At 62.8% G+C, this 57,671-nt stretch carries 50 protein-coding genes (1 of these 50 only partly in view); 26 read left to right on the forward strand and 24 right to left on the reverse strand.

From position 1 onward, the window contains the following. Both Mame_RS02640 and Mame_RS02645 read left to right on the forward strand, forming a co-directional pair. Positions 1–94, forward strand: partial view of an FAS1-like dehydratase domain-containing protein gene (locus Mame_RS02640; protein ID WP_018066275.1) — the end only. 392 nt of this gene lie to the left of the window's left edge; 94 of the gene's 486 nt are visible here — the last part of the coding sequence; the start codon falls outside the window, past its left edge; it ends in the stop codon at positions 92–94. Then, positions 91–525, forward strand: a complete 435-nt coding sequence (locus tag Mame_RS02645) for a MaoC/PaaZ C-terminal domain-containing protein (RefSeq protein WP_018066274.1) — start codon at positions 91–93, stop codon at positions 523–525. Before Mame_RS02640 ends, Mame_RS02645 begins: the two co-directional genes overlap by 4 nt. A gap of 11 nt (positions 526–536) precedes the next feature. On the opposite strand, the gene Mame_RS02650 is transcribed toward Mame_RS02645, so the two are convergent. After that, positions 537–1,310, reverse strand: a complete 774-nt coding sequence (locus Mame_RS02650; protein WP_018066273.1) for a crotonase/enoyl-CoA hydratase family protein — start codon at positions 1,308–1,310, stop codon at positions 537–539. 332 nt (positions 1,311–1,642) lie between these two features. Between Mame_RS02650 and Mame_RS02655 the strand changes: the two genes are divergently transcribed. The 3 genes from Mame_RS02655 to Mame_RS02665 all read left to right on the forward strand — a co-directional run bounded on the left by Mame_RS02655 (position 1,643) and on the right by Mame_RS02665 (position 5,012). Further along, positions 1,643–2,866 (forward strand): C4-dicarboxylate TRAP transporter substrate-binding protein, encoded by a 1,224-nt coding sequence (locus tag Mame_RS02655; protein WP_018066272.1) that lies wholly within the window; start codon positions 1,643–1,645, stop codon positions 2,864–2,866. A gap of 95 nt (positions 2,867–2,961) precedes the next feature. Next, positions 2,962–3,534: a TRAP transporter small permease subunit gene (locus Mame_RS02660; protein ID WP_155122009.1), complete on the forward strand. Its 573-nt coding sequence runs from the start codon at positions 2,962–2,964 to the stop codon at positions 3,532–3,534. Then, complete coding sequence (locus Mame_RS02665) at positions 3,531–5,012, forward strand: TRAP transporter large permease (RefSeq protein ID WP_210162274.1); 1,482 nt, start codon at positions 3,531–3,533, stop codon at positions 5,010–5,012. The genes Mame_RS02660 and Mame_RS02665 overlap by 4 nt, the downstream gene beginning before the upstream one ends. A 151-nt stretch (positions 5,013–5,163) precedes the next feature. Here Mame_RS02665 and Mame_RS02670 read toward each other — a convergent pair whose 3' ends face one another. From Mame_RS02670 to Mame_RS02740, 15 genes are all read right to left on the reverse strand, one after another. Beyond that, positions 5,164–5,961: an HpcH/HpaI aldolase/citrate lyase family protein gene (locus Mame_RS02670; RefSeq protein WP_018066269.1), complete on the reverse strand. Its 798-nt coding sequence runs from the start codon at positions 5,959–5,961 to the stop codon at positions 5,164–5,166. Beyond that, positions 5,961–6,821: an HTD2 family dehydratase gene (locus tag Mame_RS02675; RefSeq protein ID WP_235726849.1), complete on the reverse strand. Its 861-nt coding sequence runs from the start codon at positions 6,819–6,821 to the stop codon at positions 5,961–5,963. Before Mame_RS02675 ends, Mame_RS02670 begins: the two co-directional genes overlap by 1 nt. Before the next feature lie 67 nt (positions 6,822–6,888). Then, positions 6,889–8,082 carry a CaiB/BaiF CoA transferase family protein gene (locus Mame_RS02680; RefSeq protein ID WP_018066267.1) on the reverse strand — a complete coding sequence of 398 codons (1,194 nt, stop codon included), beginning with the start codon at positions 8,080–8,082 and terminating at the stop codon, positions 6,889–6,891. Beyond that, a complete protein-coding gene (locus Mame_RS02685) occupies positions 8,079–9,239 on the reverse strand; it encodes a CoA transferase (protein ID WP_018066266.1) in 1,161 nt (386 codons plus the stop codon). The genes Mame_RS02680 and Mame_RS02685 overlap by 4 nt, the downstream gene beginning before the upstream one ends. Before the next feature lie 109 nt (positions 9,240–9,348). After that, positions 9,349–10,563 carry an FAS1-like dehydratase domain-containing protein gene (locus Mame_RS02690; protein ID WP_018066265.1) on the reverse strand — a complete coding sequence of 405 codons (1,215 nt, stop codon included), beginning with the start codon at positions 10,561–10,563 and terminating at the stop codon, positions 9,349–9,351. 213 nt (positions 10,564–10,776) lie between these two features. Beyond that, positions 10,777–11,358 (reverse strand): cysteine hydrolase family protein, encoded by a 582-nt coding sequence (locus Mame_RS02695; RefSeq protein ID WP_018066264.1) that lies wholly within the window; start codon positions 11,356–11,358, stop codon positions 10,777–10,779. 57 nt (positions 11,359–11,415) lie between these two features. Next, entirely contained in the window at positions 11,416–12,051 is a 636-nt protein-coding gene (locus tag Mame_RS02700) for a GntR family transcriptional regulator (protein ID WP_155122012.1), read from the reverse strand. Between the two features lie 66 nt (positions 12,052–12,117). Beyond that, the gene (locus Mame_RS02705) at positions 12,118–12,924 is read right to left on the reverse strand and encodes an N-acyl homoserine lactonase family protein (RefSeq protein WP_018066262.1); all 807 of its coding nucleotides are present in this window, start codon (positions 12,922–12,924) and stop codon (positions 12,118–12,120) included. Between the two features lie 10 nt (positions 12,925–12,934). Then, positions 12,935–13,669, reverse strand: coding sequence for an ABC transporter ATP-binding protein (locus Mame_RS02710; protein WP_018066261.1), 735 nt, complete (start codon positions 13,667–13,669; stop codon positions 12,935–12,937). Next, positions 13,662–14,438, reverse strand: a complete 777-nt coding sequence (locus Mame_RS02715; protein ID WP_018066260.1) for an ABC transporter ATP-binding protein — start codon at positions 14,436–14,438, stop codon at positions 13,662–13,664. The genes Mame_RS02710 and Mame_RS02715 overlap by 8 nt, the downstream gene beginning before the upstream one ends. After that, on the reverse strand, positions 14,438–15,418 hold the full coding sequence (locus Mame_RS02720) for a branched-chain amino acid ABC transporter permease (RefSeq protein ID WP_018066259.1): 981 nt from the start codon (positions 15,416–15,418) through the stop codon (positions 14,438–14,440). The genes Mame_RS02715 and Mame_RS02720 overlap by 1 nt, the downstream gene beginning before the upstream one ends. Beyond that, positions 15,411–16,301, reverse strand: a complete 891-nt coding sequence (locus Mame_RS02725; RefSeq protein WP_018066258.1) for a branched-chain amino acid ABC transporter permease — start codon at positions 16,299–16,301, stop codon at positions 15,411–15,413. The genes Mame_RS02720 and Mame_RS02725 overlap by 8 nt, the downstream gene beginning before the upstream one ends. Then, positions 16,298–17,203, reverse strand: a complete 906-nt coding sequence (locus tag Mame_RS02730) for an NAD(P)-dependent oxidoreductase (protein ID WP_018066257.1) — start codon at positions 17,201–17,203, stop codon at positions 16,298–16,300. The genes Mame_RS02725 and Mame_RS02730 overlap by 4 nt, the downstream gene beginning before the upstream one ends. 4 nt (positions 17,204–17,207) lie before the next feature. Continuing rightward, positions 17,208–17,957, reverse strand: a complete 750-nt coding sequence (locus Mame_RS02735; RefSeq protein ID WP_018066256.1) for an SDR family NAD(P)-dependent oxidoreductase — start codon at positions 17,955–17,957, stop codon at positions 17,208–17,210. A 78-nt stretch (positions 17,958–18,035) separates the two neighbouring features. Beyond that, the gene (locus Mame_RS02740; protein ID WP_051085145.1) at positions 18,036–19,244 is read right to left on the reverse strand and encodes an ABC transporter substrate-binding protein; all 1,209 of its coding nucleotides are present in this window, start codon (positions 19,242–19,244) and stop codon (positions 18,036–18,038) included. A gap of 290 nt (positions 19,245–19,534) precedes the next feature. On the opposite strand from Mame_RS02740, the gene Mame_RS02745 reads away from it, so the two are divergent. After that, on the forward strand, positions 19,535–20,770 hold the full coding sequence (locus tag Mame_RS02745) for a CaiB/BaiF CoA transferase family protein (RefSeq protein WP_018066254.1): 1,236 nt from the start codon (positions 19,535–19,537) through the stop codon (positions 20,768–20,770). Between the two features lie 215 nt (positions 20,771–20,985). On the opposite strand, the gene Mame_RS02750 is transcribed toward Mame_RS02745, so the two are convergent. Both Mame_RS02750 and Mame_RS02755 read right to left on the reverse strand, forming a co-directional pair. Next, the gene (locus tag Mame_RS02750; RefSeq protein WP_018066253.1) at positions 20,986–24,096 is read right to left on the reverse strand and encodes an efflux RND transporter permease subunit; all 3,111 of its coding nucleotides are present in this window, start codon (positions 24,094–24,096) and stop codon (positions 20,986–20,988) included. 6 nt (positions 24,097–24,102) lie between these two features. Beyond that, the gene (locus tag Mame_RS02755) at positions 24,103–25,284 is read right to left on the reverse strand and encodes an efflux RND transporter periplasmic adaptor subunit (protein WP_018066252.1); all 1,182 of its coding nucleotides are present in this window, start codon (positions 25,282–25,284) and stop codon (positions 24,103–24,105) included. A gap of 105 nt (positions 25,285–25,389) precedes the next feature. On the opposite strand from Mame_RS02755, the gene Mame_RS02760 reads away from it, so the two are divergent. The 6 genes from Mame_RS02760 to Mame_RS02785 all read left to right on the forward strand — a co-directional run bounded on the left by Mame_RS02760 (position 25,390) and on the right by Mame_RS02785 (position 33,508). Next, entirely contained in the window at positions 25,390–25,986 is a 597-nt protein-coding gene (locus Mame_RS02760; protein WP_018066251.1) for a TetR/AcrR family transcriptional regulator, read from the forward strand. A gap of 382 nt (positions 25,987–26,368) precedes the next feature. Beyond that, entirely contained in the window at positions 26,369–28,327 is a 1,959-nt protein-coding gene (locus Mame_RS02765) for an ABC transporter substrate-binding protein (RefSeq protein WP_051085144.1), read from the forward strand. A 73-nt stretch (positions 28,328–28,400) separates the two neighbouring features. Further along, the gene (locus tag Mame_RS02770) at positions 28,401–29,387 is read left to right on the forward strand and encodes an ABC transporter permease (RefSeq protein ID WP_018066249.1); all 987 of its coding nucleotides are present in this window, start codon (positions 28,401–28,403) and stop codon (positions 29,385–29,387) included. Positions 29,388–29,391: 4 nt separating this feature from the next. Beyond that, positions 29,392–30,537: an ABC transporter permease gene (locus Mame_RS02775; RefSeq protein ID WP_018066248.1), complete on the forward strand. Its 1,146-nt coding sequence runs from the start codon at positions 29,392–29,394 to the stop codon at positions 30,535–30,537. Positions 30,538–30,550: 13 nt separating this feature from the next. Beyond that, the gene (locus Mame_RS02780; RefSeq protein WP_018066247.1) at positions 30,551–32,290 is read left to right on the forward strand and encodes a dipeptide ABC transporter ATP-binding protein; all 1,740 of its coding nucleotides are present in this window, start codon (positions 30,551–30,553) and stop codon (positions 32,288–32,290) included. 9 nt (positions 32,291–32,299) lie between these two features. Next, positions 32,300–33,508, forward strand: coding sequence for a mandelate racemase/muconate lactonizing enzyme family protein (locus Mame_RS02785; RefSeq protein WP_018066246.1), 1,209 nt, complete (start codon positions 32,300–32,302; stop codon positions 33,506–33,508). Positions 33,509–33,792: 284 nt separating this feature from the next. Here the strand turns inward: Mame_RS02785 and Mame_RS02790 are convergent, their stop codons facing one another. Continuing rightward, complete coding sequence (locus tag Mame_RS02790) at positions 33,793–34,608, reverse strand: NAD-dependent epimerase/dehydratase family protein (protein ID WP_018066245.1); 816 nt, start codon at positions 34,606–34,608, stop codon at positions 33,793–33,795. Positions 34,609–34,756: 148 nt separating this feature from the next. On the opposite strand from Mame_RS02790, the gene Mame_RS02795 reads away from it, so the two are divergent. After that, entirely contained in the window at positions 34,757–35,785 is a 1,029-nt protein-coding gene (locus tag Mame_RS02795; protein ID WP_018066244.1) for an aldose epimerase family protein, read from the forward strand. Positions 35,786–35,812: 27 nt separating this feature from the next. On the opposite strand, the gene Mame_RS02800 is transcribed toward Mame_RS02795, so the two are convergent. Next, on the reverse strand, positions 35,813–36,532 hold the full coding sequence (locus Mame_RS02800; protein WP_018066243.1) for a FadR/GntR family transcriptional regulator: 720 nt from the start codon (positions 36,530–36,532) through the stop codon (positions 35,813–35,815). A 14-nt stretch (positions 36,533–36,546) separates the two neighbouring features. Next, positions 36,547–37,263, reverse strand: a complete 717-nt coding sequence (locus tag Mame_RS02805; RefSeq protein ID WP_210162272.1) for a ribonuclease activity regulator RraA — start codon at positions 37,261–37,263, stop codon at positions 36,547–36,549. A gap of 392 nt (positions 37,264–37,655) precedes the next feature. Between Mame_RS02805 and Mame_RS02810 the strand changes: the two genes are divergently transcribed. From Mame_RS02810 to Mame_RS02820, 3 genes are all read left to right on the forward strand, one after another. Further along, on the forward strand, positions 37,656–38,540 hold the full coding sequence (locus Mame_RS02810; RefSeq protein WP_018066241.1) for a 2-hydroxy-3-oxopropionate reductase: 885 nt from the start codon (positions 37,656–37,658) through the stop codon (positions 38,538–38,540). Between the two features lie 126 nt (positions 38,541–38,666). Then, positions 38,667–39,083 carry a GlcG/HbpS family heme-binding protein gene (locus Mame_RS02815; protein ID WP_026173722.1) on the forward strand — a complete coding sequence of 139 codons (417 nt, stop codon included), beginning with the start codon at positions 38,667–38,669 and terminating at the stop codon, positions 39,081–39,083. 45 nt (positions 39,084–39,128) lie between these two features. Beyond that, positions 39,129–40,652, forward strand: coding sequence for an aldehyde dehydrogenase (NADP(+)) (locus Mame_RS02820; RefSeq protein WP_018066239.1), 1,524 nt, complete (start codon positions 39,129–39,131; stop codon positions 40,650–40,652). 84 nt (positions 40,653–40,736) lie between these two features. On the opposite strand, the gene Mame_RS02825 is transcribed toward Mame_RS02820, so the two are convergent. After that, positions 40,737–43,055: an NADP-dependent malic enzyme gene (locus tag Mame_RS02825; RefSeq protein WP_018066238.1), complete on the reverse strand. Its 2,319-nt coding sequence runs from the start codon at positions 43,053–43,055 to the stop codon at positions 40,737–40,739. A 412-nt stretch (positions 43,056–43,467) separates the two neighbouring features. On the opposite strand from Mame_RS02825, the gene Mame_RS02830 reads away from it, so the two are divergent. The 3 genes from Mame_RS02830 (at position 43,468) to Mame_RS02840 (ending at position 46,358) form a co-directional block, all read left to right on the forward strand. Beyond that, positions 43,468–44,481: a D-2-hydroxyacid dehydrogenase gene (locus Mame_RS02830; protein WP_018066237.1), complete on the forward strand. Its 1,014-nt coding sequence runs from the start codon at positions 43,468–43,470 to the stop codon at positions 44,479–44,481. Positions 44,482–44,556: 75 nt separating this feature from the next. Further along, positions 44,557–45,426 (forward strand): SMP-30/gluconolactonase/LRE family protein, encoded by an 870-nt coding sequence (locus tag Mame_RS02835; RefSeq protein ID WP_018066236.1) that lies wholly within the window; start codon positions 44,557–44,559, stop codon positions 45,424–45,426. A 53-nt stretch (positions 45,427–45,479) separates the two neighbouring features. After that, on the forward strand, positions 45,480–46,358 hold the full coding sequence (locus tag Mame_RS02840) for an NAD-dependent epimerase/dehydratase family protein (RefSeq protein WP_018066235.1): 879 nt from the start codon (positions 45,480–45,482) through the stop codon (positions 46,356–46,358). 12 nt (positions 46,359–46,370) lie between these two features. Here Mame_RS02840 and Mame_RS02845 read toward each other — a convergent pair whose 3' ends face one another. Further along, entirely contained in the window at positions 46,371–48,077 is a 1,707-nt protein-coding gene (locus tag Mame_RS02845; protein ID WP_018066234.1) for a DUF885 domain-containing protein, read from the reverse strand. Positions 48,078–48,660: 583 nt separating this feature from the next. Here Mame_RS02845 and Mame_RS02850 point away from each other — a divergent pair. Together Mame_RS02850 and Mame_RS02855 are read left to right on the forward strand one after the other, a co-directional pair. Continuing rightward, a complete protein-coding gene (locus tag Mame_RS02850; RefSeq protein ID WP_018066233.1) occupies positions 48,661–50,562 on the forward strand; it encodes an ABC transporter substrate-binding protein in 1,902 nt (633 codons plus the stop codon). Between the two features lie 116 nt (positions 50,563–50,678). Further along, complete coding sequence (locus tag Mame_RS02855) at positions 50,679–51,857, forward strand: M24 family metallopeptidase (RefSeq protein ID WP_026173719.1); 1,179 nt, start codon at positions 50,679–50,681, stop codon at positions 51,855–51,857. Positions 51,858–52,005: 148 nt separating this feature from the next. Here the strand turns inward: Mame_RS02855 and Mame_RS02860 are convergent, their stop codons facing one another. Further along, the gene (locus Mame_RS02860) at positions 52,006–52,470 is read right to left on the reverse strand and encodes an Lrp/AsnC family transcriptional regulator (RefSeq protein WP_026173718.1); all 465 of its coding nucleotides are present in this window, start codon (positions 52,468–52,470) and stop codon (positions 52,006–52,008) included. 112 nt (positions 52,471–52,582) lie between these two features. On the opposite strand from Mame_RS02860, the gene Mame_RS02865 reads away from it, so the two are divergent. The 5 genes from Mame_RS02865 to Mame_RS02885 all read left to right on the forward strand — a co-directional run bounded on the left by Mame_RS02865 (position 52,583) and on the right by Mame_RS02885 (position 57,600). After that, positions 52,583–54,040, forward strand: coding sequence for an aminotransferase class V-fold PLP-dependent enzyme (locus Mame_RS02865; protein ID WP_018066230.1), 1,458 nt, complete (start codon positions 52,583–52,585; stop codon positions 54,038–54,040). A gap of 69 nt (positions 54,041–54,109) precedes the next feature. Beyond that, on the forward strand, positions 54,110–55,564 hold the full coding sequence (locus Mame_RS02870; protein WP_018066229.1) for an NAD(P)-binding domain-containing protein: 1,455 nt from the start codon (positions 54,110–54,112) through the stop codon (positions 55,562–55,564). Between the two features lie 7 nt (positions 55,565–55,571). Next, on the forward strand, positions 55,572–56,051 hold the full coding sequence (locus tag Mame_RS02875; protein ID WP_085986573.1) for a hypothetical protein: 480 nt from the start codon (positions 55,572–55,574) through the stop codon (positions 56,049–56,051). Then, on the forward strand, positions 56,048–56,629 hold the full coding sequence (locus Mame_RS02880) for a peroxidase-related enzyme (protein ID WP_018066227.1): 582 nt from the start codon (positions 56,048–56,050) through the stop codon (positions 56,627–56,629). Before Mame_RS02875 ends, Mame_RS02880 begins: the two co-directional genes overlap by 4 nt. Further along, positions 56,626–57,600, forward strand: a complete 975-nt coding sequence (locus tag Mame_RS02885) for a D-2-hydroxyacid dehydrogenase (protein ID WP_018066226.1) — start codon at positions 56,626–56,628, stop codon at positions 57,598–57,600. The genes Mame_RS02880 and Mame_RS02885 overlap by 4 nt, the downstream gene beginning before the upstream one ends. Positions 57,601–57,671: the final 71 nt, after the last annotated feature.

Consider the following 57,671-nt stretch of genomic DNA (forward strand, 5'->3'; position numbering starts at 1 on the left):
GCGCGTCACCTCGCGGATCGGGCACCCCGAACGCGGACTTCTGACCACACTGAGCCGCATTTATATCCACGTCCGGCCAGAGGGGGCGGCATGACCGGCGCGCTGGCCGCGGCCCGTGTTGGCGATGCGCTGCCCGAACTTCGCTTCGGCCCGATCACCCGCGACCGGCTGGCGCGTTTCGCCAGGGCCTCGGGCGATCACAACCCGATCCACCTCGACAGTGATTTCGCCCGCGCCGCCGGCGCCGATGAGGTGTTCGGACACGGAATGCTGACGATGGGCGTCCTGACCCGGCTCGTCTCCGGCTGGTACGGGCAGGCCGCGCTCCGCCAGCTCGACCTTCGCTTTCTCGCCAAAACCCCGTTGGGCGCGACGCTGGCGTGCACAGGAACCGTGACCGACCGGCGTGACGACGCCGACGGGATCCGCCTGACCCTTGCGATCGCCGCTGCGCTTGAGGACGGCACTACGGTGCTCGCCGGAACCGCACTTGTGGCGCTCCCGCAACCGGGCGAAAGCGCCTGACGACTGCCGGCCTACCGACCCTGCCATTTCGGCGGGCGCCTCTCGGCGAAGGCGAGCGCGCCTTCGCGCGCATCCAGCGACGAGGCCAGATGTCCGCCGATCGCCTGATGCCGGGCCGTCTTCTCCTCGAAGCTCCAGTCGTGCTGGCTTGCGATGACGGCCTTGCTCACCTCGACGCCGAGCGGGCTGTTGGCCGCGATCTGTCCGGCCAGCGCCAGCGCCTCGGTCAGCGCATCTCCCGGCGCACACAGCCGGTTCACCAGGCCGAGTTCATATCCCCGCTCGCCGGTGATCGGCTCGCCGGTCAGCGCCATTTCCATCGCGACATTGACCGGCACCTTGCGCGGCAGATGAAACAGCCCGCCGCCCAGCGCCGCCAGACCGCGCTTCACCTCCGACAGCCCTAACCGCGCATCGCGCGCGGCGACGATCAGGTCGCAGGCAAGCGCCGCCTCGAAACCGCCGGCGCGGGCATCGCCCTCCACCGCTGCAATGACAGGCTTGCGGAAGCGATGATGCTCGAGCCCCAGGAATCCCCACGGATGGACGGAGGGAATGCCCTCGGCGACAAAGGCCTTGAGGTCCATGCCGGAACAGAACGTGCCACCCGCCCCCGTCAGGATCGCCACCCGTAACTTGGGGTTCCGATCGAAAGCATCCATCGCCGCGACGGCCTGTTCGTTCATCGCCCGGTTGACCGCATTGCGCGTCTTCGGTCGATTGAGCGTGATCACCGCTATCGCCCCGCGCATCTCCACCTCGACCACCCTCTCTTCTTTCGTCATTCTTCCTCTCCCATCCCGCGCGCCTCGCTCCACCGCCCGCGGCGCCATCATAAATATGTACCATAATATGGAATACACGAACAGCCTCTCATGGAGCGCTTGACAACACAAGCGCTTCAATGAGACCGCTGGATAAAGTCAATCCGCGATGCCGCCTGCAACATTCCTCATGTTTATTAGGTATCTCGCCGTTTTCATGCAGCAGAGACGCACCGTCCGCGTTGCGTCAAAGCCTTTTTCGACTTGTTCTATATAATGGTATATGATAAGCGGAGGGTGGAGGTCGGCGCGTTCATCACCTTTTCGCGCCGAAGGCACTCAGGGAGGAATGAATGCATCTCACGAAAATGACGGGCGTACCGTATCTTGCCGCCGTTTCGGCCATCGCACTTGTCATCTCCGCCGGCGGCGCACATGCCGCCGAGCAATGGCTTGAGGATCTTGAGCCGCAGACGCTGAAACTGGCCGATTTTTCCGGCGACCAGAACGCCAATTTCGGCGCTGCCATGGTGAAGTGGGAAGAGGCCATCACCGAATTCACCGAGGGCAAGATCACCTTCGAAAACTACTGGTCGGCCTCGCTGCTGGGCGCGCTGGACACGGCCGAGGGGGTTGCCGACGGCGTGGCGGATATCGGTCTGGTTCTGGCAAGCTACATTCCGCAGGAATTCCCGGTCGGCGCCTGGTTCTATGGCTTCGGCTCGGCGCTTACCGGATCGACCGTGCACGATGTCGCCGCCGGCGGCGCGACGGCTCTGGAGACCGCCTATACCTTCCAGCCGCTGATCGACGAATTCGCCGAGCACAATCTCAAGATATTGCAGACCACGTCGACCCCGCCCTACAACCTTCTCTGCAACACGCCCGTCTCGACGCTTGAGGACGCGAAGGGCAAGCGGATGCGCACCAGCGGCCCGGTCTGGGCCGATGAGGTCGCCGCCATCGGCGCCACATCCGTCAGCATCGCCTTCAACGAGACCTACGAAGCCCTGCAGCGCGGCGTGATCGACTGTATTGGCCAGAACCCTTATCAGCTCGCCAGCGCGATGACCTACAAGGACGTCGCCAAGGAATATGTCCCGGTGACCCTGTCGCACATGCAGTCCTCGGCCTGGGTGATGAACCTTGACACCTGGAACAGCTTCCCGCCGGAATTGCAGGCCTTCATCAACGAACAGAACATCATCGCCGCCAGCAATATCTGGAAGACCTATCTCGAACTCGAGGCCAAGGTCGGCGACCTGATCACCGCCGAGGAAATCCGCGTCAACGACGTGTCCGAACTGGAGCCGGTGATCGCCGAACAGCGCGCCAAGACGGTTGCCGCCATGGCCGAGACCGCGCCGCCGGCGATCGAGAACCCGCAGGAGGAGGTCGATCGCTATCTGGAACGGCTGGACTACTGGCGCCAGGTGCTGATCGATCAGGGGCACCCGATTGCCGAACGCTCGCCCGCCGCGATCATGGACGCCTTCACAGGTCTGAGCGACGTCGACCTTTCCGGTTTCATCGAGACCTACAAGGAAGAAGCCGGGCCGGTGATCATCGGCCAGTAATCCGGGCGCGGACCTTCCCGGCCGGTTCCGCCGGCCGGGGATTTTCGGCATACTCGTCCGTCGTATACGTCCTTGACTGAGGGGCTCGAAACACCATGACCGGATCGCCAGAGGCGCAAACGTCACAGACGGCCGAGAAGCTGCCATTGCCGATCAGGCTGATCGACGGATTGTCCGGCTTGTCCGCGGCGCTGGCCGCAGCCGGGTTGGTGCTGCTGGCGTTGAACGTGTTCCTCGACGTGCTGGGGCGGACCTTCCTGCACCGGGCCATTCCGGGGACGATCGACATGACGATCAACTGGTGGATGCCGATGCTGGCATTGCTGGCCTTCGGCTACACTGAAAAGATGCAGGACCACATCAAGGTGACTGTGCTGCTGGATTCCCTGCCCATCGGGTTGAGGCGCGCCATTGAAGGGGTTTTCAGCCTGCTCGCAGCCGTCCTGCTGATGTTTCTGGCCTATTATACCTGGGTTGACGCCGCCCGCAGCGCCAAGATCGGCGAGACCACGTCGTCCTCGCCGCCGGTGATGATCTGGCCGTTCAAATTCGTGGCGGTCGCAGGCGTCATCGTCCTGTCGCTGCAACTGCTGGCGACCGCCTGGCGGAATTTCAGCGGCCGGCTGCCAAGAGAAATAGATTTCGACGTCGACGAGGCCGCGTTGTGACAGCAGACAGCATCGATCCTTCCGCACGGGAGAAACGCGGCGCCCGCCCCGCCGTGGCAGTGTTCATCGTGATGATGGTTCTGGCGCTCGGCGCCACCGGGGCGCTGCTCTTCGGCGACCTTTCCAAGCAGATGTCCGGCATCCTGGTGATCCTGCTCAGCATCATTCTCCTGCTGATGGGCATTCCCGTCGGCGTGGCGATGCTGGGGGCGGCGCTTCTGGGGCTCTACTCGCTGGCGGGCCTGCGCGTCGTGACTTCGTCGATGAAGTCGGTTGCGTTCGATTCCGTCGCATCCTGGTCATACAGCGTGATCCCGATGTTCATCCTCATGGGCATGATCCTGTGGAAATCGGGCCTGACGTCGAACGCCTTCGAAGCGGCGCGGCGCTGGTTCGGCTGGATGCCGGGCGGCCTGGCCGTGGCCACCAACACCGCAGGCGCGGTCCTGGCGGCAAGCAGCGGAAGCACAATCGGCATCACCTTCGCGCTCGGCCGGGTGTCGATTCCCGAAATGCTCAAATCGGGTTACGATCCCCGGCTTGCGGTCGGCAGCGTGGCGGCCGCAGGCACGCTGGGCCAGATCATCCCGCCCAGCCTGCTGCTTGTGATCTACGCAGGCGCTGCCTCCACGCCCGTCGGCCTGCAATTGCTTGCCGGCTTCGTGCCAGGCTTGCTGCTGGCGGGCAGCTTTTCCGCGATGATCATAATCCGAGCCATGGTGACGCCGGGCCTCGCCCCGGCGGTAGACATGAGCGGAATTACCTGGCGCATGCGCATGGCGTCGCTTATCGACATCGCTCCGATTGGCGTTGTCATCCTGTGCGTGGTCGGCGGCATTTTCGCCGGCATCTTTACGGCGACCGAAGCCGGTGTCTACGGCATGATCGCCTCGCTGATCTTCGGCAGCGCCTCGATGCTGTGGCGCGGACAGGGACCCCGCGACGTGCTGGTCATGATGCGCGAATCGCTGCTCGGCGCGCTGACGGGAACCGCCGCCGTCTTCCTGCTGATCGTCGGCATCGCGGTACTGACGCGGGCAATGGCGCTCAGCCAGCTTCCCAACACCATCGCCGGACTGATCCTCGATCTCGGCCTCGGAAAGACCGAATTGCTGCTGCTGCTGATCCTCGTCTACCTGTTCCTCGGAATGTTCATGGACACGCTGGCGATGATGCTGCTCACCATCCCCGTCCTGCTCTCGCCGCTACAGGCCGTCGGCGTGGACCCGCTCTGGTTCGGCGTGTTTCTCGTGGTGATGGCCGAGGTCGGGCTGCTGACGCCGCCGCTCGGGATCCTGTCATTCGTGGTCCATCGGATCGCATCGGACCCGGCGGCCAATCTCGGACGTCCGATCTCGCTTCCCCAGGTGTTCGCGGGCATTGCGCCCTTCGCGCTGACGGCGATGGCATTCCTGCTGCTGCTGATCGCCTTTCCGGAAATAGCGACCTGGCTTCCGGAAACGCGGCTATCGCGATAGCCATCGCACGAGGGATCTCCGGCCAAGCCGGTGCGCCCATCCCGTAAAGCTTAAAGAGCGGTTGCGCATTCAGGCAGAATGCGCAACTGCTCCTTTTGTCTTGATGCATTTTCGCGGGCGGCAGGTGATTTCACCCGCGCACGTCAAAGGTTCAGGCTATGTCCCCAAGGATCAGCCGGGCGTGATCGATCAGCGGACGGTCGATCATCTTGCCATCGAGCTGCACCGCCGCGCCATTGGCGTTCTCAAGCGCTGCGATGACCCGTCGGGCCCAGTCGATCTCGTCATCGCTCGGCGCAAAGCCGGCATTGACCGGCGCGACCTGCGCGGGGTGGATGCACAGTTTTGCACCGAAGCCCATCGACCGCGCGTGGCGCACATCGCGGGCGATCGCCTCCGGGTCGGAGAGCGCCGTGGTGACGCCGTCGATCGGCGGCAGGAGGTCGCCGAGCCTTGAGGCCAGCACGAGTTCGAAACGGGCATGATCGAGCGCGGGGCTGCCTTCGGGAATGCGGGCATCCGCGCTGAAATCGAGATTGCCGAAGGCAAGCCGCGTCAGACTCGGAACCTTCACCGTGTCGCGCAGCGCGGCAAGACCGGCGACGGTTTCCACCAGCGCCATGAGCGGGCGGGCGGTCAATCTAGCGGCAATCTCCGCCATTCCCGCCGGTTCGGCCTTGGGAACCATGATCTCCGCCGCAAGATCGCGCAAAGCCGCGATGTCATCGCCATGCCAGGGCGTGTCCGCGCCATTGATGCGAACGATGCCCGTCCCGCCGTCAGCGAACCATTGCGCGACGTGGGACCGGGCATCATCCTTGGCCTCGGGGCCGACGGCATCCTCGAGATCGAAGATCACCGCGCCGGCGCCGGCGGCGGCGGCCTTTGCAAACCGGTCGGGGCGATTGCCCGGCACGAACAGATAGCTGCGCGGTGTGGCCATCAGCATCACGCCCCGAACACCGCTTCGGCCTTCATCGCCAGTTCGCCGTTCGGGCCTCTCGCCCACAGCGAAAGACTGTCGGGTGTTTCACCTTCCGCAGCCTCCAGCGTGAAACTGTCGTCGACGAAAAGCGGCGCCATGCCGCGAAATTCGAACCGCGCCAGACTTCCTTCAGGACGGCAGCGGTGGGCGAAATCCTGGAGCAGCGTGGCCACCAGCGGCCCGTGGACAACGAGGCCCGGATAGCCTTCCTCTTGCGTGGCATAGGGACGGTCGTAATGGATGCGATGGCCGTTATAGGTCAGCGCCGAATAGCGGAACAGCAGGACGGGATCCGGCTTGACCTCCTTGGTCCAGATCGCCCCTTCGGGGGCCGCGGCCGGAACCGGCTTCGGTGTGCCGGCCGCCGGCGGCTCGCGGTAGACGATGTCCTGTTCCTCTTCGATGCAAAGCGTGCCGCCGCTTGAAATCCGGTGGCGGACGGTGACGAAGACCAGCCGGCCAGCGCGGCCGTTCTTCTCAACGACGTTGAGGATTTCGCTTTCCTTCTCGGCGACCGCGCCAACGGCAAGCGGCGCGTGATAGGAGATGCGGCCGCCGGCCCACATGCGTCGGGGTAGACCGGTGTCGGGCAGGAAACCGCCGGTCTTGGGGTGTCCATCGACGCCGAGGCCGGAGCGACGGACGAAGGGGTTGAAGAACAGCCAGTGGAAACCGGCCGGCAGCGGCTGGCCGGCGACCGGCATGTCCGGCAATTCCAACGTCTCGACGAGCGCTGCGACGCGCTCGGCCAGGATCGTCTCGGACTTGGTCTCTCGGCGCCCGATGGCGCTTTCGGGGCCTGTCATTGCGGCTTCAACGGTCAAAATCTCACTCCTCAAACCCATTTTGCTTTTGCGCGCCTCCGGACAAAAATCCCACCCGCGTTGCAGATCAGTAGATGACGCGCTCTTCCACGAGCCGGTCGCGTTCCTTGCGGCCGATGCCCAGAAGCTCGCCATAGACATAGTCCTCGTGCTCGCCGAGGCCCGGCGTGCCGCGCGTCATGCCCGGCGCATCGCTTGCCGAAAACCGTGCCGGAAAGCCCGCCGCCATGCGGTGGCTTCCATCAGTTTCGGTAACCTCCACCACGCTGCCGCGGCCGCGCATGTGGGGATCGGCGGCGATATCGGCAGCGCGCCAGGAAACATGCGCGGCAATGCCCTTTGCCTGAAGGACGCGCGCCGCCGCTTCGGCTTCCACACCCGCCGCCCATGCGGCGACGATCGGGTCAAGTGCCGCGCGTGCCTCGACACGCGCCGCTGCGGTAGCGAAGCGGGAATCACCCGCAAGCTCCGGATGACCGATGATGCCGGCAAAGGCCGCCCATTCGGCATCCGAGGTGACGGCGATGGAGAGCCAGCGGTCCTCCTCGCGCGTGGCATAAAGCCCGTGCGGGGCAAATTGCGGGTCGGCATTGCCCATGCGATGCTGATGCAGGCCGGCAGACGCCGCGGTGATCGCATCACCGACCAGCGATGAGGCAACCTCGCGCGCGGCGATATCGACATGGCAGCCCCCGCCTGTTCGCCTGCGCCGCGTCAGCGCGGCAACGGCGGCAAGCGCCGCGTTCATGCCGACCGAATGATCCATGACATGGCGCATCTCCACCGGCGGCCCGTCCTCGTAGCCCGTCAGATGCCCGAGACCGCCCCACGCGCCGAACAGCGGCGCATAGCCGGCAAAATGGCTGTCCGGCCCGGTCTGCCCGGACGACGAGACGGAAAGCATGACGATATCATTCTTGACCGCCTTCAGCGCTTCATAGCCGAGCCCCAGCCGCTCCATGACGCCAGCGCGGAAGCTTTCGGCCGCGAGATCGGAGCTTGCAACCAGCCGCTTTGCGAGCGCCACGCCCTCGGGATGCTTGAGGTTCAGCCGCACCGACAATTTGTTCGAGGCCACCTGATCGAAGGTCGCCGGGCCCACGCGGCCATAAACCGCATGGGGCTTTCGGAAAATATCGGGGCGCAGCGCGGTCTCGATCTTGATGCATTCGGCGCCGAGCTGCGACAGCATATGGGTACAGAACGGACCCGCGGCATGAACGGTGAAATCGGCGATCCTGATGCCGGCAAGCGGTTTCATGCCGAAGCCCTCCGTTTTTCCGCTGCCGAAGAGACAAGCGCCTGATCGGCGCCCGGCTGGGGTGCGGCCGCCGCAAGCCTGGGCGCCTCCGCTCCGAAACGGAACGGCGCGGTCTGCACCGAGATTGCGCCGACACCCGGCCATTCCTGTTTCTGGAAGATGCCGCGCGCGGTTTCGTGCGCGCCGGAAAGCACCTGTTCGGGCGTGTTGTAACGGGCCATCGGCACGCCGAGCTTCTGCGCCCGCGCCACGATATCCTCGACATCATGGGCGCGCGCGAAGGCGTGGATTTCACGGTTGATCATCTCGCCGCGGGCGCTGCGTTCCACGGCGTCGTTGAAGGCGTCATCGGCAGCCCATTCGGGATGGCCCATCAGTTCGACAAGCCCGCGCCACTGCCGCTCTTCCAGCGTCAGCAGCTCGACATAACCGTCGCGGCATTCGATCACCCCGCCATAGCGGAAGGAGCGCGTCAGCCGGTGCTCGATCGATCCGTCGCCGTAACGCTGAAGCGCGAAGGCGCCGACGGCGAGGTTAGCGTCCTGAACCGAGACGTCGACGAATTGCCCCTCGCCCGACCAGAGCGCGGCAAGGCCGGCGAGTGCTGCGGCGACGCCGCCCTGCATCTCGGCAAAGTGGCCGGCGATCTTGAGCGGCGGTCGATCCGGAAAAAGCGTTGCCGAAAGGCCGTTCGGCAGAAGATAGCCCTCGCCGCCGGCGTGAATGAGATTGATTTCCTCGCCTTTCCAGTCCGCCTTCGGGCCGGACGCGCCGAAGGGCAGGACGGAGAGATGCACGAGGTCCGGATGACGACCGGCAATGCCGGCCTCATCGAGGCCGAGCGCATCGCGTTCGCCAAGCGGCGCGTCGTCGATCAGGATGGCAGCGCCCGCAAGCAGGGCGTCGAACGCGCCCCGGCCTTCCGATGTCGCCAAATCCAGAACCACGCTGCGCTTGTCGGCCGCGAGATAGGCGAAAAGCGCGCTGCTGCCGTTTTCGAAAAGCGGCGCGCGTTGGCGCAAGGGGCAGAGCCCGGGAGGCTCGACCATGATAACCTCCGCCCCCATGGCGGCGAGCAGGCGTCCGGCCCAGGCCCCGGCAACGCCGCTGGCGTGCTCGATAACCCTGATGCCGCTGAGCGGCGTGTCCTGTTGCATGGCGGGACCTCCTCCTCAAGTCCCGGAGCGCTCCCGCTGAGGGGCGCGCCGGCATTGCGATCGCGCTCCGCCGGCCCCTGTCTCCGGGCCCGGCGGAAACGCTTCATTGTCAGCGTACGACGGGGAGCTCGAGATCGAGCGCGGAACCGTCGAAGAACACCCGAAGCTCGGGATCGCGGCTCGGCAGGATCACCGTCGCCACACCCGGCGTGGTGATTTCGCCGCGCTGGTTTTCGCCCCAGATTTCGAGGTCGACCAGCGCATGGCCGTCCTTGACGTATTTGCGCGAGACCTTGCCCTTGCACCAGGTGCTGTCGCCCATGGTGTTGAAGCGGCGCATTTCGGTGCGGACCCGCTTGAGGAAGGCGGCGTCGCCCATCCAGTTGGTCACCAGCGAGGCCATCCAGGAAGACCGCTGCGGGCCGTAATCATAGACGCCGGGCACGCCGACCTCCTTGGCCGTGCTTTCGCGGTGATGGCCGATGCCTGTATATTCGATGCCGCCGCCGGCCTCCGGGTTGCGGAAGAAATGGCCCGGATGCTTCATCGCTGCCTGGAACACCACGCCATGGGTATGGCCGCGGCCGCAGCCGACGAGGAAGCCCATCGTGTCCATCAGCGACAGCGGGCCGCGCACGATCGGGTCGAGGCTTTCGCCTTCCGTGACGTCTTCGAAGTAGCGCACATTGGCGCCGCGGATACGTTCCGGCTCGCGCATGATCGCGTCGTCGAGCGCCTCATATTCGTCGGCCGTATATTCGTGGGTCTTGATGTCCTTGTACTTGCCGGCATCGCGGGCCGCCTTGCGCTCGTGGCGGGTGCAGGTGCCGAGCGCGCGGGCAACGAGTTCGCCGCGCTGGTTGGAATAGCTCGCCTCTACATATTGCAGCACCAGCCGACCGGAGAACTTGCTCTCCTTCTCCTCGACGCCGACGACGCGCTCGATCGCGCTGATGCGGTCGCCGGGACGGATATGGCGGAACAATTCCCAGTCATTGCCGGCGTAAAAGCCGTGCACGCCCGGCAGGCCCCAGCGGGTGCGCCCGACCCAGCCGAAGGCCATGGGGAACATCGGATGGCCGACCTGCCCGCCATAGCGCGAATTGCGGCCATATTCCTGCTCGCGATAGAGCGGGTTCAGATCGCCGATGCCGTTGCACCAGTTGCGCAGCGTATCCGTGGTGGCGTCCTGCAGGTACGGCCCTTCCGGGCGCAGCTGCAGGCCGATCATGTTGCGGGCGGCCGCAACCGCCTCGTCCGTGATCAGTCCTTCGGCCGGCGCGCCGCCGACGGCTTTCTTGGTCTGTTCCTTGGTGTCGCCCATGGTCACGTGTCTCTCTCCTCTCAAGACGCTCCGCCGACGCTCCAGCGCCGCGTTCAAGCTTCGTTTACTGACCGCCAGTTAATGCATTTTATTTTCTTCGGTCAATGCCTTTTCCAAGAATAATGCATTTTTTGGTCGATATCGCCCAAAATAACCCGGGATTAAGCACAATCCGGCCCAGAGAACGGCTAAATCCGCTCAATAAAATGCATTTTATCCTAGCGAAACATCCGAAGCCCTGGTGATCTCGGCGTAGCGTCGCAGACCGGCGAGCGCGAAATCATGCTCTTCAGCGTTGGCCCCGGCGCAGCAGTCTTCCAGCACCACGCAGGCATAGTCGCGGTCATGCCCCTCGCGTACGGCGGCGGAAACCACGCCATTGGTGGAAACGCCGCACAGAATAAGCCGTTTGATGCCCTGGGCGCGCAGCAGCGGCTCCAGCTTTGTGGCGTAGAACGGGCTGACCCGATGCTTGATGATATCCGGATCGCCCTCCTGCGGCGCGAAGTCCGAATAGACTTCCGTACCCCAGCTGCCGAGCTTGAATACCCCGGCATCGCGCGCCTTGGCGAAGACCGGGGAAGTGGGCGGGCACTCGGCATAATTCGGCGAAAAGCCGACGCGGACATAGCCGACCATGACCCCGGCCTCGCGGGCGCGGCGGATGGCAAGCTCGGTATTGGTGTAGATGCCCCGCTCCTGGCATTGCGGAACATAGGTTTTCGCACCCATCCCGTGCGGGTGAACGAGGTCGTTGAGCATGTCCATGACAAGCAGGATACTATCGGCAGGCATTTGGATCTCCTCTCTGCAATGTTTCGGCGAACCGGCCGGAACAGGCAGAAGGATGCCCTAGCCGGTATAGCTGGCCTTGAACTCGTCCCAGCCGGCGCGGATGTGGCTGCGCAATGCCGTCAGCATCGCACCCTCGTCGCGCGACAGGATCGCGCCCAGCATCTCGCGATGCTCCTTCGAGGCGCGATCGATGCGGTTTTCGAGCCTGTTGATCAGGTCGAAGGGGTAACGCGCCCAAAGCGCCCGGACGAAACGCAGCGTCTGCGGCAGGCCGGCGGCGGAATAGAGCACCTCGTGAAAGCGGTAATTGATGGAGCGCACGGCGTCCTTGTCGTCGCGCGCGGCAGCCGCCTCCAGCTGCGCCTGCAGATCGCGCAGCTCGTCCACCTGCTGCGCGGTCAGCCGCTCCATGGCGCGCAGCGCCAATTTCGATTCCAGCGTCACGCGCAGATCGACGATCTCCTCCGTCGCATTGATATCGAAGGGCGCGACCGTCGCGCCGCGATGCGAGGTCCCGAGAATGAAGCCTTCCGCGGCAAGCAGCTTCAGCGCCTCGCGCACCGGCGTGATGCTCATGCCGATGCTTTCGGCGATTTCGGCCTGTTTCAGCTTCGACCCGCGCGGAAACTTGCCCGAAATAATGCCTTCTCTGAGATAATCCGCGACCTGCTCTTCCTTGGTCTGATGCTTCAACGTGCTGACCTTCCATGAAATTTCGCAGGCCACTATACCATCGCCCTTGCGGGATAATGCAATATTTCACGAAGCGCTCCAAGCCTTTGGTGCGGCATCCAGACGAAGAATGTGCTCCTCTCCATCATGTCGAGGATAGATGTCGGCAAGGCGCGGGTCATGCGCCGGCAGAACATGGTCGTCGCTGTCTGCCAGCGCGCGGATCACGTCATGCGAGGCAAGCATGTCGGAGGAATTGAACACCACGGCAAAGGGCACGCCGCGTTCATATTCCTCATAATAATGAAGCGCATCGGAAGCGAGAACCACATAGCCGCGCGCGGTCCGGACCCGCACGATCTCCTGGCCCGCGCAATGACCGCCGACCCAGTGCACCGTCACGCCGTCGGCAATCTCGCTTTCGCGCCCGTGCAGGGTGAGCCGGCCGCCATGCAGCAGGTTGACCAGCCGGTTGATCTCATCCGGCTCATAGGCCCTGCGGAACCACCATTTCTCCATCCACGGGCCGGTGACATATTCCATTTCGGCGGCCTGCATGAAGAAATGCGCCTTTTCGAACGCGTCGAGGAAGCCGAGATGATCGTAATGCGCATGGGTCAGGATGACGGTATCGGCGTCGCGCGCCGAAACGCCCAAGCGCGACAAAGCCTCAACCGGGCTCAGCACATGGGTATGCCCGTGCTTTTCCGCCTTGGCCGGGTCCATGCCGGTATCAACCACGATCGTCCGGTCGTCGCTCACCAGCAGCCAGGAATAGAAATCGAGCGGCAGGCTGGCCGCCGGATCACTTTCGAGGATGAAGTTCTGCCCGCGCGTCCGCGTCGGGTTGATCGCGTGGCGGATGCCGTAGGTCTTCCAGATGGTCTCGCTCATTCCCGCCCCCTCATGCCGCCGATGCGGCGCCGAGATAGGCGTCGATGGCTTCCTGGCGGGCGGCGCTGTCGCTGAGCTCGGCGGCGGTGCGATGACCGACGATCCTTCCGCCGCGCAGGAAATGCAGTTCGTCGCAAATCCGCATCGTCATCGCCAGATTCTGTTCCACCAGCACGATCGCCAGATCGCTCTCGCTGCGAAACGAGCCCAGCCGGTCGAACACCCGTCGGACCAGCATCGGCGCAAGCCCAAGCGATGGCTCGTCAAGCAGCAAAAGCCGCGGCTTCGCCATCAGCCCGCGACCGATCGCCAGCATCTGCTGCTCGCCGCCGGAAAGCCGCCAGGCATGCCGGTCGGCCTTGTTGGCGATTTCGGGAAACAGGTCCAGCACCATTTCCGCGCGCGATTTCCGTTCCCTGCCGCTCAGGTGATAGCCGCCGAGCGTCAGATTTTCACGCACGGTCATGTCGCCAACGATCTCGCGACCCTCCGGCACATAGACGATGCCGCGCTTGACCCGTTCGCGGGCAGAAAGCCCGGAGACGTCCTCGCCCTCAAAGACCTGTCGGCCTTCCGCCGGGATAAGCCCGGCGATCGCCTTCATGATCGAGGTCTTGCCCGCGCCGTTGGCGCCAAGCAGCGCAACGACCGAGCCGGTCGGCACGGAAAACGAAACGCTGTCCACCGCCTGCGCGCTGGCGCCATAGAACACGGAGAGATCCGATATGGTCAGAAGATCAGTCATCGTCGCTCCCCAGATAGATACGGATCACATCCTCGTTTTCACGCACCTCTGCCGGCGCGCCGCAGGTGACGAGCGAACCGAAATTCATGACGTAGATCCGGTCGCAGATCGACATCACGAGGTCCATGTCATGCTCGACCACGACCATGACCAGATCGGGCGAGACCAGACGCTTGAGGCTGCGCATCAGATCGCGCGTTTCCGAGTTGTTGAGCCCGGCCGCCGGCTCGTCCAGCAGCAGCACATCCGGCTTGCCGACGATCGCGCGGGCGATCTCGACGAGGCGCAGCATGCCGGGCGGCAGCTCCGAGGGCAGTTTGCCGGTGACCTGGCCAAGGCCGAGTTCGGTGAGCGCCGCCATCGCGGCCTCGCGCATCGCCGTCATCTCGTTGCGCCCGCGCGCTGTCGGCAGGAAGGCATGGGCCCAGCTGGCGCGATAGTTGCGGGCAACGCCGATCATCACGTTTTCCAGCACGGTGAGATCGGGGCTCAGCGCCACATGCTGGAAGCTGCGCACGATACCCTTGCCGGCGCGCGCCGCCGGCGGCAGGCCGTCAAGGCTCTCGCCGGCATAGGTGATCGCGCCGCCCTGGGGTCGATAGGCGCCGGTCATGCAGTTGAACAGGCTGGTCTTTCCCGCGCCGTTGGGGCCGATCAACCCTGTGATTTCGCCGGCGCGAAACTCCACATCGAGATCCTTGAGAACGGTGATGCCGCCGAAGGACAGCGAGATGCCGTCACCGCGAAGCGCTTTTGCCATCGCATCCATCACTCGTCTCCCTTTCGCTTGGCCGCAATCGCGCGAAGCCGCGGCAGGTAGTGGCCGGCGAGGATCATCGCGAGCAGGGCCACGCCGTAAAACACCGGTATCCACGCACCCGAGGACGACAGCAATTGCGGCACCAGCGTCAGGAACGCACCGCCGAGCAGGGCCCGCCACAGAGTGAGGCCGTAGAAACTGACGACGGAACCGACCAGCAGAAAGATCGCCGACCAGAAAGTGAAGCCGCTGGGGCTGACCGTCGAGCCGGCAAAGCCGAGCATGGCGCCGCAAAGCGCGGCGATGCCGCCGCTGATGCCCATGACCGCCACCCGCGCCCAGACCTGCCGCGTGCCGAAGGCATCGGCGGCAGCCGGATGGGTTTTCGACAGAAGCAGCACAAGACCCTGACGCGAATTGCGCAGCCGCGACACGCCGTAGACGGCAGCCGCAAGCACCAGGAGAGCGACATAATAACGTTGCAGCCCCATCGGGATGCCGGGCACGGCAGGCGTTGCCACATAAAGCCCTTCATAGCCGCCGGTCAGCCCGTCCATATTGTTGATCAGTTCCGGCACGGCAAGCGCCAGCGCCATGGTCGAGACGGCAAGGTAGATGCCCGACAGCTTGCGCGATGGCCAGGCAAAGGCAATGCCGCTGACGACGCCAAGCGCCAGCGCCAGCGGGAGGCTGAACAGCACCGAAAGGCCGTAGCGCGTGTCCAGCACGGCAACGGAATAAGCGCCGACGGCGGCAAAGAAGGTATGGCCGATCGAGACCTCGCCGCCATAGCGCACCAGGACGCTGACCGACAGCACGCCGATGGCGTTGGCGAAGCACAGGCCGAGCGAAAACACCCAGGACCCGCCGAGCAGGAAGGGCAGAACCAGCAGCACCGCGATCAGCGCGAGGTTCAGCATGTCGCTTCTGAGCGCAAGGCGGGCCGGCAGGATACGTTCGTTTTGCAGGCTTGCGGGATGATCAGACACGGCTGCCTCCTACACGGGCCAGAATACCGTTCGGAAAGATGTTCAGCGCCAGAAGGATGACGCCCAACAAGAATGTGCTGGAGAACTCCGGCGAGACATAGAAGGTGAAAAGGTTCATCAAAACGCCGATGAGGATGCCGCCGACCAGCGCGCCCGGCAGGCTGGCGAAGCCACCGATGACGGCCGCGGCAAAGGCCTGCAGCATGAAGGAAGCGACCGTGGTGACGCTCAGAAACGTGGTCGGCACGATCAGAAGCGCGCCGACCACGCCGAGCACCGCCGCGACGATCCACGAAAACAGATGGACGGAGCGCAGATTGAGGCCGCAGACTTCCGCCGCGAACGGATTGACCGAGATCGCCCTAAAGGCCACGCCGAGCTTGGTGAAATCGACCACGAAAAACAAAATCGCGATGGTGATAACGGCAACCGCAAGCACCGTCAGGTCATAGCCGGTAATAAACAGGCCCAGCACCGACATGCCGAAACGCGGCACCGGCAGGTCGAGACTGACGATATCGGCCCCGAAGATGAGAAGCGTCGCGCCCTGCGCGATCAGGCCGATGCCGAGCGTCGCGATGGTGGCGGTGAGATCGCTCTCGAACACCAGCGGCGCAATCACCGCATAGGTGAGGCAGGCAATCGCGATGACCGCCAGAATGGCAAGCAGCACCGCCGCGCCCCAGCTCAGCTGCATCAGCGCGCCGCTTGAAAAACCGTAGATCAGGAAGGCGGCGAAGCCAGCGACATTGCCGTGGCTGAAATTGACCACGCGCGACGATTTGAAGATCATCACCAGCCCGAGCGCGCCGAGCGCATAAAGGCAGCCGGTGATCATGCCCGACCAGAGCAGCGGAAAGAGGTCGCGAAAGATATCGCTCATTCGGCCTCTCCCTTGTCGCTCGCCATGACGCCGCGCTCCACCAGTTCGATCACGCCGGGGAAATAGCGTCCTGACAGGTCGGTCGTGGTCGCGACCTCATAGTAACGCCGCGCCGCGGCGGCTGAGGGCAGCGCCACGCCGGATTGCTGCGCCAGTTCGAAAACGTAGGAAATATCCTTCAGCACATATTCCGGCGAAAACGCCTTGTCTGGAAATTCACGCGGCAGCATCGCCTTCATGCCGTGATTGCGCAGCACGAAGCTGTCGCCCGATCCCTTGGAGACCGCGTCCAGCAACACATCGGCGGCAACGCCCGCCTTTTCGCCGAGCACGATCATCTCGGCGAGCGCCACGGTGTTGGCGAAGACCAGCATGTTGTTGACCAGTTTCAGCACCTGGCCCGCGCCGACATCGCCGCCATGGGTGACGTCGGTCGCGATATAGTCGAGCATCGGCCGGATGCGCTGGTAGACGGCATCGGAAGCGCCGACCATGATCGCAAGCGCGCCCTTTTGCGCGGCCTCGCGGGTGCGGGCGACGGGGGCATCGGCGAAACCGATATTATGCGCGGCAAGGTCGGCCGCCACCTTGCGGGCGGTCGCCACCGGCGTGGTCGACAGGTCGACGACCAGCGAGCACCGGCCCGAGGCCGCTGCGATCTCGCCTGCGACAGCGTCGACCTGCGGCCCACCGGGCAGCGACAGGAAGATCACGTCCGCTTGTTCGGCAAGCGCCTTCACCGAGCCGACACGCTCGGCGCCGGCGTCCTCGACGGCCTTCAGCGCCGCCTCGGACAGGTCGAAGGCGAGAACCTTGCCGTCATGTTTGCGCGCCATATTGGCGCACATGGGCCCGCCCATGACGCCAAGTCCGATAAATCCGATCGTCTCGTTGTTGCTCATCACATCAATCCATCAACATGCCGCCGTTCACGTCGAGAACGGTACCGGTGATCCAGTTGGAGGCGGGCGAGCACAGGAACAGGATGGCCTGGGCGATATCTTCCGGCTGACCGAAACGGCCGAGCGGCACATTGCCGTTGGCGGACGGCGCCGCGCGCTGGGTCACAGTTTCCCACATCGGCGTTTCCACCGGCCCTGGCGCGATGATGCTGGCATAAACGCCCTGCGATGCGCCCGCCTTGGCGACCCATTTCATCAGCCCATGAACCGCCGATTTCGCCGCCACATAGGACGGGCCGGAGGCAACGCCGCCGATCTTGGCGGCAATCGAACCGAGCGCAACCATCTTGCCCATGCCCTGCTCGGCCATGACCGGAAACACCGCCCGCACCGGATTGACGACGCCCATCAGATTGACGTCGAGGATCGCGCGCCATTCCTCATCGGTGCTTTCGCCGAGCGGACGGTGCGAGATCGTGCCGGCGCACAGAACGAGCGCATCGATACGGCCATGGGTCGCGCGGATATCAGCGACCAGCGCATCCGTTTCTTCGCGCGAGGTGACGTCGTAGCGGCGATAGCTGACCGCCGGATGATCGAATTCGGCCTTATCGGCAATATCTGTTGCGATCACCGTCGCGCCCGCTTCGGCAAGCGCCAGCGTCGTGGCGCGGCCGATGCCGCCGGCAGCGCCGGTTACAAATGCGATCTTTCCGTCCATCCGCGCCGGGGCGCTGACTGGTATCAGGGACATCCCTGTGTTCTCCCGTCATTCAACAATGCAATTTCAAAGGAAATGCACGCCGCGACAAAGCGCGGCGCGCGAAAGCCATCACTCAGGCTTGGCGTCGAAGACCACGGCGGGATAGGGCCGGAACGGCTGCACCAGCTCGAAGCTGTCGCCCTTGGCCTGGATGATGCCCTCCTGGCGGGTGCCGCGGTGGTCGCCCGGCTCGAAGGTCACGCCCTTCGCGCCGCCGACATCGGCATCCTTCAGCGTCTCCAGCGCCGCGATCAGGTTTTCGCGGGTCAGTTCGTTGCCGGAGGCCAGAAGCGCCTCGAAGCCCTTGTGGAAGATCGCCGCATTGCTCCAGCCATTGAGGCCGAACACGCCAACCGGATCGTCGGGGTAGTACTTCTCGATGGACTCCCGGTAAGCGGCGATATCCGGCACATCGGAACTGACCGGCAGCAGCCAGGACGAGAAGTAGACGCCATCCAGCAGATCGCCGGCCAGCTTGAAGGTCGACGGATCAGCGGTGAAGAACGGCGCGAACCAGTCAACATCTAGCCCCTGCAGGTCAGCAGCCTTCAGCGCGGCCGCCAGATTGGCGTTGGAGCCGAACAGGATCACCGCATCCGCGCCGGAATTGGCGACGCGGCGGATATGCGGGCTGAAGCTCGTGGTCTTCACGTCGAAGGGAATGGATTCGGCCGGCTCCAGGCCGAGGTCGGCCATATAGGTGTCGAAGCCGCGCTTCGCCGATTTGCCGAGTTCGTCGTTCTCCCAGAGAAGCGCGATCTTTTCATGACCGAGCGTCTTGATCGCATATTCGGCATTGGATGCCGCCGACCAGCCATAATCCGGCAGCAGCGGAAACACGGTCGGCTCGACGAAGAAGGCGCTGGCGCCGCCGATCGGCCCGACCACGGGCAGATCAACCTCCCGCGCATAAGGCAGAACGGCGACATTGGTTGCCGTTCCGATCGGCGCGGACAGGGCAAAGATGCCGTCGTCCTCGACCATCTGCCGGGTAACGGCGACCGAGCGCGCGGGCTCGTAGCCATCGTCCTTGGTGATGTAATTGACGGTCCAGCCGTCAATACCACCATTGTCGTTGAGGTTCTTGTAATAGGCCTCGGCGGCATGGGTCAAAGTGGCATAGAACGGCACCGGCCCCGTGACCGGCGTGAACGCGCCGATCGTGACAACCTTGTTTTCCGCATCAATACCGGGATCGGCGGCGGCCAGCGGCCCCGCGGACAACAGCACTGCGCCAATGGCAGCGGCAGAAGCCGCCCTTCTCAAACTCGAAAACATGCAATCTCCTCCCAGACATGTTTCGTTCCTCTATCGCGACGATAACAGTCCCTATCAGCAGGTCAACAGAAAATGCATCTTATTTTCTTTTTTCATGATTTCTACAGTCAGATATCACTCAGAATCTGACATATCATAACCGATTAGGCGGTTCTTCGACCCTCCAATGAAGGTCGTAGAGACTACTCCGGGATAAAATAATGCATTTTAATCTTGTCAAAAAGCGCCGGACCTGACAGACATTGCGCAATTCCGCGCTTCTGACGCGCGGCGCAACGAGGGAGGATTGCATGGAAAGCGGCGTATTGACGGGCAAGAAGGTTCTGGAACTGGGCAGCATGATCGCAGCCCCCTTCGCCACGCACATTCTTCAGCAGCTGGGCGCAACGGTGATCAAGATCGAACCGCCGGCCGGCGAAACCACCCGCAAGCTGGTGCGCGGCGGTCCGAGCGGCAGCTATCTTGCCTTCAACCGCGGCAAGAAGAGCCTGTGCCTCGACCTTCAGTCGGATCAGGGGCGCGAGGTCTTCAACCGGCTGGTGGCGGATTGCGACATCATCCTTCACAACCTTTCGCCATCCGCGGCCCGCAAGCTCGGCGCGACCTATCAGGATTGCATCAGGCTCAATCCCGACATCATTTTCTGCCACATCAAGGGCTATGGCGAGGGCCCGCTTGCCGAAGAGGTGGCGTCGAACCCGATCGCCGAAGCGGCGACGGGCGTGATGTTTTCCAACCGCGTCGATGGTCGCCCGTCCCGGCTCGGCCCCTCCTATCACGATCAGTTCGCGGGCTGTTATGCCGTGATCGCCGTTCTCTCGGCGCTGCTGTCTGACGACCCCGCCAAGCGCAATATCGAACTCGGCCTTTACGAGACCGGGCTGCACATCGCCGCGCGCGACCTCCTCGGCGTCCAGCTCAAGTCGCAGCTTCTCGGCCGGCCGGAGACCGAACCCTCGGCGGAATTCAGCATTCCCGGCTACGGCGCATACGAGACCCGCGACGGACGATGGGTCTATCTCGTGATGCTGACCGATGACCACTGGCGCAAGTTCTGCGCCGCGGCGGGCATTGCTCCCGATCCCGCGCTTGCCGGCCTGCGCGACCGCAGACGCGAGCGTCCGCGCGTCGAAAAACTGGTGGCCGACGCGGTTGCCGCGCATGATTTCGAGGCGCTGACGGCAAAACTCGCCAGACATGGCGTCGGCTTCACCGAGATCCTGTCCACCGACAGGGTGCTGGATGCACCGCAGGCCATGGCCGGCGACAAGCTCTCGGAATTCGGCTTCGGCGACTATGATTTCACCACGCCCGATTTCCCGCTCCCGTCGCTTCTGCGCACCGAAGGCCGCGCCGACGCCCCACCTCTTCTTGGCGAGGACACGAGCGAGATCCTGAGAAAACTTGGTTACGAAGAAGACACGGTCCAAGCCATGATTGCGGCAGGTGCCGCCCTGGAAGCTAACCGGGAACAGCCCCTCTGGTCCAGGCCGAAGGCCCAGGCCGAAAAAGGCGGATCCGAATAAACGGGTGGCGACGCCGAGCGTAGCTCGTTTTTTTGACTTGCCCCCATCAAAGCCAGACAACGCCAGCGCCGATCGGGCCGACAATCCTCATGGCTCCTCATTCAGCATCATCCATGATGGCAACCCGACGAAGCGACGTCACACCTCGGGGAGGTCTGGCGCCTCTCAAACCGTGAACGAACGCTTCGACCAATGATCGAAGCGCTCTGTATCCGCTAGTCAGAACCGCACCGTCGCGTGATCGTGTTCACGGCGGAGAGAACCGCGACATAGAAGACGGCGACGAGGAAGATGCCGATGATCGCCGAGGAGGCCATGCCGCCGAGGACGCCGATGCCGATCGAGCGCTGGGCGCCCGCCCCGGCCCCGGTCGCAAGCGCCAGCGGCATGACGCCAAGCATGAAGGCGAAGGTGGTCATCAGGATCGGGCGCAGGCGCATCTTGGAGGCGCGCGTTGCCGCCTCGAGAAGCGGAACGCCCTGCTTCACCAGCGATTGGGCGAACTCCACGATCAGGATCGCATTTCGGGCGGCAAGGCCGATCGTCGTCAACAGGCCGACCTTGAAGTAGACATCGTTGGCCTGACCGAGCAGCAGCGAGGCGACAACCGCGCCGAGAATGCCGATCGGCACGGTCATGATCACTGCCAGCGGCACCGTCCAGCTTTCGTAAAGGGCTGCCAGCGCCAGGAACACGACCAGTGCCGAGAGCGCAAACAGCATCGGCGCCTGATTGCCCGACAACCGCTCCTGATAGGAAATGCCGGTCCATGCCGTGCCGAAGCCGCCGGGAAGCTCGGCCACCATTTCCTCCATCGCCAGCATCGCGTCGCCGGAGGAAACGTCAAGTGCGGGGGCGCCGCTCAACTGCATGGCGCGGGTGCCGCCATAGCGGGTGAGATTGGCCGGCTCCTGATCCCAGACCTGCTCGGCAATGGCGCCGAAGGAGACCATTTCGCCGGCCGAATTGCGGGCATGCCAGAGCTCCACATCCTCGGGCTGGCTGCGGGCAAAGCCCTCGCCCTGCACGATCACCGGCCGCAGTTCGGAGCCGAGCGCGAAGTCGTTCACATCGCGGCCCGCGAAGATGACGGAAAGCATGGAATTGACATCCGAGATCGACAGACCGAAGGCGGCTGCCTTCTGCTGGTCGATATCGAGCCGGAGCGAGGTCTTGAACGGATCGTCATTGCCGCGAAGGCTTGTAACCCGGCCATCCTGCGCAACCTCCTCGACAAGCGTATCGGCCGCGGCAGCAAGGGCTGCCTGCCCCTCGCCGGACTGGTCGACAAGATACATTTCGAAGCCGGAAGACGCTCCCATGCCGGGAATGGCCGGCGGCTGCAGGACATAGACCGTACCGGCGCGGCCCTGCGTGTAGAAATAGCCGTTGGTGCGGTTGACCAGTTCGGCAGCGCCAAGCCCCTGCCGGTCCTCGTATTCCTTCAGCTTGATGAACACCATGGCATTGTTCTGGCCCGAGCCGCCAAAGCTGAAACCGAGCACGGAAAAGACGGAATCCACCGTGGCAGCTTCCTGCTCGACCAGATAGCGCTCGACGTCATCCACCAGAGCCTGCGTCTGGGTCGCCGTGGAGCCCTCGGGCGTCTGCACCATAGCCAGCAGAACACCCTGATCCTCCTGCGGCAGGAAGGAGCTTGGCAGTTTTTCGTAGAGCGCCAGAACGGCCCAGCTCAATGCGATAAGCAGCAGCACAAGACGGAAGGGCCGCTTGACAAGCTTCCCGACCACCGCTCCATAGCCGCCCGTTGCGCGGTCAAGCCCGACATTGAACCACCGGGCCGGCGCAAACCGTACTTCCGCGTGCTTGCGGGGTTTGAGCAGCGTGGCGCACATGGCCGGCGTCAGGATCAGCGCGACGCCGAGCGACAGCACCATGGCCGTGACGATCGTGATCGAGAACTGGCGATAGATGATGCCCGTGGCGCCCGCCATGAAGGCCATCGGCAGGAATACCGCGGACAGCACAAGCACGATGCCGACCAGCGCCGAGGTAATTTCACCCATGCTCTGCTCGGTCGCCTCGACGGCGTTCTTGCCGGTCTCCTCCATCACGCGCTCGACATTCTCGACCACCACGATGGCATCGTCCACCAGAAGTCCGATCGCCAGCACCATGGCGAACATCGTCAGCGTGTTGATGGTAAAGCCGGTTGCAGCCATCACGGCGAACGTGCCCAAGAGCACGACCGGAATGGCGACCACCGGAATAAGCGTTGCCCGCCAGCTTTGCAGGAAGACGAGAATGACCAGAAACACCAGAAGAACGGCTTCTCCCAGCGTTGCATAGACCTGCCCGATCGATTTTTCGATGAAGGGCGAGGTATCGTAAGGGTAGACGACCTCCACCCCTTCCGGCAGCGCGGAGGACAGGCCGTCAATGGTCGCGCGCACGGCTGCGGCGGTATCCACCGCATTGGCGCCGGTGGCGAGGTTGACGGCAAAGCCGCTCGACGGCGCACCGTTGAACCGCGCGGACATGCCGTAGCTCTCCTGCCCGATCTCGATCCGCGCCACGTCGCCAAGGAAAACGGTCGAGCCATCGGCATCGACCCTCAGGAGAATGCTTTCGAACTCGTCAACGGACGAAAACTGCGATTGCGACGACAGTGAGAGCGTCAGCCGCTGACCGTCCGGCGCGGGTTGGCTGCCGAGATCGCCAACGGTGACATTGGTGTTCTGTTCGGCCACGGCCGCCGTCACGTCCGCAGGCGTCACCTGGTACTGCATCATCTTCATCGGATCGAGCCAGATGCGCATGGCATAGCCTGAACCGAAGGTGTTGATCGAGCCGACGCCCGGCGTACGCTTGACCGGATCCTCAATGACCTGCGCAAGAATGTCGCCAAGCTCCGGCGTGGAGAAACGGCCATCGCGCGATGTTATGGCGCCGACAAGCAGGATCGACGAGGTGGAGCGCGCGACATTGACGCCGCTGCGCTGCACGGTGTCGGGCAGTTGCGATGAGACGAGCTGAAGCTTGTTCTGCACCTGAACCTGAGCGATATCGGGATCGACGCTGTCATCGAAGGTCAGCGTCACCTGAGCGCTGCCCGGCGATGACGAGGATGTCATGTAGAGCAGGCCTTCCAGCCCCGTCATGGCATCCTCGATCACCGTGGTGACCGAGGCCTCGACGATTTGCGCCGAAGCACCGGTATAGTTGGCGCGGATGCTGACGGTTGTCGGCGAGATCTGCGGGTATTGCTGGATGGGAAGCGACGACAGACCAACAACGCCGGCAAGCATCACGACAATCGCCAGCACCCAGGCGAAGACCGGGCGGTAGATGAAGAAGCGGGCCATTGGGCGTTACTCGCTCTGGGAGGGGGGCTGGGATGAACCGGCGTCGGCGGACTGCTCGCGTATTACGCCGGCAGCGTCGTATTCCACGGCAACCGGCACGACATCCATCCCGACGCGCAGATTCTGGAACCCGTCGACGATCAGTTGGTCGCCGGCCCTGACGCCCTCGACCACGATCCACTGGTTCTGATAGGTTCCGGTCTCGACAAGCTTGCGCTGCGCGGCCTTGCCATCCTCCAGCACCCAGGCCGTCAACTGGCCGGAGCGATCGCGGGTCGCGGCCGACTGGGAAACCAGAATGGCATTCATGGTGCCGATTTCCATGCTGCCGCGTACGAACATGCCAGGCAGCAGCAGATGATCCGGATTGTCGAAGCGAAACCGCCGGTCGACGGCGCCGGTGGACATCGAAACGGTAAAGCCGGGTGACAGCAGCTCGCCCTCGAAATCATAGCTGCGCCCGTTTTCGAGCGTCAGGCTTGCGCTGAGCGTGTCGTGCACATCAAGAAGCCCGGCCTCGATGTCGTCAACAACCCGGAGGATCCGCGTCGATGGTTCGTACATATCGACATCGATGGGGTCGAGCTGGATGACGGTTGCCAGCGCATCCGCCTGCGCTGCGGAGACGAGGTCGCCGATGGAGACGGTTGCAACGCTGGCAACGCCGGCGATCGGGCTTCTCACCGTCGTCCAGCCAAGTTCCGCGCGCGCAACGTCAAGGGCCGCCTCGGCCGCCTTCAGCTGTGCCGTGGCCCGTTCAAGATCCGCCTTCCGGCTTTCCAGCTCCGCCTGCGACAGGCCCTGCCCGACCAGGCGGTCAGCGCGTTCATAGGCCAGACGCGCCTGCGACTGCGCGGCCGTCGCGGCGCTGACATCGGCTTCCGCGCTCGCGAGGGCGGCCTGGTAAGTCGTGTCATCGATCCGGAACATCGGATCGCCGGCTTCCAGCGTCGTGCCTTCCCGGTACAGGATTTCGGTGACCGTACCGCTTACGCGCGGACGTATGCCAACCCGCTGCACGGCAACAGCGCGCCCGGGCAGGGTGACGATACGCGGGACATTCTCGCGCTTCAGTTCGACCACGCCAACCTTTTTCGGTGGCATCTGCTGCTGAGCCGCGGCGGGGGCCGCGGCGACAGCACAGGCTACCAGAATGAGGGCGAGAAAGCTTGAGACCGGATTCGGCATGATGTCCTCGACATTGAACGACTGGTGAAAATGATGTTGATCTGTGAGAAGGAAAAGATCACAGTTGCACACTATGCAAAACATGCACTAAGGGCAATAAAGATAATGTCGACGCCGAGCCAATCAAGCCTGCGTGATCGCCGACGCCTTCAGACCTTGCGGGACATCCAGCTCGCAACGCTCAGGTTGATCAGCAGGCACGGCCTCGATCAGGTCTCCACCGAGATGATCGCGGATGAGGCCGGCATCAGCAGGCGAACCTTCTTCAACTATTACGCCAACAAGGAAGCGGCCGCGCTCGGACCGCCGCTGGAAATGGACAAGGAAAGCGCAGAACGGTTTTCCGCATCGAACGGCCCGCTTGTGGAAGACCTCGCATGGCTTCTAAGCGATCTCATCGGCATCAACGACACCAACAGGGTGCGCATCCGGGCAATCAGCGACGCGGCAGAGCGGCACCCGGCGCTCAGGCGGGCATTTCTCGCCTCGCGGGAGCAGATCACACGGCAGATCGCGGACCTGCTCGAAGCCCGCCTCGGCCCCGACTCGGCTTTTCTGGCGCAGGTTCTGGCCGAACTCTCCGCCCGCATCGAGGCGCACGCCTTCAGTGTCTGGTCGCACGACGAGGCCATGAGCCTGGACGATGTGGTCGACTATGTTGCGACCGAGATGCGCAGGCTTGGCGCTGCACTACGCTCCTGAATTGGGTTGGGCGGATTGTGTTCCCGCCCGCCCTTTCCGGGTTCGGACATTGCCGACGTTCGCGGCGGATCATGCCCGTCCGCAAGCGCCCTTCCGTCTACAGCTATTGACAAATCGCTGCCATCCGGGCCGGACGGTTTGCCACACGCCGCGCCGGTGCGGAACCGAAAACGCCGGAAAAGTCCGTGAAAGCGAAGAAAAACACGCGGTTTTCTGCTCGGACCGTGAGATTTTTAGGCTTTCGTCATTATTGTTCACTTTACTCCTAATTTGTTGACATTTGTAATTTTGTTCCTTACCCATTGACGGGCTGTTTTGTATTTGGGACCGCGATGGCGGGAGGAGCCGGCGCGGTGATCAACAATCAGAAAGGGAGGAAAAAATGACTTTACCGGAAATGAAAGGGCTGCCCGCCGGCAAACGGCGGGCTCTTTGGCTGGCAGGCTCTGCCGCGTTGGCCTTGGCATTGGCGACGGGTTCGCCCCATGCGGAGGAAGCCACAGGGCAAGCGCCGCAACTGAAAGAGATGGTCGATGCCGGCGAACTGCCGCCGGTGGCCGAACGGACGGGCACGCACGCCGAGGTCATCAAGCCGCTCGATGAAATCGGCACCTATGGCGGCGAGTTGCGGATCGGCCTGCGCGGCAGTTCCGACCACAATCACATTCTCCGCGTGGTCGGTCCCCAGGGGCTTGTGCGCTGGGACCCGCAATATACCGAAATCGTTCCGAACGTGGCGGAAAGCTTCGAAGTCGGCGAGGATGCAAAGGTCTTCACCTTTCACCTGCGCGAGGGGATGAAGTGGTCCGACGGCACCCCGTTCACCGCCGACGACGTGCTGTTCAACATGGAGGACCTGGTTCTCAACGACGAATTCGCGCCAACTCCGCTGCGCTATACAACCGACGGCAGCCCGGTCAGCGTAGAAAAGCTTGACGAGCACACGGTGCGCTTCACCTTCACGCAGCCTTACGGCGATTTTCTGGCGGAGCTCGCCAGCCCGCTCGGGCAGCATCCCGTGCTTTACTCCAAGCATTACTGCTCGCAGTTTCACCCGGCTTACAACGACGCCATCGATGAGGCCATCGCCGAAAATGGCGCAACCGACTGGCAGAACCTGTTCCTGCAGAAATGCGGAGACCTGGAAATTCCGGCTCGCTGGGGCAATCCCGACAGGCCGACGCTCGACCCCTGGGTGATCAAGGAGCCCTATGTCGGCGGCGCGACGCGGGTGGTTATGGAGCGCAACCCCTATTTCTGGCAGATCGATACGGACGGCAACCAGCTTCCCTATATCGACCAGCTCGTCGGCTCCATTGATCAGGATGTCGAAAGCCTCATTCTGGCGGTCATCGGCGGACGCATCGATTTCGGTCTCCGCCACATAGATCCTCCGTCCAACAGGCCCGTTCTGGCGGAAAACCGGGAGGCTGGTGACTACCATTTCTTTGAAGCGGCCCCTCCGGGCGGTTCGAACATGGTGGTCAATCTCAACCTGACTCACAAGAATCCAAAATGGCGGGAGCTCTTCCGGCAAAAGGACTTCAGGGTCGCGCTTTCGCTGGGGATGGACCGCCAGGAGATCATCGATACGGTCATGCTCGGCGACGGCGAAGCATGGCAGCAGGGGCCTTTCGAGGACCATCCCTACTTTCACGAGAAACTTGCGACACAATATCTGGAGTATGACCCGGAGCAGGCCAATGCGCTGCTTGACGGCCTCGGTCTCGACCAGCGCGGTCCCGACGGCACCCGTCTCATGAAGGACGGCACCCCTGTCAAGTTTCAGATCGACGTGATCCCGACCTTCGATCCCATGTGGGTCGACGCTTTGCAACTGATGGAACAGCAGTGGCAGGAGATCGGCGTCGATGTCGACGTCAACCCGCTGGAACGCACCTTCTTCTATGAGCGCAGCTCCGTCGCCAACGATCACGATGCCGCCATCTGGAATGCAGAGCAGAGCTGGGTTCCCGGCCAGATTCCTCAGCATATCGTTCCGGTTCACCACGACAGCCGCTGGGGCATTGCCTGGCGTGACTGGTACCAGAGCGGCGGAGAAAAGGGCGAAGAGCCGCCCGAGAGCGTGAAGAAGCGCCTCGAACTTTACGATCAGGCCCGCGCGACCGCCGATCCACAGAAGCGTATCGAACTGATGCAGCAGGTCGGCGACATCGCGGCTGAGGAATTCGAGGTGATCGGCCTCTCCAAGGCTGTCCCGACCTATGGCATCGTCAAGAACGGATTGCGCAACGTGCCTGAGTCCATGCCGAGTTCCTGGTACTACGCAACGCCGTCACCGACACTGCCCCAGACCTGGTTCTGGGCAAAACAGCCGTAAGAATCCTGAACCGAACGGCGGCGGCCGAATGAGGGCGCCGCCGTTTAGCACCCTAGCATGAGAGAGCGCCGAAATGCTTTTTGCATACATCCTGCGCAGGATATTCTGGTCGATACCGTTCCTGTTTGCGGTCTCGCTGATCGCCTTCGCACTGATCACCGCGCCGCCGGGCGACTATCTGACCACCTTCGCGGCAACGCTGGCGGCATCGGGCGATGTCGTCGATCAGGCGCGGCTCGACGCGCTGCGTGAGCGCTATGGCTTCGACCAGCCATTCCTTGTCCAGTACTGGCACTGGATCTCGGGCGTCCTTCACGGCGACTTCGGCATTTCCTTCGAGTGGCAGCAACCCGTCTCCACGCTGATCTGGGAACGCATGGCGCTTTCGGTGACGCTGGCGCTGTCGACGCTCGCTTTCACCTGGGCGCTGGCCTTGCCGATCGGCATCTATTCCGCCGTCCGAAAATATTCGATCGGCGATTATGTCTTTTCAACGATCGGCTTCATCGGCCTTGCAACGCCGAACTTCCTGTTCGCGCTGGTGCTCATGTATGTCGCGGTCGTCCATTTCGGGGCCGATGTCTCGGGCCTGTTTTCCGATCAGTATCAAGACGCCCCATGGAGCTGGGGCAAGCTCATCGACCTCGCCAAGCACATCTGGATCCCCGTTATCATTCTGGGCACCAGTGCCACGGCAAGTCTTGTCCGCGTCATGCGCGCCAATCTGCTGGATGAGCTTCACCGCCCCTATGTCACGACCGCGCGCGCAAAGGGCCTGTCGGAGTGGCAGTTGATCCTGAAATATCCGGTGCGCATCGCAATCAACCCCTTTGTGTCGACCATTGGCTGGGCCTTTCCGCAGTTGATTTCCGGCGCGGTCATCACCGCCTTCGTGCTCTCGCTGCCAACCGCCGGCCCGCTGATGCTGCAGGCGCTCCTGGCGCAGGACATGTACCTCGCCGGCGCCTTCATCCTTCTTCTTTGCTGCCTGTCGATCGTGGGAATGCTCGTCTCCGACATCCTTCTCGCGCTCATCGACCCGCGCATTCGCTACCGGTGACCCCATGACAGACGAAGCATCTCTCGACCCCCGCTCCATCGTCACCGCCAAGGAGGACCAGGCGTCCCAATGGCGTCTGATCTGGCTCACCTTCCGGCGTCACAAGCTGGCCATGACGGGCCTCGTGATCGTCAGCCTGTTCTATCTGATCGCGATCTTTGCGGAATTCCTGGCGCCGTTTGCGCCGAACCAGACATCGTCCGCCAACATCTTCCACCCGCCACAGGCGCTGCACTTCATTGATGCGAGCGAGGATGGCGGCTGGCGCATCCGCCCCTATGTCACAGGCATGGATTTCAAGCGTGACCCGTTCACGCTGCAGACGACCTATACGGCCAATCCGGACAAGAAGATCTATATCAACATCTTCGGCAAGGGCGAAGCCTACGAGCTCTGGGGCCTCATTCCCATGGAGCGCCATCTGATCGCCCCGGCAGACAGCGCAGAACGCTTCTACCTTCTGGGCGCGGACCGGCTTGGCCGCGACATGCTGAGCCGCATCATCTACGGCACCCGTATCTCCATGTCGATCGGGCTTATCGGCGTCGGACTGAGCCTCTTTCTCGGTCTGCTGCTCGGCGGTATATCCGGCTATTTCGGCGGACGGATCGACATGCTGATCCAGCGCGTCGTCGAGCTTATCCTGGCACTGCCGACCATACCGATCTGGCTGGGCTTAAGCGCGGCCTTGCCGCAAAGCTGGTCACCCTTGACCCGCTATTTCGCGATCACGGTAATCCTTTCATTGGTCGCCTGGACGGAACTGGCACGCGTGGTGCGCGGGCGCTTTCTGGCGCTCCGAACCGAGGATTTCGTCACCGCCGCCCGGCTTGACGGCGGCAGTCAGGGGCGCATCATCTTCCGGCACATGATGCCCTCCATGGTCAGCCACATCATCGCCTCGGTGACGCTGGCAATCCCGGTCATGATCATTGCCGAAACCTCCCTCTCCTTCCTCGGGCTGGGGCTGATGCCGCCGACGATTTCCTGGGGCGTTCTCCTGAAGGAAGCGCAGAATGTCCGCTCGATCGCGCAGGCCCCGTGGCTGTTCGCGCCGGGCGGTGCGGTCTGCCTTGCCGTTCTGGCGCTCAACTTCCTCGGTGACGGTCTGCGCGATGCCGCCGATCCGTATTCCCAGGTCACGCATTGAAGCGAGTTTGCACATGACCCAGTCGAACGAAGAGATCGTTCTCGAGATCAAGAACCTGACGACGGAGTTTCCCGGCCGCGAGCAGAATTTTCGCGCCGTGGACGATGTCTCGATCGAACTCCATGCCGGCAAGACGCTTTGCGTCGTCGGCGAAAGCGGCTCCGGCAAGAGCGTGATGTCGCGGTCGATCCTGCAGATCGTGGACAAGCCCGGCCGGATCGCCGGTGGACAGATCCTGCTCCACCGACACCGCACGGCCAAGGGCAGCGGGGAGGAAGAGGTAATCGACCTTGTCCAGCTGGATCCCAAATCGCAGGCGATCCGCAACATCCGCGGCCGCGACATCGCGATGATCTTTCAGGAGCCGATGAGTTCGCTCTCGCCGGTTCACCGGATTGGCGACCAGATCGGCGAGGCCATCCGCCTGCACGAGAATGTCAGCAAGAAGGAAGCGCGCGAACGCACGCTCGAACTGCTGCGCAAGGTCGAAATTCCGCGTCCCGAAACCGCCATCGACGCTTACCCCTTCGAATATTCAGGCGGCATGCGGCAGCGGGCGATGATCGCCATGGCGCTCGCCTGCAATCCGTCGGTGCTGATCGCCGACGAGCCGACCACGGCGCTGGACGTGACCATCCAGGCCGAAATCCTGGCGCTGATCCGCTCGCTGCAGAAATCCAGCAACATGGCCGTGCTGTTCATCACGCATGACATGGGCGTGGTGGCGGAAATCGCCGACGAGATCGCGGTGATGCGCTTCGGCAAGGTGGTCGAGCGCGGCGATGTGCACGCGATCTTCGAAAACCCTCAGCACGACTATACCAAGCGCTTGCTGTCGGCGGTGCGCGAACTCGACAATCCCTCGCAGCGCCGCCTTGCCATGCGCGAAAGTCGCCCGGTGGGAGCGCCGTGCCTGGTTTCGGACGGTATCCGCAAGGAATTCTACTACAATCACGGCTTTCTGGGGCGCAAGCGCGGCAGCATTGTTGGCGTCGATACCGCCAGTCTCGAGCTGCGCACCGGCGAAAATCTCGGCATTGTCGGCGAGAGCGGCTCGGGCAAGACCACGCTGGGGCGCTGCCTGCAGCGCGTTTACAATGTCACCGATGGTCGCGTGCTTTACACCAATGCCGAGGGCAGGACGACCGATCTGGCGCCGCTCGGGGACAACCAGCTCAAGCCCTATTGGCGCGATATTCGCACCGTGTTCCAGGACCCCTTCGCCTCGCTCAACCCGCGCATGACGGTCGGGCAGATCATCGCCGAGCCGCTGGTGGTCGAAGGCAAGCTGACAACCGCGCAGATACGCGACCGGGTGATGGAACTGCTCAAACTTGTAGGCCTGCCGACGCTTGCCTATTCGCGCTTTCCGCATGCCTTTTCGGGCGGCCAGCGTCAGCGCATCTCCATTGCCCGCGCGATTGCGCCCAATCCGCGGATCATCATCGCGGATGAGGCGACATCGGCGCTCGATGTCAGCCTGCGCACGCAGATTCTCGACCTGCTGCTCGATCTTCAGGACAAGCTGCATCTCAGCTACATCCTGATCAGCCACGACATTGCCGTCATCCGCTATTTCTGTGATCGTCTCGCCGTCATGTACAAGGGGCGGATCGTCGAGACCGGCGACACGGAAGAGGTCTGCACCAATCCGCAACACGATTACACCAAGGCTCTTCTATCTGCCGTGCCGTCCGCCGATCCGCGCCGACGCGGCATGGCGCAGCGCTTTCGCTATCAGGAAGCAAACTGAGGACGTTTCATGAAAATCACCGATATCAAAACCTATCTGATGCAGGTTGGCGCCCGGCCCGGCCTGAGCGGCGCCGAGGGCTCGTTTCGCGGATCGCGCAACTGGCTGTTCGTCAGGATAGAGACGGATGAAGGCATCAGCGGCGTCGGCGAGTGCTCGGGCTGGCCGCGCGTCATCGAGCGCGCCGTCCTTGATTATCGTTCCATCCTGATCGGCGAAGATCCCCGCGACATCGACCGGCTGTGGCAACGCCTGTTCGTGGGCTCGATGGGGCACGGCATGGTTGGAACCGTGGGCGGGGGCGCGCTAACCGGTATTGAAATGGCGCTATGGGACATCAAGGGCAAGGCACTCGGCCAGCCTGTCTGGAACCTTCTCGGCGGACGGTTCCGCGATCGCATTCAGGTCTATGGCCACGCCAAGAAACCGGAACGCGCCCGCGAATTGCTGGAGCGCGGCTACAAGGCCGTGAAGGTTGGCTTCACCGGCGCTGTCGACCTCGACCTCGTCGGAGCGATCCGCGATACGATCGGACCCGATATTGATCTGATGGTCGATGCCCATGGGCCGTCCTGGATGACCACGCGCGACGCGATCCTTGTGGGCCGCGAACTCGAGCAGCACGACCTTCTGTTCTACGAGGACCCGATCGCGCCGGAAAATCTCGACGCGCTGGAACGGGTGCGCGATCAGGTGGCGATACCGCTGGCCGCCGGCGAGCGGGTCAGCACGATCTACGGCATCCGCCCTTACGTCCAGCGCCAGCTCGTCGATGTGATCCAGCCCGACACCGGACGCGCCGGCGGCATTACACAGATGCGCAAGATGGCGGCGATGGCCGAGGCGAACTACATCACCATGGCCCCGCATTCCGGCTCGCTCGGACCCGTCGCGGAATTCGCCGCGCTGCACGTCATGGCCACGATCCCGAACGCGCTGATGCTCGAGCGTGTCGAGTTCGACTGGCAGGGCCGCTATGAGGTTGTCGATCCGGTGCTGAAGGTCGAGGACGGCCATCTGCCCGTGCCGGACGCGCCGGGGCTCGGCGTGGAACTGGTCGAGGAGGAGATCGCCAGATATCCGAGCGAGCGCAACGTCTCGGACATGCCCCAGAATGATGGCGCCTACGAGCCGGGCACGGTCGATGAATGTGTCTACTTCCAGACGCGTCTGCGCCGCGGTTCGCGCCTCCGGCTGAAAAGAACCGGCGACAAATAGCCGTTCCAGAATCGCCAGCAAATACGGCCGGGGAATGCTCCCCGGCCTTATTCGCCCTTGACCCATGCTTTCCGCTCGGAATGGCCGGTAAAAGCGCGGCAGGCTCTTCAGCTAAAAAAACGACATCCTCTTTCCCGACCCTCTTTTTCAGCGCCCTCGTGGGAAAGCCGCCTCGGCTCCGCTAGAGCATTTCCGGTAAAAACGGAATCACCAGAAATGCTCTATCTATTTGTTTTGGCGCATTTTCGCGGACGTCAGGTGATTCCACCTGACTGCGAAATGCTCTAGCGAATACGTATGGGGCCCTGGTAGTCGGCGGCAACAAACCTCCCGCCCTGATAGAACGCCTCGACCTCGCTTTCATCGCTTTCGGCAAAAGCTTCGGGTGCGGCGCGTTCGACAATCATGTCAACGGGAGCGTAGCCAAGCTTTTCTGCCGCGGAATTGTCCCACCAGCTTCCGCCGCCCTTCGAAACGCCGAATACGGTCGTGACATCGACGTCTTCGTGGGTCAGACCGATGAGAACCAGTTGCCGCAGGTCCGCCGCGCTGACCCAAATTTCCAGAGCACGCGGCGTCTTTGGACGATCGGCCGAATTGCCGATGCGGATAATGAAACTCCTGAGTCCGTATTTGTCGTAATAGAGTCCTGCCAGAAGTTCGCTCCAGCATTTTGACAGACCGTAAAGCCCGTCCGGCCGCATCGGACTTTCCGGCGAAACCCGGGTGGTGCGGGGATAAAACCCGACGGCATGATTACTGGATCCGAGCACGATCCGGCCGATGCCGGCGACCCGCGCGGCCTCGTAAACAGTGGAAGTTCCGCGCACATTGATTTCCAGAATATCGTCAAGCGACGCTTCCCTGGGGATACCGGCGAGGTGAACAAGCCCGTCCAAACCGGCAAAAGCCGTCTCGAGCGAGGCCTGGTCCAGCATATCGACGGCGCGGAATTCCTCGTTTTCAGCGAGTTCGGACGGGGCGTTCAGGTCCAGGACGCGGATCGACCTCACTCTTTTCGACAGCTCGCGCCGCAGAGCCGTCCCGACACGCCCGGACCCGCCCACAATTCCGATATTCATCCGATCAACTTCCGGCATGAGGCCTGTCTCCGCTTGTTTCAATTGATTGTTTTTATAAGGATATTGCGGTTATTGTCAATATTTGTAAAAATAGGATGCAGATCGGACAGTACCTGTCACGAGGCCAGCTCAGAAAGATCGATCGTGCATGGATAAAGAAAACAGAATGCCCGCCGAACAGCAGTTAACGATCTCTCGTGGCGGCTTGACGATTGAAGTCTCCGAATATGGCGCCCGGCTGACCAGGTGCCTCGTGCCAGGGAGTGACGGCAGCATTGCCGATGTCGCGCCCGGCATGGACAGTGCGGAAGATTATGCGGCACGCGGCGGCACCATGGGCGCGGTTCTGGGTCGCTATGGCAATATCATCAGCGACGCCAAGGTCGAAATCGGCGGAAAGACATACGCCCTGTCAGCCAACAGGCCACCGCACAGCATGCATGGCGGGGCCGGCAATTTCGGAACCCGGTTCTGGAGCGGCGACAAGATCGACGCCGGTACGATCCGCCTGTCGCTGGAAAGCCCCGACGGCGACCAGGGATGGCCCGGCCGCGTGCGCGCGGCAGTCGAATACAAGCTGAGCGAAAACCGCGAACTGACGATCGAAATGACGGCGCACTCAGACCGTGACACCTATCTCAACATGCTTTTCCACGGCTACTGGAACCTTCGCGGCCATGGCTCGGGTTCCGTGCGGTGCCACCGTCTCAAGATTGCCGCCGATCACTATCTCCCCAAACGGGCGGATGGAGCGCCCGATGGGCGGATGATGTCTGTCACAGACACGCCGTTTAATTTCACGCAGGCACGGGAGATCGGCGAGGGCATAGACCGGCTTGGACGCGGTTACGCCCACAATCTCTGCCTTGACCGGAAAGCGCCGGAAGCGCTGGGGGAAGTTGTCAGACTGGCCGATCCCTCAAGCGGACGCGCGCTGGCGCTTTCAACCGATCAACCCGGCGTCCAGCTTTTTACCGCCAATCTATGGTCGGGGCTGAAAGGCAAGGGCGGCGCGATCTACAACGCCCATGACGCGGTGGCGCTGGAAACCCAGCTTTATCCCAACACCCCGAACACGCCGTCCTTCAAGCCGCAGCTCATTCGGGCCGGAGAGACCTACATACACCGCATGGTCATCGCGTTCCACGCGCTCGATCCGGCAAATATCGATGATTTTCTGAATGCGCCGTTTTGAGACGCAGCCCGCCTCTGGGCCGTTGCCTCAGATGCCCTCGAACATGCGCTTTCTGGCATTGACGATATGGTTCTTCATGGCGTCAAAGGCGTCATCTTCCTTTTGCGCCTTGATCGCCTTCACGATTATCTCATGTTCCTGCTGGACGGCGCGGAGATGCGGCTCGGACCGGCGCATGCTCAGGCTCCTGGTGACATTCATACCGGCGATGACGTGTGAACGCAGCGAAGCCTCGATGGAACTGTGATAGTGATTTTTTGTCGCGATCGCGATGGCATTGTGCAGCTCGAAATCTTCCTCGGCCCCGAGCCGTCCTTCGGCAACGCACTTGTCCAGCACGGCCATCGCCTCATCGATGCGCGCGAGATCCTCGTTATCGCGCCGAAGCGCTGCCAGCGCCGCCGTTGCGGGCTCAAGACCCGCCCGGAACTCGAAGCAGCGCTGAACATCGGCGAGCGACCCCACCGGCACCAGTTGCAGCACCTCGACATCGGGCCGCCGCTGAACATAGGAACCAGACCCCTGACGGGAGACGATCAGCCCGTCATCGCGCAAGCGCTGCAAGGCCTCTCGAACAACAGGACGCGAGGCCTCGAATCGCTCCGACAGATCCATTTCGGAGGGAAGGCGACTCTTGACCGGAAACACATTGCTGGCGATCAGTTCAACGATCTTCTCGTAGACGACGCCGCTCATGCGACCGTTTATATGCGTTTCCGACTGTTCTTCATCCAAGGTCGCTGCCATGCCTTCTTTCCGGTTTAGCGTCCGTTTTTCTGCCGCCAGTCGCCGAAAGCCTTCTGCGCTTCTTCATCGGGCGGATAGATACCAAAAATTGACGAACCTTCCACAACTTTCTCATATACGAAGTCCTCGAAAGCGGTCTGCTCGAACGCCTCGTTTGCGACTTCCTGCGCAATATGCTGGGGAATAACTACCACACCTTCCTGATCGCCGACAATGATGTCACCGGGGAAGACGGGAACATCGCCGCAGCCAATCGGTACATTTATGTCAGTTGCGTGATGGCGGATCAGATTGGTCGGGGCGGAGGGCGTCCGGTGGTAGGACGGAAAGGGCAGCTTGGCGATGTCGGGCGTATCGCGGAAGCCGCCATCGGTGACGATGCCGGCAACACCGCGCTTGTAAAGCCGGGTGACGAGAATACCGCCGGCCGAGGCGGCCGAAGGATCCTTGCGGCTGTCGATGACCATCACCGCGCCGGCGGGGCATTCCTCTATGGCCTTGCGCTGCGGATGTTCGCGGTCCTCGAACACCTTGATGTCATCGAGATCTTCGCGCGCAGGGATATAGCGCAGCGTATAAGCTGGCCCGACCATGCGCGGGGCGTCAGGGTTGATCAGGCCCGACCCACAGATGAAGGTGTTACGGAAACCGCGCTTGAACAGCACTGTCGTCAGCGTGGCTGTCGAGATCGACATCAGCTTCACGCGCATATCTTCATTCATCACAGGCATCGAAAACTCCTCCGTGCATTTTCCTCGATGGGCATTCCGGGACAGTCTCGTACGTGCCCGCAGCGCATGATCGACCTCTAGTTTGATTTGACGTAAATTGTCAATAGTTGTAATGGGTATTGAACCTTATACGTTCGCTCCATCAATGAAAGGAAACGCGGCATGAGGCCTCTTCCCCATCCGGAACAGGTTTATCTCAAATTTCCTTTTTTCAGTACTTTAAGGCGTCTTTTCATATGATTCAGGGCGATTTCATATCGTGAGATATGGCAACAACATGGCACGGAAATGAGCCTATCACTACCGCGATGCGACCAGTGACATGAATTCAAAATTGACAAATTTTATAATGATGATCACCGTTTTCGCTGTGATGAACAAGGGAGAGTAGCATGCAGTTGGCATTCATTGGTCTCGGCACCATGGGACGCCCCATGGTCGAACACATTCTGGCGGCCGACATCCAGACGCGGTGCAGCCGCATCAAGCCCGTGTCCGAATACCTTCTCGAACGCGGCGCGGTCGCCGCATCGTCTCCGGCAGAAGCGGCGAGGGACGCCGATATCGTCATTTTAATGTTGCCCGACACCCCGGATGTCGAAGCGGTTCTGTTCGGCCCTGACGGCGTTGCCGAAACGCTGACGGAAGGCAGTCTCGTCATCGACATGAGCTCGATTTCGCCAGTTGCCACCAAAGAATTCGCGCGCCGTATCAAGGACATGGGCGCAGGCTATCTCGATGCCCCGGTCTCGGGCGGCGATGTCGGCGCGCGGGCGGCATCGCTCTCGATCATGGCCGGCGGCAGCGAGGCTGATTTCGAACGCGCTCTGCCGGTGCTGAAACTGATGGGCAAGAACATCACCCGGGTCGGCGATGTCGGCGCCGGACAGGTCTGCAAGGTTGCCAACCAGGTTATTGTCGGACTCACGATCGAAGCCGTCTCCGAGGCGTTCCTGCTGGCCGAGCGCGCGGGCGCGGACGTGGCGAAAGTGCGGGATGCGCTGATGGGCGGCTTTGCCCAGTCGCGCATTCTCGAGGTTCACGGCCAACGGATGATCGACGGCGCGTTCGAACCCGGATTTGCGATGCGCCTGCACCGCAAGGATCTCAACATCGCCCATGACGTCGCCCGTTCGCTCGATTTTTCGCTTCCCAATACGGCCTCGACAATCCAGCTCATGAATGCCGGCCTGTCGCAGGGCCTGGCCGACAAGGATCATTCGGCCCTCCTGTCGGTGCTCCGCAACATCTCCCCGGGTGGTAACGCCGCCTCCTGAGGTGGCCGCCCAAACCACTGGCTCACCATCCGCGCCGGACAAAAGCCGCCAAAGGCTTCGTCCGGCGCAGGCGCGACATATGCTATAGCCCTTACAACCGCAACAATGGATAACGAGGACCCCGAAATGCAGACAATCACGACACTGGACATCACGGATGCGCGCAAGCTGATTGAAGGCGCGCGCAACCATGCCGACAAGATCGGCGTGCCGATGTGCATCGCGGTCACCGACAATGCCGGCAATCTGATCGCCTTCGAGCGAATGGAAGGCGGCAAGGTGACGAGCACGACGATTGCCATCGACAAGGCGTATACGGCCGCCGCCGCCCGCAAGGCGACACATGAATATGGCGAGGCCAGCCAGCCCGGCAAACCGGCCTACGGGATAAACTCCGCCATTGGCGGCAGGCTGATGGTGGTGGCCGGCGGACTGCCGGTGACGGCGGACGGCATGGTGGTCGGCGCCATCGGCATCAGCTCCGGCACGCCAACCCAGGATCTGGAAGTAGCACGCGCGGCTCTCGCGCATTTTTCAGCCTGAAAAACGACCAGCCTCGCCAGCAAGCTTCAAAAAAGGGATCATTCAATGACGTCTGCACTGAGAGGAAAACACCTCATCGCCGGTGAATGGGTCGGCAGCGAAACACGGTTCTCGTCCGAACCTTCCACCGGCCCGGCCCGTGAATTTTCCGCCGGGACGCCCGAGCTGGTCGACCGCGCGGCAAAGGCTGCCGAGGAGGCCTTCTGGTCCTACGGTTACACAGGCCGGGCAAAACGCGCGGCATTCCTCCGCGCCATCGCCGACGAAATCGAGACCCGCGCCGACACCATAACCGAAATCGGAACGGAGGAAACCGGGTTGCCTGCGGCACGTCTCAACGGCGAACGGGGCCGCACCACCGGCCAGTTGCGCCTGTTCGCGGACCATATAGAAAAAGGCGACTACCTCGATCGACGCCACGACGAGGCCATGCCGGAGCGCAAACCGGCGCCGCGCCCAGACCTGCAGATGGTGCAGCGACCCATCGGTCCGGTCGCCGTGTTCGGCGCTTCCAACTTTCCCCTCGCATTCTCCACAGCCGGCGGCGACACCGCCGCCGCCCTTGCCGCCGGCTGCCCGGTCGTGGTCAAGGGCCACTCCGCCCATCCCGGCACCAGCGAGATCGTCGCCGACGCCATCGATGCGGCACGCCGCCGGTGCGATCTCGCGCCGGGCGTGTTCTCGCTCATCCAGGGCGGCAACCGGGATGTGGGAACGGCGCTGGTCCAGCACCCCTGCATTCAGGCCGTAGGCTTCACCGGATCGCTCAGGGGCGGTCGCGCGCTGTTCGATCTGTGCGCCTCACGGCCGGAGCCGATCCCGTTTTTCGGCGAGCTTGGCTCGGTCAACCCGATGTTTCTGCTGCCGGCGGCCGTAGCGGCACGCGGGTCCGATATAGGCAAGGGCTGGGCGGCATCGCTCGCCATGGGCGCCGGACAATTCTGCACCAATCCGGGCATCGCCTTCGTGATCGACGGCAAGGGGGCCGATGATTTCATCGCGGCCGCCGGAGAAGCGCTGGCGCAAACGCCGCCGCAGACGATGCTGACCGACGGCATTGCCTCGGCCTATCGCGAAGGGCGCGAGCGCGTGAGGAAAGGCAGCGGCGTACGCGAACTCCTCGAGACATCCTGTTCCGGGCGCAGCGCGACGCCCTATCTTTACGAAACCGACGCGGAGAGCTGGTTCGAAAACCATGCGCTTGCCGAAGAGGTCTTCGGACCCCTCGGACTTGTCGTCCGCCTGCAATCGGAAGATCAGATGCGGCGGATCGCGACGTCGCTCAAGGGACAGCTGACCTGCACCATCCACATGGACGGAGCGGATTCCGGGCTCGCACGCTCCCTGATGCCCGTTCTGGAGCGCAAGGCCGGGCGGGTGCTTGCCAACGGCTTTCCGACCGGCGTGGAGGTGGTCGATTCCATGGTGCATGGCGGCCCTTATCCGGCCTCCACCAATTTCGGCCACACATCGGTCGGCACGCTGTCGATCCGGCGCTTCCTGAGGCCGGTCTGCTATCAGGATGTCCCCGAAGATTTGTTGCCGGCCGATCTGGCCGGCCGGGACTGACATCGCCCGGAGATGACGTTTGGCCGCCGCCGCCCTTTCCGGGGGGCGGCGGCCATATGCGTGTCTCTCGGTTGCCTCGGCGGATTAGGTCTCGTCGTCAGTCTGCACCGTCGCACTATAGGCCGCCATGGCCGCCATGTTGACGATGTCGGCATCGCGCGCGCCGAGCGAGACGATCTGCACCGGCTTGTCGAGCCCCACCAGAAGCGGACCGATGACCGTCGAGCCGCCCAGTTCCTGCAGCATCTTGGTTGCGATCGAGGCGGAGTGGAAGGCCGGCATGACGAGCACATTGGCCGGACCCGAAAGCCGGCAGAACGGATATTGCCGCATGCGTTCGGCGTTTAGCGCCACATCGGCCGCCATCTCGCCGTCATACTCGAAATCGACGCCGCGCTCGTCGAGAATACGCACAGCATCGCGCACCTGGCTCGCGCGCTCGCCGCGCGGGTGGCCGAAGGTTGAGTAGGCAAGCATGGCGATGCGCGGCTCGTAACCCATATGGCGGGCCATGGAGGCGGCCTCCTCGGCGATATCTGCAAGCTCGGCGGCGTTCGGGGTGTCGTGAACGGCCGTATCGGCCACCAGCACGGTGCGGCCATGGCAAAGCGCCAGCGAAAGGCCGATCACGCGGTGCCCGGGACGGGCGTCGATCACGCGCCGCACATCGGAGAGCGCGGTGGAATAGTTGCGCGTCACCCCGGTCACCATGCCGTCGGCATCGCCGAGCGCCACCATGGTGGCGGCGAAGTGGTTGCGGTCATTGTTGATAAGCCGCTGGCAATCGCGGAACAGAAAGCCGTCGCGCTGCAGCCTCTTGTAGAGATGCGCGGTATAATCGGCGTTGCGGTGGGAAAGCGAGGCGTTGATCAACTCGATGCCGGGGCGCTCGATATCGGCGCCGGCCTGTTGGGCAGCCTTGCGCACCAGATCCTCGCGACCAAGCAGGATGGCGGTGCCAAGCTTCTGGTTCACGAAGGAGATCGCGGCGCGGATCATCTGCTCCTCTTCACCCTCGGTAAAGACAATGCGCTTCGGCTGGCGGCGAACCCGCTCATAGACGCGCTGCATGGTCGAGGCGATCGGATCGCGCCGGGCCGACAGCACGCGCTCATAGTCCTCGAAATCGGTGATTTCGCGCCGCGCAACGCCCGATTCCATCGCCGCCCGCGCGACGGCCACCGGGATGGCGGAGATCAGGCGCGGATCGAAGGGAACCGGGATGATGTAACCGGGCCCGAATTTCGGCCGGTTGCCGGCATAGGCTGCGGCGACATCGTCAGGCACATCCTCACGCGCGAGTGCGGCAAGCGCCCGTGCGGCGGCCACCTTCATCGCCTCGTTGATTTCGGTTGCGCGCACATCGAGCGCGCCCCTGAAGATGTAAGGAAAGCCCAGAACATTGTTGACCTGGTTGGGATAATCCGACCGGCCCGTCGCCATGATCGCATCCGAGCGAATGGCGGCGACATCCTCCGGCGCAATTTCCGGATCGGGATTGGCCATTGCGAAAATGACCGGATTCGGCGCCATGGTGGCGACCATGTCCTGCGTCAGCGCGCCTTTGACGGAAAGGCCGAGGAAAACATCGGCACCGTCGACGGCGTCTGCCAGCGAGCGTCGGTCGGTACTGACGGCATGGGCCGATTTCCACTGGTTCATGCCGTCATTGCGCCCCTCATGGACAACGCCCTTGCTGTCGCAGAGGATGATGTTGTCATGAGGCGTTCCCATGGCCTTCAGCAGCTCGATACAGGCAATCGCGGCCGCCCCCGCGCCGTTGCACACGATCCTGGTCGACGCGAGGTCGCGGCCGGTCAGGTGCAGCGCGTTGATCAGTCCCGCCGCGGCGATGATGGCCGTGCCGTGCTGGTCGTCGTGGAAAACCGGAATGTCCATCGCCTCGCGCAGGCGCTGTTCGATGATGAAGCAATCCGGCGCCTTGATATCCTCAAGATTGATGCCGCCGAAGGAGGGGCCGAGCAACCTGACACAGTTGACGAAGACATCGATATCGGTGGTGTCGACCTCAAGATCGATGGAATCGATGTCGGCAAAACACTTGAACAGCGCCGCCTTGCCTTCCATCACCGGCTTGGAGGCAAGCGCGCCGAGATTGCCAAGACCCAGGATCGCGGTCCCGTTGGAAATGACGGCGACCATGTTGCCCCGCGTGGTGTAGTCGAAGGCGCGATCCGGATCTTCCGCGATTGCCCGGACCGGCACGGCCACGCCCGGCGAATAGGCAAGCGAAAGATCGCGCTGGGTCGCCATCGGCTTCGAGGGCGTGATTTCCAGCTTGCCCGGACGCCCGCGCGCATGAAAATCGAGCGCCTCCTGCTCGGCCGGGCGCGGCCGGGCGTGTTTTTCCTGACGATCATCGTCGCTGCTTTTCTGTCGCATGATGGGCCCCTCCGTCCTGGCTGCAAAAGAATGGCAGGCAGGGTTAGGCGCGGCCGGTCGGGATGTCAATAAACGTAAGGCGGCATAAGTCTTTCTACGCGCGGGAGCAGAGACCTGGCGGGGAACGGGGCCCACGGCCTGCCATCACCGCGGAGCGAAGCGCCCAGATGTCTAAATCTTCTCAGGTTTCAGACGGCTGGCCCTTCCCTGTCAGCCCCTGCCGCCGCGTTCCGGGCCACGCTTGCGAGGACTGCGCACGCCGCAATAATGGCGGAACCCGGAACCATGTAGAGGCATGTTGTTTAAATTGGTAAATAATTGTAGTTTGATTCTCAACCATGGCAGGCGTCCGATGCCTGTCGGGAGGAATAGCCTGCGCCATGCGTGCAGGCAAAGAGGAGACCGGCTCAAAGTGATCGACACACCACCCGAGGTCCGCATCGAAGAGGTGCTTTTCACGCTCGCGCTGCCGGAAGACGCGCGCCGCGAGGTCGAGGCGGTTCTGGCCCCGACAAGGATCATCTTTGCAACCCCCGATGACGATGCGACGATCAGAAAAGCACTCGAAACCGTCGATGTCGCCGTCGTGCAATCCGACATAGACGAGCGGTTTCTTGCCGGCCCGAAGCTGAAATGGGTCCATTGCGGCCATTCCGGGCTGACGAAATCCGCCATGCCGGGTGTGTTCGAAAAGGGGATCGTGGTCACCGGGTCGGCGGGCCGTTCGGCCGAAGCGCTTGCCCAGCATGCCTTCTACTTCGCGCTCGCGCTGACATTCGACGCCAGACGGCTGATCGAATGTCAGGCGGCGCATATCTGGCGGGGCATCCCCGGCTATGACGAAAGACTTGGTCTTGCCGGAAAGACGCTCGGCATTGTCGGGCTAGGCCATACCGGTGCGGCAATGGCGGCGCTCGGCAAGGCGTTCCAGATGAATGTCATCGCCTATACCCGCAGCGCGCGCGCCGACACGCCGCCGAATGTCGACAGGCTCATCTGCGCCGATGCCGGCGGCAGCCTCGACACGCTGATCGAGGACGCGGACGTGATCATGCTTGCCACGCAGCTCAATGACGAAACCCATCATCTGTTTTCCGCCCGCGAGTTCGCGCTGATGCGCCCTTCTGCGTTCATCATCAACATGGCGCGCGGACCGGTGATCGACGAGGAGGCGCTGACTGCGGCGTTGCGCTCCGGGGCGATCGCGGGCGCGGGGCTTGACGTGTTCGACCGGGAGCCCCTGCCCCCGGATGCGCCGATCTGGGATGCGCCCAACGTGCTGATCACCCCGCACATGACCCCTGCCCTGCCGGACAGGGCACGGCGGGTCATCGAAATCCTGCTGGAAAACATCCGGCGCTACCGGGCGGGCGAGCCGATGCTGAACCAGCTTACCAGCCGCGATGTCTATTCGAAACGTGTCTGAGCGGGCGGCTTTGCCGTAAATATGTTTTGGGCCCGGCGCCATGTTGGCGCTGCGCAAAAAAGTGTGAGACTGAAAATGACGACAATATCGGCGGATGTGTTCTCGATGACGCCGTGCCGGGTGGGCGAAAGCCCCGTCTGGGACGATGCCCGCAAACGCCTGCTCTGGGTCGATATTCCCAAAGGGCGCATTCATGCCAAGGGCGAGGATGGGGGCGCGGAGACATTCTGGGACTTGCCGGAGCCGGTCGGATCGTTCGGCCTGACGGATGACGACCGGCTGGTGGTTGCCATGGCCTCCGGCGTTTATCTCTTCGCGCCCGATACGGGAAAGCTCGACTGCCTTGTCGAACCCGAACCCGGAGAATATGCGCGCCCTGCCAAAAACCGCCTCAATGACGGCAAGGTTGGGCCGGATGGCGCATTCTGGGTGGGCAGTATGCACCGGGACAAGCCGACGGCGGCGCTCTGGCGCGTCACCGCGGAGGGAAGAGCCGAACGCAAGATCCGGGACCTCAGCACCTCCAACGGACTGGCGTTCTCCGCGGACGGAAGGATGCTGTTTCACTCCGACTCCAGGCAGCGCTGGATCGACCGCTGGCGGCTGGACCCGCAAACGGGCGCAATCAGCGAACGCACCCGCATCGCCGATCTTGAGGAAGAGGATGGCAGGCCGGACGGGGCGGCAACGGATCAGGAAGGCCGCTACTGGAGCGCCGGCGTTTCCGCCGGTCGTCTCAACTGCTTCAGCCCCGAGGGCGAACTTCTCAAGTCCATCCCGGTCCCACCTGATGCTCCGACAATGCCCTGTTTCGGCGGCAGCGACATGAAGACGCTCTTCTTCACCAGCCTGCGGCGGCCCGAAAGCCAAAACCCCAATTGCGGCCTGGTCTTCAGCCTTCGCGTCGATGTGCCCGGCGTTCCCGTTCATCGGTTCAGGACCTGAGATCGACGGCCGCAATTCTTCAAACAGCCGCCTGGACAATTCAAGGACATAGCATGCCCCATAGAGAAAGCGAGGCCGCCCGAGAGGCCGGTGCCGAGCCGGTGAAGCCTGTCAGCGCGCAGACCGTGGTGATAACAGGCGGCGCCGGAAAGATCGGCCGCGCCAGCCGCAAGCATCTTGCCGGAATGCTTAAAGCAATCCGCGTCGTCGATATCGTCGAGCCGGACGACCTTGCGGAAAACGAAAGCTGGCATCGGGTCGATATCTGCGATCCGGAAGCGGTTCGGCAGGCTCTGGACGGGGCCGATAGCGTCGTCCATCTCGCCGGCTATCCCAATGAGCGGTCGATCGACGAGATATTCCGCGTCAACGTGATGGGCACCCACAACATCTACGAAGCGGCGCGGCAGACCGGCGTCAATCGCATCGTCTTCGGTTCGTCCAACCACACCGTTGGCTTTTATCCACGCTCCGCCAGGATCTCCCCGCAGGACGCCATGCGACCAGACACCTTCTACGGCCTTGGCAAATGCTGGAGCGAGCTTCAGGCCGGCCTCTATTTCGAGCGCTATGGCATCCAGACCCTCAGCATCCGGATCGGCAACGCCACTGCCGGCATTTTCGACGAGCGCTCGCGGGTGACCTGGCTTGGATATCGCGATTTCGCGGAACTCGTCCGCATCGGTCTCGAACACCCCGATATCGATTGCACGACGGTGTTCGGAGTCTCGAAGAGCGATCAGACATGGTGGGACAATTCAAATGCGCAGGCCCTGGGCTATTGCCCGCAGCAGGATGCGGAGACAGACGCTGCACCGGGGCCAAGCCGACTGGCGGTAACCGCATTTCCGGAGATCAACGACTACTTCCAGGGCGGACGTTACTGCGTGATCGACCATGACGGCCAGGTTCGCCGACGTCGCTGGCCCTGAACCACAACGCCGTCAGCGCGTGGCGGCCGGCTGGCGCTGAGCGCTCAGCTTCTCGGCGATCATCGCGTCGATGCTGTCTTCAACCAGCGACATCGGCACAGGCCCGAGCCCCATGATGCGGTCGTGAAATGCGCGGATGTCGAAATCCGACTTGAGCGCGTTTTCGGCTCTGGCACGCGCCCGCTCGATCGCCATCATGCAAAGATAATAGCCGAGCGCCTGACCCGGCCAGCTGATATAGCGGCGCAATTCCGCCTCCATGGCGCGCGGGTGCAGGCCGGTATTGTCGATCAGATAATCCAGCGCCCGCTCGTAGGACCAGCCCTTCGCATGGATGCCGACATCGACGACCATGCGCACGGCGCGCAGCGCCAGAGAACTCCACATGCCGAAAAGCTCATAGGGCGTCTCATAGACGCCCATCTCGATGCCGAGCGTCTTTTCGCAGTAGAGCGCCCAGGCATTGCCATAGGCAATGCTGTAGGTCTTGGCGCGAAAGTCCGGCCGGTCGGGATTTTCCGCCGCCAGCGCGGTCTGGAAGCAATGTCCGGGAACGGCCTCGTGAAGGGTGAGATCGGGCAGAAGATAGAGCGGCCGTGACGGCAAGTCGTAGGTGTTGAGCAGAAACAGGCCGGGCGCGCCCGTGCCGGCCGGAAAATTCGGCGCGATATCATCCGGAACCGGCTCGATCGCGTAACGGCCCCGGGGAAGGACCCCGAAAAACAGGTGCAGCTTGCCCTCGATCCGCCGCGCGATCCAGGACGCCCGCATCAGCAATTCCTCAGGCGTTCGGGCGTAGAATTCCGGCGCGGTTTCCAGATGCTTGACGAAGGCGGCAATATCGCCGGAAAAGCCCGTTTCGCGCATCGCCTCGGTCATCTTCGACTGGCACAGCTCGACTTCCGCCAGACCAGCCTCGAAGACGGCCTCCGGCGTCGTCTCGAGCGTCGTGAACTCGCGCAGCCTGCTCTCGTAATAGGCGCGCCCGCCGGGAAGATCGCATGCGGCGATCACGTCCGTCGCCGCCGGCAGATAGGTCGACCTCATGAAGGCAAGAAGCGCTTCATGGGCCGGCAGAACGGCCTCGCGAATGGTATCGAGCGCGGCCTCACGCAGCGCTTCCCGGGTCGCGGCCGGCATCTGCGGCGGCAGCGCCTTGAAGGGCTTGTAGTAATCGGTTTCGGCGGGCGACTGGCGCACGAAGGATTCCAGCGATTTCAGGCATTGCGGCACGATCCGCGCCGGCTGGGAGAAGCCGCGCGCGAGACCGTCTTTCATGACCTCCATCATTTCCTCGAAATAACGCGGCACATCGGCCATCATCGCAAGCGCCGTGCGGTATTTGTCCTCGCTGTCGAAACGCTCCTCCCGAATGACCGCCGCGACATCGCCCCAGAAGGTGGTGAAGGCGTTGAACGGACGCTCATATTCGCGGAAATGCTGCTGCGCCACGAATGTCTCGACCTGCTGTCGGAGAACGAACCGGTCTTCCCGTGCCACCTCGGAAAGCTGCGCCTCATCCAGCGCGTCCAGCTCTTCAAGAATACCCTGCCAGAAGGCCAGCTTCTCGCGCTGGACCTCGGCGCAGACGCGGGGCAATTCCGGCCGCAGCGGCACATAGGCGCCGAGTTCGCGTACGAAATGACGCCGTCGGAACTGCCATTCCCTGCGGGCGATCTCCGACAGGAGACGATCGTGAGCCGGGATGACTTTTCCCATGGAAGCTGTTCCTTCAGTTGAGATGATGACAACGGGAGCTGGCTGTCGCGCGCAACCGGTGTTCCGGCGCACGGATGATAAGCTCTGTATTACAGAAAATAACAACAATAAACACCGCGACTCTTGACACGGCGTTCGTCGCGGCAACTTATCCGGCGTTTGGCTGGATGGCAGCTCGCCGGTAGACGCTTCCATCAGCAAGCAGCCGACCCTCCAGAACGTACGCTAAATCAGCCATTTCTCAAGGGGATCGTCGATTTTCGCCGAATTCAAAAAAAATCGCCGTAGAGGCGGCCATGTGGTCAGGCGATAGAAAATCAACGCTGCCGAGGTAAAAATAAGTGAAGACTTCTGAGTAACAATTAATTACAATTTCATGGTCAATGCTTTAGATGTGCTCCCTGCGGCCGCGGTACAGATCTGTCCGCGCGAGGCGGACGAAGACGAGTCCCATCTGCGGAAACCGGAGCGGGCCGGCAGTCGCGGGCGGAGCTGGCGCAGCGACTGGAAAGAATGACAAGAAAGGGAAATCATGGGGACGTTATCAAGATCATATCTGCCTGCTCTTCGGCGCGGCAGGCTGTTGCATATCGCTCTGGCGACAACGGCGCTTTCATTCCCGGCCGGCGCCCTCCAGGCGCAGATGAGCTATTCGCAGGCGCCGGAACTGGCCGAACGCGTGGAAGCAGGCGAACTGCCGCCCGTGGAAGAACGGGTCGGAGAAGACCCTCTCGTCATCGAACCGATTGACAGCATAGGAACCTATGGCGGCGAATTGCGTTTCGGCCTTCGCGGCAGTTCCGACCAGAATCACATCCTGCGCATGGTCGGCCATCAGGGACTGGTGCGCTGGGACCCGACCTACACCGAGATCATCCCGAATCTGGCCAGCAGCTACGAGGTCAGCAATGGCGGCCGGGATTTCACCTTTGACCTGCGCCGCGGCGTGCGCTGGTCGGATGGCGAGCCCTTCACCGTCGAAGACGTCGCGTTCAATGTCGAGGATCTGATGCTGAACGAGGCGTTCGCGCCGGTCCAGACCCGCTACACGCTCAACGGAGACCCCGTGGCATTCGAGGTGGTGGACGAGGATACGGTTCGCTTCAGCTTCGATGAGCCGAACGGCGACTTTCTGGCCGTACTCGCTGCGCCAACCGGACAGCATCCCGTGCTCTATTCAAAGCATTACTGCTCGCAGTTTCACCCGGACTACAATGAAAATGTCGATCAGCTCATAGAGGAAGCCGGCGCGCCCGACTGGCAGACACTCTTCCTGCAGAACTGCGGTGACACCGAAGTCGCGACCCGCTGGGCCAACCCGGACCGTCCCACACTTGATACCTGGGTCATCAAGGAGCCCTATACGGGCGGCGCGACGCGCGTGGTTCTGGAGCGGAACCCGTATTTCTGGCAGGTCGATACCGAGGGTAACCAGCTTCCCTATATCGACAGGCTCACCGCCTCGGTCTCGCAGGATGTCGAAAGCCTGATTCTCGCGGCGATCGCCGGCAAGATCGACTTCGGGCTACGTCATCTCGACACCCCGGCGAACCGGCCGGTGCTGGCCCAGAACCGGGAACAGGGCGATTATCGGATGTTCGCCGCCATCGTCAGCGGTTTCAACCAGATGATGATCGACCTCAACCTGACCAGCAAGGATCCGGAACTGCGCGAAGTCTTCAACGAGAAGGATTTCCGGATCGCCCTTTCGCTCGGCATCAATCGTCAGCAGATCATCGATACGGTGCTGCTCGGCGAGGGCGATCCCTGGCAGCAGGGACCGTTCGAGCCGGAGAACCCCTATTACAACGAGAAACTCGCCACGCAGTACATCGAGTATGACCCGGAACGCGCCAATGCCCTGCTTGACGGGCTTGGCCTCGAGCGCGGCCCCGACGGTATCCGGCTACTGCCAAGCGGCAAGCCGCTGGCCTTCCAGATCGATGCCATCCCGACCTACCGCGCCGACTGGGTCGATATGCTCGAACTGGTTCGTCAGCAATGGGCCGAAATCGGCGTAGACATGTCCGTCAACCCGGTGGAGCGCACCTATTTCTATGAACGCACCTCCAACAGCAACGAACATGACGCTGCGGTCTGGGTCGGCGGCGCAGCCTGGATCCCCGGCAGCGATCCGCACCAGATCATTCCCGTCAATCACGATGCCCGCTGGGCAATCGGCTGGCGCGACTGGTATCTGAGCGATGGTGCGGAAGGCATGGAGCCGCCGGAAAGCGTGAAGGAGCGTTTCCGCCTTTATGACGAAGCGCGCGGCGCAACCGATCCCGAAGAGCGGCTGGCGATCGCCAGAGAGGCGGCGGATATCGCGGCCGAGGAATTCGAGGTCTTCGGCATCGCCAAGGCCATGCCGACCTACGGCATCGTCAAGAACGACCTCGGAAACGTCCCCGAAGAGATGCTGAACTGGTGGGACCTTGCCACGCCGACGCAGGCAAACCCCCAGACCTGGTACTGGAAGGACTGAAAACGCTGAAGGCGGGCTTTGAACAGCCCGCCTTCCCATGACAGGCGTGCCGTCATCTCCATGATGGCGCGGCCAGTTCCGGCCCCTCCCCAACGCATAACGACACAGGATCTCCAATGCCGAAAGAAACGCCGGGACGCGTTCGGCGGTTGCGCGCAGCGATGGCCCGCGAGGGCTTCGATGCGATTGTCGCCTTCAAGCCGCAGAACAGTTTCTACATGAGCGGGTTCAACCCGATCATCTACAGCCATCCGGTGGTGGCCATCCTCACGCCAGAGGGATCGGACGCCCTGCTCGTGCACGCCCTGCGCGACGATCATGCCCGCGAAGCCAGCTTTATCGCCGACATCCGGCTTTATGGCGCTTGGTCGACCAAGAAGACCATGGGGCCGAGCTGGCGCGCAGCGCTAAAGACCATCCTTGCCGAACGCGGCATCGAAAAGGGCCGGATCGGCCTCGATCTCGACTTCATCTCCGTTGCCCGCTTCCGCGAGATCGAGGCGGAGCTTGCAGGCGCGGAGTTTGCCGATGCATCCGATGCCATCATGCAATGCCGCTCGGTGAAGGACGAAGACGAGATCGAAAACGCCCGCGCCGCCGGCGAAATCGCCGATATCGGCATGGACGCGGCCATTCTGGCGCTCAGAAAGGGCGGAAACGAGCGCGAAATCTCACTCGCCTCCATGGCCGCGATGAGCCACTGCTGGGCGGACCGATACCCGGACAAGGAGGTCGCCGATTTCGGCAATCTCGAACACGGCATCCAGAACGGCATGTTCGCCTGGGTGCTTTCGGGAGACCGCATGTTTTTAAACTGCGACAACCCGACCACCAAGACGCCGCAAAAGGGCGAGACCGCGGCGATCCTGCTATGGAGCGTGCTCGACGGCATCCATACGGAGAACGAACGGACCGTGATGATCGGCGACGTCTCGCAGGAGAAGCGCCGGGCGCTGGAAGCCATCCTCGAAATCCGTTCGGAAGTCTTCGACATGATCCGGCCGGGCACACTCTATTCCGACCTTTTCAACGCCGCCAAGACCGGCCTCGAAACGCGCGGCTATGGCAGCTATATTCCAGGTCGTATCGGCCATTCCATGGGGCTTGGCGCGCATGAATGGCCGTCCATCGACGCGGCGACCAACATACCGCTTGCCCCCGGCATGATACTGGCCATCGAGCCGAATATCCGAATTCCCGGCGAAGTCGCCACCCAGATCTCCGACACGGTGCTGGTCACGGATGAGGGATGCGAGTTCCTGACGAAGTCCGAAGGCGGTCTTCTGCAAGCCTGACGATGCGCGTCAAGTGCGGAAACCTAGGCAATATGTGTCAACTGGATGGCTTCGGTTTGACGAGCGACGCATGACATCCCGGTCTGCCGGCTTCGGCGGATTGGGAGTGTTGTAGGTGGCGATGAAATATGAATGGGGCTGGCGAAGCCTAGCCGATGGGAAGCGGGCGCTGCTCCTCGATCGCCTCCATCGCGAAATAGGAGGTGACGGTATCGAGCTCGATATCCTTGATCAGCCGCTTGTAGACCTCATCATAACCGGACATGTCGCGGACGACGATTTTCAGCAGGTAGTCGTAATCTCCGCCGATGCGGAAAAAATCTATGACTTCCGGGATGTTGGAGACATGACGGCGGAACTTGTCCAGCCATTCGGAGGAATGATGGCGCGTTTTGACCATGGAGAAGACGACCAGGCCGAAGCCCAGCTTGGAGCGGTCGATGACCACGGTGTGGTTGCGGATGATTCCGGATTCCTCAAGCGCCTTGAGCCGGCGCCAGCAGGCATTCTGCGACAATCCCACCCTGTCGGCGACGGCGCGCTGCGACTGCGAGGAATCATGCTGAAGTTCGCGCAGGATCCGGAGATCCAGTCTGTCCCATTTTTCGCTCATATTGATATCGTATGACACAATCTTTACAAATATCAACAAAAAATGCGTAATATTTTTGCGCGTAAATTCGTTAGTTTATTGATTAGACCATTTCTGAGACGGGAGAAAAAGCATGTCTCCAATCGAGACATTCATACAGTCACTGGGAGGCGCCGACGCCCGCGCGCGCATTCAGGCCTCCCTGATCGGCGACAACGCGGCAATTGACGGCCCCTTCGGCAGAAAGACGCTGATCTATGCGGATTACGTCGCCTCCGGGCGCGCGCTCGCCCTTGTCGAGGATTTTATTCGCGATCAGGTGCTGCCCTATTATGCGAACACCCACACCCAGGCATCGTTCTGCGGCTCCTACATGACCCGGCTGCGCGAGGCGGCGCGAGGCGAGATCGCGCGCATTGTCGGCGCGGATGATGAGACTAGCGTGATCTTTTCCGGCTCTGGCTCGACCGCCGGGATCAACCGTCTGGCAAAGCTTCTGGACATTGCCGAAAGCGTTGCCGCCGGCAAGCGCGCGGTCGTCCTGATCGGGCCTTACGAGCATCATTCCAACATCCTGCCCTGGCGGGAAAGCGGCGCCGAAATCATCGAGATCGCCGAAGGCCCCGACGGCGGCCCCGATCTCGGGCAGCTTGAAGCCGCACTTTCGGCTTCGCAACCGGCGGATATCCTGGTCGGCGCCTTCTGTGCCGCCTCGAACGTGACCGGCATTCTGACCGATGTGGACACCGTTACCCGTCTGCTGCGCCGCCATGGCGCGATATCGATCTGGGATTACGGCGCGGCCGCGCCTTATGTGGCGATGGACATGAAGCCCGGCACGGATGCGGAGAAAGACGCGATCGTTTTCTCGCCGCACAAATTTCCCGGCGGACCGGGCGCATCCGGCGTCCTCATCATGAAGAACGCGATTGCCCGGCGCGCGACGCCCAGCATTCCCGGCGGCGGAACGGTTTCCTTCGTATCGCCGTGGGGGCATGTCTATTCCGGTCGGCTTTCGACGCGGGAGGAAGGCGGCACGCCCAACGTCATCGGCGATATCCGCACGGCGCTCGCCATGCTGGTCAAGGAGGCGCTCGGCCAGGATTGGCTGGACCAGCGCCATCAGGAACTGCGGAAAATGGCGCTCGATGTCTGGACGCATAACGAGCGGCTCGAACTTCTGGGCATCGCAAGCGCGCCCTCGCTGCCGATCTTTTCGTTCCGTATCCGCGATGGTGAAGGCGGCTATGTCCATCATCAGCTGTTCACGCGGCTGCTCAGCGATGTCTACGGCATTCAGGCGCGCGGCGGCTGCGCCTGTGCCGGCCCTTATGCCCACCGGTTGCTCGACATCGATGAAGCGAAATCATCGGCGATCATGGAGGCAATCGCTCTTGGCGACGAACTCGAAAAGCCCGGCTGGGTTCGCCTCAACCTTTCCGCGCTGCTCGACGATGCCAAGGCCGAGGCCATCGTCAGGGCGGTGGATGAACTGGCCGGAACGGCGACGGAACTGGCCCGAACCTACCACGGCAACGCCGAGACCGCCCAGTTCAAATATCGGGAGCCGGCCGCGGCGGCGTTTCCATAAACTGCTGCTCCGGCGAGAGGGCCGGCACGCAACCAGCAATATTCAACACTTCGTTCAGGAACTCACCACATGTCAAATGATCACTCTCCCGCAGATGGCAGCGGACTGGAAGCGCTGGAAGCCCGCGTGAAAGAAGATCTCCGCTTCCTGTGCTATCCGGGCAAGACCTGGATCCCGCAGCGCCCCGGCGTCACCGATGTGGTGATCGTCGGCGGCGGCATGTGCGGCATGCTGGCCTGGTTCGCGCTTCGGGGCGCCGGGATCACCAATGTCCGCGTCGTGGATCGAAGCCCGGAGGGACTTGAGGGCCCCTGGCTGAACTATGCGCGCATGGAAACGCTCCGCTCTCCCAAGGAACTGCCGGGCCCCGCCTTCGGTCACGGCCCCCTCACCTTCCAGGCATGGTATCGCGCGCAGTTCGGCGCGGAGAAATGGGAACGGCTCGACAAGATCCCGCGGCCGATGTGGATGGACTATCTCCGCTGGTACCGGAAGGTGCTTGAGGTTCCGGTCGAGAACGGTATTTCGCTTGACCGCGTCGAGCCGGAAGGCGATCTGCTGAGACTGCATCTTTCGGGCAAGGAGAACGGCTCCATCCTGGTCCGCAAGCTGATCTTCGCCACCGGCCGCGACGGCACTGGCGAACCCAATATACCTGGCTTTGTTGCAGGCCTTTCGCGCCAGCGCTGGGCCCATAGCGCCGACGAGATCGACTTTGAAGCCCTCAAGGGCAAGAAGGTTGCGGTCATCGGGGCCGGCGCCTCGGCCGTGGACAATGCCGCCGAAGCGCTGGAACACGGCGCGGCCGAGGTGCGCCACTTCGTTCGCCGGGCGAAGATGCCGACGATCAACAAGATGACCGGCGTCGGCAGCCCCGGCTTTACCGCCGGCTTCGCGGCGCTGCCGGACGCCTGGCGCTGGCGCTTCCTGCAATACGCATTCTCCTGCCAGACCCCGCCGCCGCACGGCTCGACGCTCCGCGTCAGCCGCCACCCCAATGCGTTCTTCCATTTTGGCAAGGCGGTCGACACCATCGGGGAAAGCGATGACGGGCTGACGATCCGGTTCGCCGATCGTTCGTCCTATGACGCGGATTTCGTCATTCTCGGCACGGGCTTTACCGTTGATCCGCTGGCGCGCGCGGAGTTCGGAACCGATGCCGACAAGATCCTGCTGTGGAGGGATGTCTACCAGCCGCCGGCAGATGAACAATCCATCGACCTCGGGGCCTTCCCCTATCTCAACTCCGATTTCACCTTCCGCGAAAAGTCGGCGGGCAGCGCGCCCTGGATCGGCAATATCTACTGCTTCAATTACGGCGCAACAGCGAGCCTCGGCAAGGTCAGCGGCGATATTCCGGGCATATCCGATGGCGCGGCCTGGCTGACGAAGGCGCTTGCTGCCACCCTTTACGGGGAGGACGTCGACCATCACTGGCAGTGTATACAGGATTACTGCACCCCCGAGCTCGACGGCAGCGAATGGACGCCGAGCGAACTGGCGGCGGTGCATGAGGAAGGATGAGATGACGATGAAACAGAGTACGACGGCATTGTCGTTCATCGATGCGCCGGCCGGAACCGGGCTTGCCGATGCGATTGCCCGCCGCAGCAGCATTTTCGACATGACCCAGGCCGCAGAAGAAGCGGTGCTGCGTCCGGCCGAAAACGGCGCCTGGTCCTATGAACTGCGCGCAGCTCTGGCAGCGCGGATTGCCTTCCTCAATGGCGAAACCGCGCTGGGCGCGCACTACCGGGCGGATGCCGGTTCCCTGGCTTCGCTTGCCGATCTCGCCAATGACGGCGCCGCCACGGACTACGCTGCCGTGATCGCCTTCATGGACATGGCCGCCGCCCGGACGAAAAGCGCCGCGACGGAAGACATCGCGACGCTGAAGGATGCCGGCGTCGGCGATGCCGATATCGTTCGCCTGGCCGAGCTCAACGCCTTCATATCCTATCAGGTTCGCGTCATTGCCGGACTGCGGCTGTTGAAGGGGGACAACGCATGAGCGCTATCGTCAAGAAATTCACCCGCACCATTCCCGACTGGCAGCCGCGCGTGGTGCCTGTCGATATCGAGACGGCGACCGAGGCCCAGCGCGAAGCGCTGCAGATCACGCCGTCGAATGCCGGGATTTCCCCCTATGTGCTGACGCTGGCCCATGACGTTGAGACGCTGAAGGTCCGCTCGCCGCTTTTCAACGCCATCATGTATGGCAAGGATGGCCTCAGCCGGGCGGAGCGCGAGCTTGGCGCGATCAGCGCTTCCGTGGTGAACGGATGCATCTATTGCGCCGCTGTGCATGCCACGCGCCATGCCCAGCTGGAAAAGTCGACCGAGGTGACCGATCAGCTTCTCATGGCCGGCCCCGATGCTGAACTGTCGCCGCGCAACCGGGCGATCTTCGATTTCGCCGCCGCTCTCTCCGCCTGCCCCCCGAAGGCCGATGCGGCTCAGCTTGACGCCTTGCGCGCGGCGGGGCTTTCCGAGATCGAGATCGTCGATCTCGTGCTTTCGGCCGCCCTCTTCGGCTGGGCGAACCGCCTGATGCATGTTCTGGGCGATCCCGTGCGGCGGCAGGCATGAAAAAGCCCACCGGCACGCCCGAAATCGTCTTTCTGGAACAGGAAACCATGGGGCCGTCCGTGGACCTGTTCCGCCCTTCCCTGCCGCACCGCTGGACATCCTACGACAAAACCGCGCCGGAGGCGCTTGTCGACCGTTTGGCCGGCGCCGAAATCGCTGTCGTCAACAAGGCCCGGATCGGCGCGGACGCGCTGCAAAGCCTGCCGGACCTGAAATTCATCGCCGTTGCGGCAACCGGCTATGACAATATCGACATCCACGCCTGCCGGGCACGCGGCATCACCGTTTCGAATGTCCGCGACTATGCGATCGACACCGTGCCCGAACACGTCTTCGCGCTGATCCTCGCGCTGTCGAAGAACCTCACCGGCTACCGCCAGGGCGTGATTGCCGGAAAATGGCAGGAGTCCGGCCAGTTCTGCTATTTCTCGCACGATATCAGGGCGCTCAGGGACGCGAGACTGGCAATCTTCGGCGGCGGCGCAATCGGCAAGGCCGTCGGACGCATCGGCGCAAGCTTCGGCATGGATGTGGTGTTTGCCGGGCGCAAGGGCGAAACGGCAGAGCTGGAAAAGCCCTATATTCCCTTCGACGAGGCGATCGAGACGGCCGATGTGCTGAGCATGCACGCGCCACTTAACAGCAAGACGCACGACCTGATCGCAAAGCCGGAATTCGCGCGGATGAAGCGGCCGATCATCATCAATTGCGGGCGCGGTGGCCTGATCAACGAGGATGCGCTCGTTCATGCGCTCGAAAACGGTTTGGTCGCGGGCGCGGGGATCGACGTCCTGACGCGCGAGCCGCCAGGCGATGACAACCCGCTTCTCGCCGTCGCCGCAAGAGACGACGTCATCATCACCCCCCACATCGCCTGGGCCTCGAATGCGGCAAGACAGGAAGTCTGGCGTCAGGTCGTGGAGGCAATCGAGGCCTTCGCCGCCGGATCGCCCGTCCGCGTCCTCACATAAGGCCGCTGTCCCAGCCCAGCGTAAACACAGCCGTCACCTGCGTTCCGTAACTCCGAAGCGCTGAAAACCGC

The sequence above is a fragment of the Martelella mediterranea DSM 17316 genome (assembly GCF_002043005.1).
GTDB lineage: Bacteria > Pseudomonadota > Alphaproteobacteria > Rhizobiales > Rhizobiaceae > Martelella > Martelella mediterranea.

What these genes read in the sequence shown, in the direction of transcription:
- Mame_RS02645 (WP_018066274.1), top strand. Translation starts at nt 91, where the DNA reads ATGACCGGCGCGCTGGCCGCGGCCCGTGTTGGCGATGCGCTGCCCGAA.
- Mame_RS02650 (WP_018066273.1), bottom strand. Translation starts at nt 1,310, where the DNA reads ATGACGAAAGAAGAGAGGGTGGTCGAGGTGGAGATGCGCGGGGCGATA.
- Mame_RS02655 (WP_018066272.1), top strand. Translation starts at nt 1,643, where the DNA reads ATGCATCTCACGAAAATGACGGGCGTACCGTATCTTGCCGCCGTTTCG.
- Mame_RS02660 (WP_155122009.1), top strand. Translation starts at nt 2,962, where the DNA reads ATGACCGGATCGCCAGAGGCGCAAACGTCACAGACGGCCGAGAAGCTG.
- Mame_RS02670 (WP_018066269.1), bottom strand. Translation starts at nt 5,961, where the DNA reads ATGCTGATGGCCACACCGCGCAGCTATCTGTTCGTGCCGGGCAATCGC.
- Mame_RS02680 (WP_018066267.1), bottom strand. Translation starts at nt 8,082, where the DNA reads ATGAAACCGCTTGCCGGCATCAGGATCGCCGATTTCACCGTTCATGCC.
- Mame_RS02685 (WP_018066266.1), bottom strand. Translation starts at nt 9,239, where the DNA reads ATGCAACAGGACACGCCGCTCAGCGGCATCAGGGTTATCGAGCACGCC.
- Mame_RS02690 (WP_018066265.1), bottom strand. Translation starts at nt 10,563, where the DNA reads ATGGGCGACACCAAGGAACAGACCAAGAAAGCCGTCGGCGGCGCGCCG.
- Mame_RS02695 (WP_018066264.1), bottom strand. Translation starts at nt 11,358, where the DNA reads ATGCCTGCCGATAGTATCCTGCTTGTCATGGACATGCTCAACGACCTC.
- Mame_RS02705 (WP_018066262.1), bottom strand. Translation starts at nt 12,924, where the DNA reads ATGAGCGAGACCATCTGGAAGACCTACGGCATCCGCCACGCGATCAAC.
- Mame_RS02710 (WP_018066261.1), bottom strand. Translation starts at nt 13,669, where the DNA reads ATGACTGATCTTCTGACCATATCGGATCTCTCCGTGTTCTATGGCGCC.
- Mame_RS02715 (WP_018066260.1), bottom strand. Translation starts at nt 14,438, where the DNA reads ATGGATGCGATGGCAAAAGCGCTTCGCGGTGACGGCATCTCGCTGTCC.
- Mame_RS02725 (WP_018066258.1), bottom strand. Translation starts at nt 16,301, where the DNA reads ATGAGCGATATCTTTCGCGACCTCTTTCCGCTGCTCTGGTCGGGCATG.
- Mame_RS02730 (WP_018066257.1), bottom strand. Translation starts at nt 17,203, where the DNA reads ATGAGCAACAACGAGACGATCGGATTTATCGGACTTGGCGTCATGGGC.
- Mame_RS02735 (WP_018066256.1), bottom strand. Translation starts at nt 17,957, where the DNA reads ATGTCCCTGATACCAGTCAGCGCCCCGGCGCGGATGGACGGAAAGATC.
- Mame_RS02740 (WP_051085145.1), bottom strand. Translation starts at nt 19,244, where the DNA reads ATGTTTTCGAGTTTGAGAAGGGCGGCTTCTGCCGCTGCCATTGGCGCA.
- Mame_RS02745 (WP_018066254.1), top strand. Translation starts at nt 19,535, where the DNA reads ATGGAAAGCGGCGTATTGACGGGCAAGAAGGTTCTGGAACTGGGCAGC.
- Mame_RS02750 (WP_018066253.1), bottom strand. Translation starts at nt 24,096, where the DNA reads ATGGCCCGCTTCTTCATCTACCGCCCGGTCTTCGCCTGGGTGCTGGCG.
- Mame_RS02755 (WP_018066252.1), bottom strand. Translation starts at nt 25,284, where the DNA reads ATGCCGAATCCGGTCTCAAGCTTTCTCGCCCTCATTCTGGTAGCCTGT.
- Mame_RS02760 (WP_018066251.1), top strand. Translation starts at nt 25,390, where the DNA reads ATGTCGACGCCGAGCCAATCAAGCCTGCGTGATCGCCGACGCCTTCAG.
- Mame_RS02765 (WP_051085144.1), top strand. Translation starts at nt 26,369, where the DNA reads ATGACTTTACCGGAAATGAAAGGGCTGCCCGCCGGCAAACGGCGGGCT.
- Mame_RS02770 (WP_018066249.1), top strand. Translation starts at nt 28,401, where the DNA reads ATGCTTTTTGCATACATCCTGCGCAGGATATTCTGGTCGATACCGTTC.
- Mame_RS02775 (WP_018066248.1), top strand. Translation starts at nt 29,392, where the DNA reads ATGACAGACGAAGCATCTCTCGACCCCCGCTCCATCGTCACCGCCAAG.
- Mame_RS02780 (WP_018066247.1), top strand. Translation starts at nt 30,551, where the DNA reads ATGACCCAGTCGAACGAAGAGATCGTTCTCGAGATCAAGAACCTGACG.
- Mame_RS02785 (WP_018066246.1), top strand. Translation starts at nt 32,300, where the DNA reads ATGAAAATCACCGATATCAAAACCTATCTGATGCAGGTTGGCGCCCGG.
- Mame_RS02790 (WP_018066245.1), bottom strand. Translation starts at nt 34,608, where the DNA reads ATGCCGGAAGTTGATCGGATGAATATCGGAATTGTGGGCGGGTCCGGG.
- Mame_RS02795 (WP_018066244.1), top strand. Translation starts at nt 34,757, where the DNA reads ATGCCCGCCGAACAGCAGTTAACGATCTCTCGTGGCGGCTTGACGATT.
- Mame_RS02800 (WP_018066243.1), bottom strand. Translation starts at nt 36,532, where the DNA reads ATGGCAGCGACCTTGGATGAAGAACAGTCGGAAACGCATATAAACGGT.
- Mame_RS02805 (WP_210162272.1), bottom strand. Translation starts at nt 37,263, where the DNA reads ATGCCTGTGATGAATGAAGATATGCGCGTGAAGCTGATGTCGATCTCG.
- Mame_RS02810 (WP_018066241.1), top strand. Translation starts at nt 37,656, where the DNA reads ATGCAGTTGGCATTCATTGGTCTCGGCACCATGGGACGCCCCATGGTC.
- Mame_RS02815 (WP_026173722.1), top strand. Translation starts at nt 38,667, where the DNA reads ATGCAGACAATCACGACACTGGACATCACGGATGCGCGCAAGCTGATT.
- Mame_RS02820 (WP_018066239.1), top strand. Translation starts at nt 39,129, where the DNA reads ATGACGTCTGCACTGAGAGGAAAACACCTCATCGCCGGTGAATGGGTC.
- Mame_RS02825 (WP_018066238.1), bottom strand. Translation starts at nt 43,055, where the DNA reads ATGCGACAGAAAAGCAGCGACGATGATCGTCAGGAAAAACACGCCCGG.
- Mame_RS02835 (WP_018066236.1), top strand. Translation starts at nt 44,557, where the DNA reads ATGACGACAATATCGGCGGATGTGTTCTCGATGACGCCGTGCCGGGTG.
- Mame_RS02840 (WP_018066235.1), top strand. Translation starts at nt 45,480, where the DNA reads ATGCCCCATAGAGAAAGCGAGGCCGCCCGAGAGGCCGGTGCCGAGCCG.
- Mame_RS02845 (WP_018066234.1), bottom strand. Translation starts at nt 48,077, where the DNA reads ATGGGAAAAGTCATCCCGGCTCACGATCGTCTCCTGTCGGAGATCGCC.
- Mame_RS02855 (WP_026173719.1), top strand. Translation starts at nt 50,679, where the DNA reads ATGCCGAAAGAAACGCCGGGACGCGTTCGGCGGTTGCGCGCAGCGATG.
- Mame_RS02860 (WP_026173718.1), bottom strand. Translation starts at nt 52,470, where the DNA reads ATGAGCGAAAAATGGGACAGACTGGATCTCCGGATCCTGCGCGAACTT.
- Mame_RS02865 (WP_018066230.1), top strand. Translation starts at nt 52,583, where the DNA reads ATGTCTCCAATCGAGACATTCATACAGTCACTGGGAGGCGCCGACGCC.
- Mame_RS02870 (WP_018066229.1), top strand. Translation starts at nt 54,110, where the DNA reads ATGTCAAATGATCACTCTCCCGCAGATGGCAGCGGACTGGAAGCGCTG.
- Mame_RS02875 (WP_085986573.1), top strand. Translation starts at nt 55,572, where the DNA reads ATGAAACAGAGTACGACGGCATTGTCGTTCATCGATGCGCCGGCCGGA.
- Mame_RS02880 (WP_018066227.1), top strand. Translation starts at nt 56,048, where the DNA reads ATGAGCGCTATCGTCAAGAAATTCACCCGCACCATTCCCGACTGGCAG.
- Mame_RS02885 (WP_018066226.1), top strand. Translation starts at nt 56,626, where the DNA reads ATGAAAAAGCCCACCGGCACGCCCGAAATCGTCTTTCTGGAACAGGAA.